Annotated in this window: 54 protein-coding genes and 1 pseudogene; 22 read left to right on the forward strand and 33 right to left on the reverse strand. The window is 73.4% G+C overall.

The features are described from left to right. Window positions 1-114: 114 nt before the first annotated feature. The 7 genes from AC3A5R_RS21860 to AC3A5R_RS21890 all read right to left on the reverse strand — a co-directional run bounded on the left by AC3A5R_RS21860 (window position 115) and on the right by AC3A5R_RS21890 (window position 6886). On the reverse strand, window positions 115-834 hold the full coding sequence (locus tag AC3A5R_RS21860; RefSeq protein WP_487622886.1) for a phosphatase PAP2 family protein: 720 nt from the start codon (window positions 832-834) through the stop codon (window positions 115-117). 83 nt (window positions 835-917) lie between these two features. Then, on the reverse strand, window positions 918-2033 hold the full coding sequence (locus AC3A5R_RS21865; RefSeq protein WP_487622887.1) for a DNA polymerase IV: 1116 nt from the start codon (window positions 2031-2033) through the stop codon (window positions 918-920). A gap of 30 nt (window positions 2034-2063) precedes the next feature. After that, window positions 2064-2432, reverse strand: a complete 369-nt coding sequence (locus tag AC3A5R_RS21870) for a hypothetical protein (protein WP_487622888.1) — start codon at window positions 2430-2432, stop codon at window positions 2064-2066. Between the two features lie 66 nt (window positions 2433-2498). Further along, window positions 2499-3725, reverse strand: coding sequence for a hypothetical protein (locus tag AC3A5R_RS21875; RefSeq protein ID WP_487622889.1), 1227 nt, complete (start codon window positions 3723-3725; stop codon window positions 2499-2501). A 141-nt stretch (window positions 3726-3866) separates the two neighbouring features. Beyond that, complete coding sequence (locus AC3A5R_RS21880; RefSeq protein WP_487622890.1) at window positions 3867-6014, reverse strand: penicillin acylase family protein; 2148 nt, start codon at window positions 6012-6014, stop codon at window positions 3867-3869. Continuing rightward, the gene (locus AC3A5R_RS21885; protein WP_487622891.1) at window positions 6011-6421 is read right to left on the reverse strand and encodes a TIGR03618 family F420-dependent PPOX class oxidoreductase; all 411 of its coding nucleotides are present in this window, start codon (window positions 6419-6421) and stop codon (window positions 6011-6013) included. The genes AC3A5R_RS21880 and AC3A5R_RS21885 overlap by 4 nt, the downstream gene beginning before the upstream one ends. Before the next feature lie 6 nt (window positions 6422-6427). Then, window positions 6428-6886: a hypothetical protein gene (locus tag AC3A5R_RS21890; protein WP_487622892.1), complete on the reverse strand. Its 459-nt coding sequence runs from the start codon at window positions 6884-6886 to the stop codon at window positions 6428-6430. 49 nt (window positions 6887-6935) lie between these two features. Here AC3A5R_RS21890 and AC3A5R_RS21895 point away from each other — a divergent pair, with 49 nt between their 5' ends. The 4 genes from AC3A5R_RS21895 to AC3A5R_RS21910 all read left to right on the forward strand — a co-directional run bounded on the left by AC3A5R_RS21895 (window position 6936) and on the right by AC3A5R_RS21910 (window position 9356). Next, on the forward strand, window positions 6936-7334 hold the full coding sequence (locus AC3A5R_RS21895) for a DUF2237 family protein (RefSeq protein WP_076262384.1): 399 nt from the start codon (window positions 6936-6938) through the stop codon (window positions 7332-7334). After that, complete coding sequence (locus AC3A5R_RS21900; RefSeq protein ID WP_487622893.1) at window positions 7331-7780, forward strand: hypothetical protein; 450 nt, start codon at window positions 7331-7333, stop codon at window positions 7778-7780. The genes AC3A5R_RS21895 and AC3A5R_RS21900 overlap by 4 nt, the downstream gene beginning before the upstream one ends. Next, window positions 7777-8586: a pentapeptide repeat-containing protein gene (locus AC3A5R_RS21905; protein ID WP_487622894.1), complete on the forward strand. Its 810-nt coding sequence runs from the start codon at window positions 7777-7779 to the stop codon at window positions 8584-8586. The genes AC3A5R_RS21900 and AC3A5R_RS21905 overlap by 4 nt, the downstream gene beginning before the upstream one ends. Before the next feature lie 119 nt (window positions 8587-8705). Continuing rightward, window positions 8706-9356 carry a hypothetical protein gene (locus AC3A5R_RS21910; protein WP_487622895.1) on the forward strand — a complete coding sequence of 217 codons (651 nt, stop codon included), beginning with the start codon at window positions 8706-8708 and terminating at the stop codon, window positions 9354-9356. Here AC3A5R_RS21910 and AC3A5R_RS21915 read toward each other — a convergent pair. The 3 genes from AC3A5R_RS21915 to AC3A5R_RS21925 form a co-directional block, all read right to left on the reverse strand. Continuing rightward, complete coding sequence (locus AC3A5R_RS21915; RefSeq protein WP_487622896.1) at window positions 9313-10281, reverse strand: hypothetical protein; 969 nt, start codon at window positions 10279-10281, stop codon at window positions 9313-9315. The genes AC3A5R_RS21910 and AC3A5R_RS21915 overlap by 44 nt on opposite strands. A gap of 161 nt (window positions 10282-10442) precedes the next feature. Beyond that, window positions 10443-11921, reverse strand: a complete 1479-nt coding sequence (locus tag AC3A5R_RS21920; RefSeq protein ID WP_487622897.1) for an HNH endonuclease signature motif containing protein — start codon at window positions 11919-11921, stop codon at window positions 10443-10445. Between the two features lie 101 nt (window positions 11922-12022). Beyond that, window positions 12023-13006 carry a DUF389 domain-containing protein gene (locus tag AC3A5R_RS21925; RefSeq protein WP_487622898.1) on the reverse strand — a complete coding sequence of 328 codons (984 nt, stop codon included), beginning with the start codon at window positions 13004-13006 and terminating at the stop codon, window positions 12023-12025. Window positions 13007-13092: 86 nt separating this feature from the next. On the opposite strand from AC3A5R_RS21925, the gene AC3A5R_RS21930 reads away from it, so the two are divergent. The 4 genes from AC3A5R_RS21930 (at window position 13093) to AC3A5R_RS21945 (ending at window position 16287) form a co-directional block, all read left to right on the forward strand. Beyond that, window positions 13093-13473, forward strand: a complete 381-nt coding sequence (locus AC3A5R_RS21930; RefSeq protein ID WP_487622899.1) for an ArsR/SmtB family transcription factor — start codon at window positions 13093-13095, stop codon at window positions 13471-13473. Next, window positions 13470-14396: a cation diffusion facilitator family transporter gene (locus AC3A5R_RS21935; RefSeq protein ID WP_487622900.1), complete on the forward strand. Its 927-nt coding sequence runs from the start codon at window positions 13470-13472 to the stop codon at window positions 14394-14396. The genes AC3A5R_RS21930 and AC3A5R_RS21935 overlap by 4 nt, the downstream gene beginning before the upstream one ends. After that, window positions 14393-15025 (forward strand): cation diffusion facilitator family transporter, encoded by a 633-nt coding sequence (locus tag AC3A5R_RS21940; RefSeq protein ID WP_487622901.1) that lies wholly within the window; start codon window positions 14393-14395, stop codon window positions 15023-15025. The genes AC3A5R_RS21935 and AC3A5R_RS21940 overlap by 4 nt, the downstream gene beginning before the upstream one ends. A 68-nt stretch (window positions 15026-15093) precedes the next feature. Beyond that, window positions 15094-16287 (forward strand): MFS transporter, encoded by a 1194-nt coding sequence (locus AC3A5R_RS21945; RefSeq protein WP_487622902.1) that lies wholly within the window; start codon window positions 15094-15096, stop codon window positions 16285-16287. On the opposite strand, the gene pdxR is transcribed toward AC3A5R_RS21945, so the two are convergent. Continuing rightward, complete coding sequence (gene pdxR / locus AC3A5R_RS21950) at window positions 16262-17695, reverse strand: MocR-like pyridoxine biosynthesis transcription factor PdxR (protein WP_487622903.1); 1434 nt, start codon at window positions 17693-17695, stop codon at window positions 16262-16264. The genes AC3A5R_RS21945 and pdxR overlap by 26 nt on opposite strands. Window positions 17696-17790: 95 nt before the next feature. Between pdxR and AC3A5R_RS21955 the strand changes: the two genes are divergently transcribed. Beyond that, window positions 17791-19119: an amino acid permease gene (locus tag AC3A5R_RS21955; RefSeq protein ID WP_487622904.1), complete on the forward strand. Its 1329-nt coding sequence runs from the start codon at window positions 17791-17793 to the stop codon at window positions 19117-19119. Window positions 19120-19176: 57 nt separating this feature from the next. Continuing rightward, window positions 19177-21126: an APC family permease gene (locus AC3A5R_RS21960; RefSeq protein WP_487622905.1), complete on the forward strand. Its 1950-nt coding sequence runs from the start codon at window positions 19177-19179 to the stop codon at window positions 21124-21126. A gap of 48 nt (window positions 21127-21174) precedes the next feature. Here the strand turns inward: AC3A5R_RS21960 and AC3A5R_RS21965 are convergent, their stop codons facing one another. Further along, window positions 21175-21708, reverse strand: a complete 534-nt coding sequence (locus AC3A5R_RS21965; protein ID WP_487622906.1) for a GNAT family N-acetyltransferase — start codon at window positions 21706-21708, stop codon at window positions 21175-21177. A 459-nt stretch (window positions 21709-22167) separates the two neighbouring features. Between AC3A5R_RS21965 and AC3A5R_RS21970 the strand changes: the two genes are divergently transcribed. From AC3A5R_RS21970 to AC3A5R_RS21985, 4 genes are all read left to right on the forward strand, one after another. Continuing rightward, window positions 22168-23748, forward strand: a complete 1581-nt coding sequence (locus tag AC3A5R_RS21970) for a helix-turn-helix domain-containing protein (protein WP_487622907.1) — start codon at window positions 22168-22170, stop codon at window positions 23746-23748. A 134-nt stretch (window positions 23749-23882) separates the two neighbouring features. Beyond that, window positions 23883-24683: a glycerophosphodiester phosphodiesterase gene (locus AC3A5R_RS21975; RefSeq protein ID WP_487622908.1), complete on the forward strand. Its 801-nt coding sequence runs from the start codon at window positions 23883-23885 to the stop codon at window positions 24681-24683. 106 nt (window positions 24684-24789) lie between these two features. Beyond that, window positions 24790-25260: a YciI family protein gene (locus AC3A5R_RS21980; RefSeq protein ID WP_487622909.1), complete on the forward strand. Its 471-nt coding sequence runs from the start codon at window positions 24790-24792 to the stop codon at window positions 25258-25260. Then, complete coding sequence (locus AC3A5R_RS21985; protein WP_487622910.1) at window positions 25261-26541, forward strand: sigma-70 family RNA polymerase sigma factor; 1281 nt, start codon at window positions 25261-25263, stop codon at window positions 26539-26541. It begins immediately after the preceding gene. Here the strand turns inward: AC3A5R_RS21985 and AC3A5R_RS21990 are convergent. Next, window positions 26528-27070 carry a DinB family protein gene (locus AC3A5R_RS21990; RefSeq protein ID WP_487622911.1) on the reverse strand — a complete coding sequence of 181 codons (543 nt, stop codon included), beginning with the start codon at window positions 27068-27070 and terminating at the stop codon, window positions 26528-26530. The genes AC3A5R_RS21985 and AC3A5R_RS21990 overlap by 14 nt on opposite strands. Window positions 27071-27142: 72 nt before the next feature. Between AC3A5R_RS21990 and AC3A5R_RS21995 the strand changes: the two genes are divergently transcribed. The 3 genes from AC3A5R_RS21995 (at window position 27143) to AC3A5R_RS22005 (ending at window position 30624) form a co-directional block, all read left to right on the forward strand. Then, a complete protein-coding gene (locus AC3A5R_RS21995) occupies window positions 27143-27769 on the forward strand; it encodes a LysE family translocator (protein WP_487622912.1) in 627 nt (208 codons plus the stop codon). Between the two features lie 96 nt (window positions 27770-27865). After that, window positions 27866-29326 carry an FAD-binding oxidoreductase gene (locus AC3A5R_RS22000; protein ID WP_487622913.1) on the forward strand — a complete coding sequence of 487 codons (1461 nt, stop codon included), beginning with the start codon at window positions 27866-27868 and terminating at the stop codon, window positions 29324-29326. Then, a complete protein-coding gene (locus tag AC3A5R_RS22005; protein ID WP_487622914.1) occupies window positions 29323-30624 on the forward strand; it encodes a class I SAM-dependent methyltransferase in 1302 nt (433 codons plus the stop codon). The genes AC3A5R_RS22000 and AC3A5R_RS22005 overlap by 4 nt, the downstream gene beginning before the upstream one ends. Window positions 30625-30683: 59 nt before the next feature. Here the strand turns inward: AC3A5R_RS22005 and AC3A5R_RS22010 are convergent, their stop codons facing one another. After that, window positions 30684-30944 carry a metal-sensitive transcriptional regulator gene (locus AC3A5R_RS22010; protein WP_487622915.1) on the reverse strand — a complete coding sequence of 87 codons (261 nt, stop codon included), beginning with the start codon at window positions 30942-30944 and terminating at the stop codon, window positions 30684-30686. 64 nt (window positions 30945-31008) lie between these two features. Then, window positions 31009-31542, reverse strand: a complete 534-nt coding sequence (locus tag AC3A5R_RS22015) for a hemerythrin domain-containing protein (RefSeq protein ID WP_487622916.1) — start codon at window positions 31540-31542, stop codon at window positions 31009-31011. A 135-nt stretch (window positions 31543-31677) separates the two neighbouring features. Between AC3A5R_RS22015 and AC3A5R_RS22020 the strand changes: the two are divergent. After that, window positions 31678-31896: pseudogene (locus AC3A5R_RS22020) on the forward strand (ECF-type sigma factor); the annotation flags it as partial. A gap of 310 nt (window positions 31897-32206) precedes the next feature. Here the strand turns inward: AC3A5R_RS22020 and AC3A5R_RS22025 are convergent. From AC3A5R_RS22025 to AC3A5R_RS22090, 14 genes are all read right to left on the reverse strand, one after another. After that, window positions 32207-32866: a LutC/YkgG family protein gene (locus AC3A5R_RS22025; protein WP_487622917.1), complete on the reverse strand. Its 660-nt coding sequence runs from the start codon at window positions 32864-32866 to the stop codon at window positions 32207-32209. After that, window positions 32863-34368 (reverse strand): LutB/LldF family L-lactate oxidation iron-sulfur protein, encoded by a 1506-nt coding sequence (locus AC3A5R_RS22030; protein ID WP_487622918.1) that lies wholly within the window; start codon window positions 34366-34368, stop codon window positions 32863-32865. Before AC3A5R_RS22030 ends, AC3A5R_RS22025 begins: the two co-directional genes overlap by 4 nt. Then, complete coding sequence (locus AC3A5R_RS22035) at window positions 34365-35132, reverse strand: (Fe-S)-binding protein (RefSeq protein WP_487622919.1); 768 nt, start codon at window positions 35130-35132, stop codon at window positions 34365-34367. The genes AC3A5R_RS22030 and AC3A5R_RS22035 overlap by 4 nt, the downstream gene beginning before the upstream one ends. Window positions 35133-35148: 16 nt before the next feature. Further along, complete coding sequence (locus AC3A5R_RS22040; protein ID WP_487622920.1) at window positions 35149-35766, reverse strand: class I SAM-dependent methyltransferase; 618 nt, start codon at window positions 35764-35766, stop codon at window positions 35149-35151. 14 nt (window positions 35767-35780) lie between these two features. After that, on the reverse strand, window positions 35781-36782 hold the full coding sequence (locus tag AC3A5R_RS22045; RefSeq protein WP_487622921.1) for an alpha/beta fold hydrolase: 1002 nt from the start codon (window positions 36780-36782) through the stop codon (window positions 35781-35783). Continuing rightward, window positions 36779-38017: an RNA polymerase sigma factor gene (locus AC3A5R_RS22050; protein WP_487622922.1), complete on the reverse strand. Its 1239-nt coding sequence runs from the start codon at window positions 38015-38017 to the stop codon at window positions 36779-36781. The genes AC3A5R_RS22045 and AC3A5R_RS22050 overlap by 4 nt, the downstream gene beginning before the upstream one ends. A 14-nt stretch (window positions 38018-38031) precedes the next feature. After that, window positions 38032-38409 (reverse strand): YciI family protein, encoded by a 378-nt coding sequence (locus AC3A5R_RS22055; RefSeq protein ID WP_487622923.1) that lies wholly within the window; start codon window positions 38407-38409, stop codon window positions 38032-38034. Window positions 38410-38595: 186 nt separating this feature from the next. After that, a complete protein-coding gene (locus AC3A5R_RS22060) occupies window positions 38596-38991 on the reverse strand; it encodes a VOC family protein (protein ID WP_487622924.1) in 396 nt (131 codons plus the stop codon). Window positions 38992-39118: 127 nt separating this feature from the next. Beyond that, entirely contained in the window at window positions 39119-40132 is a 1014-nt protein-coding gene (locus AC3A5R_RS22065) for a sugar phosphate isomerase/epimerase family protein (RefSeq protein ID WP_487622925.1), read from the reverse strand. A 147-nt stretch (window positions 40133-40279) separates the two neighbouring features. After that, entirely contained in the window at window positions 40280-41404 is a 1125-nt protein-coding gene (locus AC3A5R_RS22070; protein WP_487622926.1) for a sugar phosphate isomerase/epimerase family protein, read from the reverse strand. A gap of 95 nt (window positions 41405-41499) precedes the next feature. Then, the gene (locus AC3A5R_RS22075; protein ID WP_487622927.1) at window positions 41500-42732 is read right to left on the reverse strand and encodes a Gfo/Idh/MocA family protein; all 1233 of its coding nucleotides are present in this window, start codon (window positions 42730-42732) and stop codon (window positions 41500-41502) included. Between the two features lie 120 nt (window positions 42733-42852). After that, on the reverse strand, window positions 42853-43911 hold the full coding sequence (locus AC3A5R_RS22080; protein WP_487622928.1) for a substrate-binding domain-containing protein: 1059 nt from the start codon (window positions 43909-43911) through the stop codon (window positions 42853-42855). 144 nt (window positions 43912-44055) lie between these two features. Further along, window positions 44056-45138, reverse strand: coding sequence for an ABC transporter permease (locus AC3A5R_RS22085; protein WP_487622929.1), 1083 nt, complete (start codon window positions 45136-45138; stop codon window positions 44056-44058). After that, entirely contained in the window at window positions 45135-46661 is a 1527-nt protein-coding gene (locus AC3A5R_RS22090; RefSeq protein WP_487622930.1) for a sugar ABC transporter ATP-binding protein, read from the reverse strand. The genes AC3A5R_RS22085 and AC3A5R_RS22090 overlap by 4 nt, the downstream gene beginning before the upstream one ends. Window positions 46662-46734: 73 nt before the next feature. Here AC3A5R_RS22090 and AC3A5R_RS22095 point away from each other — a divergent pair, with 73 nt between their 5' ends. The 3 genes from AC3A5R_RS22095 to AC3A5R_RS22105 all read left to right on the forward strand — a co-directional run bounded on the left by AC3A5R_RS22095 (window position 46735) and on the right by AC3A5R_RS22105 (window position 50562). Beyond that, window positions 46735-47997 (forward strand): ROK family protein, encoded by a 1263-nt coding sequence (locus tag AC3A5R_RS22095; protein ID WP_487622931.1) that lies wholly within the window; start codon window positions 46735-46737, stop codon window positions 47995-47997. A gap of 8 nt (window positions 47998-48005) precedes the next feature. Beyond that, window positions 48006-48809 (forward strand): HAD-IIA family hydrolase, encoded by an 804-nt coding sequence (locus AC3A5R_RS22100; protein WP_487622932.1) that lies wholly within the window; start codon window positions 48006-48008, stop codon window positions 48807-48809. 82 nt (window positions 48810-48891) lie between these two features. Then, window positions 48892-50562 (forward strand): serine/threonine-protein kinase, encoded by a 1671-nt coding sequence (locus AC3A5R_RS22105; RefSeq protein ID WP_487622933.1) that lies wholly within the window; start codon window positions 48892-48894, stop codon window positions 50560-50562. Window positions 50563-50599: 37 nt separating this feature from the next. Here the strand turns inward: AC3A5R_RS22105 and AC3A5R_RS22110 are convergent, their stop codons facing one another. From AC3A5R_RS22110 to AC3A5R_RS22120, 3 genes are all read right to left on the reverse strand, one after another. Then, window positions 50600-52267: an HAD family acid phosphatase gene (locus AC3A5R_RS22110; protein WP_487622934.1), complete on the reverse strand. Its 1668-nt coding sequence runs from the start codon at window positions 52265-52267 to the stop codon at window positions 50600-50602. Window positions 52268-52398: 131 nt separating this feature from the next. Then, on the reverse strand, window positions 52399-52902 hold the full coding sequence (locus tag AC3A5R_RS22115; RefSeq protein ID WP_487622935.1) for a DnaJ family domain-containing protein: 504 nt from the start codon (window positions 52900-52902) through the stop codon (window positions 52399-52401). 4 nt (window positions 52903-52906) lie between these two features. After that, the gene (locus tag AC3A5R_RS22120) at window positions 52907-53497 is read right to left on the reverse strand and encodes a mycothiol transferase (RefSeq protein ID WP_487622936.1); all 591 of its coding nucleotides are present in this window, start codon (window positions 53495-53497) and stop codon (window positions 52907-52909) included. A gap of 154 nt (window positions 53498-53651) precedes the next feature. Here AC3A5R_RS22120 and AC3A5R_RS22125 point away from each other — a divergent pair, with 154 nt between their 5' ends. Beyond that, window positions 53652-55229: an HNH endonuclease signature motif containing protein gene (locus tag AC3A5R_RS22125; protein ID WP_487622937.1), complete on the forward strand. Its 1578-nt coding sequence runs from the start codon at window positions 53652-53654 to the stop codon at window positions 55227-55229. 17 nt (window positions 55230-55246) lie between these two features. Here AC3A5R_RS22125 and AC3A5R_RS22130 read toward each other — a convergent pair whose 3' ends face one another. Next, the gene (locus tag AC3A5R_RS22130; RefSeq protein WP_487622938.1) at window positions 55247-55441 is read right to left on the reverse strand and encodes a hypothetical protein; all 195 of its coding nucleotides are present in this window, start codon (window positions 55439-55441) and stop codon (window positions 55247-55249) included. Between the last annotated feature and the right edge of the window lie 103 nt (window positions 55442-55544).

The raw sequence follows: 55544 nt of genomic DNA on the forward strand, positions 1-55544 counted from the left end.
CCCAGGGCTGGACCAGGATCCTCTGGCGCTGCTGGCACGACCACGTGCCCTACGACCCCGACCTACACGGACGCTTGACGGTCCTCCAACAACAGGCCGCTTGACATAGGGCTCTCAGACCTCGGGCCGCTCCCGCGCGGGCTCGCCGACCACCCGGCGCACGACGTCGGGTGCCGAGCCGTCGACCCACGCCTCCAGGCGGGTGTGCAGCCACGGTACGAGCGCCCACGTCGCGAACCACACGACGAGCACGCCCACGGCGACGCCGGTGACGACGTCGTGCCAGTAGTGCGCGCCCGTGACGACGCGCGAGACCCCGACCGCGAGCGCGACCGGGGCGGCGAAGCGCCACCACGTCGGGGCGAGGACGACGACGGCCGTCGCCAGGGACGCGGCGATGACCGCGTGGTTGCTCGGCCACGAGTAGTCGCCCGGCGGCGGGCAGGCCGCGAGCGGGTGCACGGCGAGGGTGCGGCACGGCCGCTCCTCACCGACGACGGACTTGACGACCTCGCTCAGCACGTAGGCGCCGACCGTCGTGACCCCCGCGGCGACGGCCAGGGCCACGTGCTCGAGGCCGCGGGACCGGGCGCGCCAGGCGAGGTAGCCCGCCGCGCCGAGCAGCACGAGGATGCCGAGCTCGCCGACGACCTCGAAGAGCGCCCCGAGCGGGCCGGGCAGCGCGGTGCCGAACGCCGCGGTCCCCCGGTAGAGCGGCTCGCGCGCCACGGTGAGCAGCAGCACGAGCACGAGGCACCCGCCGACGGCGGGCAGCACGCCGGAGCCGGCGATGCGGCGTCGGACGTCGGAGGTGCTGCTCGTGCGAAAAGACATGGGCACGACCGTAGGCCACGTTCCTGACAGCCGCCTGCCACCCCCCGGACAGGCTTCGGTCAGCCGGCGTCCACCCGGGACGGCTAGAGACGCCCGCGGATCGGGGTGCGCTCGACCGGGTCGCCCTCCTCGGGCATGACCATCTCGGCGCGGACGCCGAGCAGGCGCACCTCGCGGTCGGGGTCGAGGCGTCCGGCGAGCTCGACGGCCGCCGCGACCACGGCGTCGACGTCGGTGGTCGGGGCCGGCAGCTTGCGGGCCTTCGTCGAGGTGAAGAAGGGGGCGTAGCGCACCTTGAGGGTGACCCGGAATACGGGGCGCCCCTCCTTGACGGTGTCCTCGAAGACCTGCGCGGCGAGGACCCGCACCGCCTCCTCCACCTGCGCCGGGGTCGTGAGGTTCTCCTGGTAGGTGGTCTCGCGGCTGTGGCCGCGCGCGACCCACGGTGTGTCGTCGACGACGGCGGACCCGAGCCCGCGACCGAGCTGGTGGTACCAGACGCCCATCCTCGGGCCGAGCTCACCGACGAGGACGGCCTCGTCGGCGTCGGCGAGCTGGCGCACGGTGGTGATGCCGTGCGCGGCGAGCCGCTTGGACACCTTGGACCCGATGCCCCAGAGGTCGACGGTCGGCCGCTCACCCATGACCTCGAACCAGTTGTCGCGGGTCAGGCGGAACACGCCGCGCGGCTTGCCGAACCCGGTGGCGATCTTGGCCCGCACCTTGTTGTCGCCGATGCCGACGGAGGAGTGCAGCTCGGTGGCCTCGAGCACCGCCGCCCGGACGCGGGCCGCGAAGGCCTCCGGGTCGTCGGTGTCGACGCCGAGGAACGCCTCGTCCCAGCCGAGCACCTCGACCACGACGCCGAGCGATCGGAGCGCCTCCATGACCCGACCCGACACCTCGGTGTAGGCCTCGGCGTCGACGGGCAGGATGACGGCGTCCGGCACCTTGCGCGCCGCGAGCCGCAACGGCATCCCCGACCCGACGCCGAACGCGCGCGCCTCGTAGCTGGCCGTCGACACGACCGCCCGCTCGGTGGGGTCGCCGCGTCCGCCGACGATGACGGGCCGGCCTGCGAGCTCGGGGTGGCGCAGCACCTCGACGGCCGCGATGAACTGGTCGAGGTCGACGTGGAGCACCCAGCTGGTCGCCCGGGTGGTTCCGTCGGTGGTGCCGTCGGTGGTCCCGTCGGTCATGTCGCCATTGTGCCCGCGACCACCGACGGGTCAGGAGTCGCCGATGCGCTTGCCGCGCTTAAAGGTGTAGGTCTCGTGCGTCTCGACGTCCGCCCGCTCCGGCACTCCCGCAGCGGGATCGGGGTCGGGGTCGACCCTCGACGGGTCGAGGACCGGGTCCCCGGAGAGGTCCTCGACGGGCGGGGCCGCGGCGTCCTGGGCCTGCGCCGCGACGACGACGCCGTGGTAGAGCATGAGCGCGGCCAGCGCCGTGACGAGCCAGGCCGACACCGCGAGACCGAGGCTCGTGTGGGCACCGCCGAGGTCGGACCGAAGGACGTGGAGGACGGCCGCGACCGCGCCCACGAGGGCGGCGCCGACGAGCCACAGGGCAGCCGAGCGCCGCGTCGTTGTGCTCACGAGGTCACTCTCGCACAGCACCGAACGTGCGGGAGGCGGGTCCGGCGCGACGTGCCGGGCGTCGGTTCAGCGGCTCGCCCGCGCAGCCTTCGCCGCGCTCTTGGCTGCAGCCTTCGCAGCGGTCTTGGTCGCCTTGGCCTGGGCCCTGGCGTCGGCGGCCGCCTGCTTCGCCGCGTTCTTCGCCGCGTCCTTCGCCGCGTTCTTCGCCGCGTTCCTCACCGCGTTCTTCACCGCACCCGGTGCCGCCGACGGAGTCGTCGTGGCGGGCTTGAGCGTCTTCGCCGGCTTGGGCGCCTTGACGGGCTTGAGCGTCTTCGCGGGCTCGAGCGGCGTGGCGGGAAGACGCGTGCCGGTGACGGCGGCGAGGCTGTCGAGCCCGGGTCTGGGGGCGAACGCGTCGGCGGGCAGGAGCGGCGCCGCGGACGCCCGCACGACCTCGGCCGTGCGGGCGGTCGCGTTCGACCGTGGCGCGGGAGGCGTGGACGTGGTGTCGTGGTGCGGGCTCGGCACCAGCGTGCCGGTCACCGAAGGGACGGCACTGAGCTCGGTGCTCGTCCGATGCGGGGCGACGGGCGCCACCGACGCGGGGCCGGAGGCCGAGGCCGTCGGCGTGGCCGCGTGCCCGGACGCGATCGGTGAGGAGACCGGTACGGGCACGCCGCGCTGGACGGCGTCCTCGCGACGGGCCGCGGCGTCGACCGAGCCGACGATCAGCGCAGCAACCGCCACGACGAGCAGGAGGCTGCCGCCGCGCAGTCCGCCGACGTGGTTGAGCGTCAGGCGCCCGAGGATGATCGCGGCGGAGGTGGCGAGCAGGGTCGAGACGCCGAGGACGACGAGGCCCCCGGTCGGGCCACCGATGAGCGTGCCGAGCACGACGAGGGCGGCCATGAGCGTGAAGCCGAGGCCGGAGCCATCGGGCAGGCGCCGACCTCGCGGGCGGGCCAGCAGGTCGACGGTGTCGCGCCGTGCGAGCGCCGGGCGCGACGGGAGCGTGAACGCGGCGTCGTCGGCCTCGACGAACGGGCGCGTCTCGTCGTCGCCCGTGAGGTCGACGTCACTGCGGTCGACGTCACTGGGGTCGACGTCGGCGGGGTCGACGTCGGCGAGGGGCGAGGGGCGGGCGCCCCGGGACTCGGGCAGTGCTGCGGCCCAGAGGTGCCAGCCGCGCGGCGGCACGGGCCACTCGGGGTCGGGGAGGATTCGCTCACCGGTCCCCGCGCCCACCGGCACGAGGGCGCGGTCGAGCGAGAGATCGAGCGCCATGCGGTGCATCGTCGTCGTCCTGGACATGTCCGGACCCCCTCCACCCCTCACGATCGGGACCCTCGACCCGACCCTCGTGGACCGTCCCACCGGTCCGTCAGGCCTGAGCGTACGGGGAAAGTCACGAAATGTCCCGCAAAAGGTAAAAGAATGGTCAAGTGCGACGGGTCACGCCCCGCCAACGTCATGGACGGGGTAGAGGCGACCGGTGAGCCACGCCGCGGTCTGGTCGGCGAAATGGGGGTCGCCCTCGACCCCGGAGGCCCCGATCGGCACGACCCAGCGACTCGCCGAACGGTCCGCGAGGTCCCACACGTACCGCGCGACGGGTCCGCCGTAGGCCCGGTCGGTGACGCCGGGCGCGCTGGCCGCCGCCAGGACGCAGCCCTTGTCGCCCGGCACCGGGGCGGGCGACACCGCCGGCGCCCCGCCGACGCCGTCGAGCGCGTGGAGCGGGTCGAGGCGGTGGCGGTCGCCCCACACGGCGTCGGGCCCGACCGACTCGGCGACGCGCTGGAGCGCGACCCGGACGCCGACCGAGACGTCGATGCCGAGCGCGCCCGCGCCCTCGACGAGCGTGTGCCAGCCGGCCCCGAGCTGGCCGAACGGGTTGGTCCAGGCCGCGAAGATCCTCGAGTGGCCGAGGGGTTCGCGGACCGCAGCGAGCTGCGGCTGCTCGGCGAACCACCGGACGAGGGCCGTGCGCCAGGCCGCGAAGAGCATCGCCTCGTGGCTGTCGACATCGCTGTGTCCGTCCCAGGCCAGGAGGGCCTCGCGCACCTCGCTGGCGTGGCCGTCGACGACGGCCGCCTCGACGAGCGGACGCATCGGCTCGGCCTGGCCGTTGAGGGTGTCGACGTGGATCGCCGCGAAGTCCTCGACGGTGAGGTCGGTGCGGTCACCGACGAGGGCGCGGATCCGCTCGGCCCGGAACGGGGTCGCGTAGTCGACGCCGAGCCCACCCCCGCTCGCGCGGTCGTTGGCGCTGACCATGACGTCGTCGACGTCGGTCACCGGGGGCGTCCGGTAGCCACGCCACACGTGGCGGGGGTCCCACGCCGGCAGGGGCAGCTCGAGGGCCGCGCGGTCGCGGTCGGGCACGCGCCCGGCGACGACGTGCCGGACGCGTCCGGAGGTGTCGGCGACGAGTCCGCTGTTGACCGGCTCGACCCAGTGCGCGAAGGCCGCCTCGACGTCGTCGACGGTGCGGGCGCGCAGCAGCGGCAGCAGCGCCGAGAAGCCGAGGTCCCCCTCGACGGAGGTCGGGGTGCGCAGGCTGTACGCGGTCGGGTGCGCGCGTCTGGGCACCGACGCCGCCGACGCGTCCGACGCGTCCGACGTGTCCGACGCGTCGGCGACGGCCCGGTCGAGCTCGGCCTCGAGCCCGGTGACGACCGGGCCGCGACGCGTCACGACGACGGGCACGACGGCGTCGTCACCGCCGCGCACCCGCACGACCTCGCTCGAGGCGTCGGCCGGCTCCCAGCCGTCGACGCCTCGCGCCTCGAGGAGCAGCCCGCCCGATGCGTCACGACCCGTGACGCGCAGCGACTCGGTCGTGAGGTCCTGGTAGTCGGCCATGGCGTTGGTGATGCCCCACGCCACGGTCCCCGTGTGCGCGAAGTGCTGGACCCCGGGCACGCCCGGGAAGGTGAACCCGACGACGTCGAGCTCCGGGCAGGCCAGGCCCACCTGCTGGTAGCAGCCGGGCAGCTCGATGGTGCGGTGCGGGTCGCCCGCGATGAGGGGCAGGCCGGCTGCCGTGCGGTGCCCGGCCACGACCCACGCGTTGCTGCCGGAACGGTCCGAGCCCTCGGTGCGCAGCAGCGGCACGACGTGCGGTCCGAGCCGGTCCGCGACGTGGGCGTTGAACAGCTTGGAGGGAAAGGTGCCGAAGAGCAGGTGGATGGCCCAGAAGATCCCGAGCGGGGTCCACGGCTGCCACGGGCGTGGTGCCGCGGCGTACGCCTCCAAGCCGAGCGCGCGGACCTCGGACGCCTTCGAGAGCCCTTCTGCCAGTGACGAGTTGACGCCATCGACGTAGGCGGCGAGCCATTCCTGGGTCTCGGGGTCGAGCGTCTCGAAGCAGCGGCGGACGGTGTGCTCGAGGCGCACCTGGCGCGCAAACCGGTCCCAGTCCAGTCCGTCGACCCCGACGTGCTCGGCGGTGCGCCCCTCCATCCGCCACCGGTGGTGCTCGATCTGCCAGGACCGGTCGAGGGCGGTGACCTGCCCCTGGAGCCGGGCCAGCGCGATGACGTCGTCGGCCCACAGGTGCGGCACCCCGAGCGGGTCACGACGGACGCCTGCCGTCACCTCGCGCCCTTGAGGCGGCCCCACGCGTGCCAGCGGTCGACCGCGACGTGCGCCGTGACCCGCGGCCGGTCGCGCACCCGGTACGGCTTGCCGGTGTAGTGCCGCGCGATGCGGTCGATGTCGTGCAGGTCGGTGTCGTCGAGGAGCTCGACGACGTGGCCCTGGAGGCTCACGTGGGTGATCCAGTCGTCGGGGTCGATCGCGCTGAGGGCGACCCGCGGCTCCCGGCGCAGGTGTGCCAGACGCGTGCGGCCGGCGTCGAGGTTGACGACGACGCGGCCCTCCTCGAAGAGGTACCACGTGGGCACCGACACGGGCTGGCCGTCGCGGCGCACCGTGCTCATCGTGGCGTGGTTCGGACGGGCGAGGAAGGCGGCGACCTCGCCGGGCAGGGGCGGACGGCTCACGGCGTGTCAGACCTGCCCGCCGTGGGACAGGTGGGCCTCGACCTGGCGGAAGAACGCGTCGGCGAGGCGCATGTACTGCTGGAGCGTCAGCCGGACGGGGTCGCCCGGAGCGAGGCGCAGCACGGTGCGTGCGGGATCGAGCGACGACCGCGGGTCGTCGACGAACGTGCCACCGTCCTCCATCAGCGACCGGACGATGGCCCGCACCTCGTCGACGGCACCTCCGCGGCCGAGGAGGGCGCGGGACCGCTCGCCGAAGTAGCCCTCGAGGACGATGAGCATGTTGTTGAAGTACTCGTACTCCAGCGACGCGAGCGCCCCCTCCAGCAGCTCGACGTCGGCGTCGCCGTGGTCGCGCGCTGCCTGGGCGACCTCGCGGAACATTGCCGCCTGGGTCTCCGAGCGCGACCGGCACGCGTCGACGTAGTCCTGCTCGCTGTCGTCGTAGTCGCGCATGCCAGCCATGGGTTCAGCGTAGCCACGACGTCGCGGCGCGGGGCGATACCTTGGGCGCATGGCGGATCGGCGGGAGCGCAACGTGCTCGGCGGCGACCTCGAACCCTGCGGCACCGACCCGCTCACCGGTTTCTACCGCGACGGCTGGTGCACGACCGGACCCGAGGACCGCGGCAGCCACACGATCTGCGTCATCGCGACCCGCGAGTTCCTCGACCACCAGCGCGCCGTCGGCAACGACCTCGTGACGCCGCGCCCGGAGTGGCGTTTCCCCGGCCTGACGCCCGGCGACCGGTGGTGCGTCGTCGCCGCGCGCTGGCTGCAGGCCCAGCAGGACGGAGTCGCAGCCCCGGTGTTCCTCGCCGCGACGCACGAACGCGCGCTCGAGGTCGTGCCCCTCCAGCTGCTGCAGGACTACGCCGCCGACATCCCCGACGACCCGAGCTCGCTGCTGTGAACGCGCCGACGCCGTTCACTGCCGATGAGATCCGCGCCGGTTGCCCCGACGGCCGCACCATCACGCTCCTCGTCGAGCCGGCCGGCGGCGAACCGTTCCGGCGGGTCAACCGCTACCGCGACGGCGACGCCGAGGGCGTCACGGTCGACCGCTGGACGCTCGGGCCCGACGGGGAGCGGGCCGGCGAGATCGAGGCCACGCGCTCGACATGGCTCGAGCTGCAGGCGCACGCATCCTTCCCCTCCGACGTCACGACCGTGACGCGCGAGACGGTGTCAGTCCCCCTCGGTGAGGTCGAGGCGCTGCGCTACCGCGTCGGTGCGGGCACCGCCGCCGCCACGTTCTGGTTCGCCCCGGCGCACCCGGGCATGCCGGTCCGGTACGAGTCCCCCTCCGCTGCGGGCGGTGTCGACCGCACGACCGTCGTGTCGGACACCGTGACGTGACGGCCGGCCGCCCGCCCGTGCCCGTGCCTGAGCTCGTGCCCGACTGCTCCCGCTGCTTCGGGCTCTGCTGCGTGGCCCTGCCGCTGACCCGCTCGGCCGACTTCCCCGTCGACAAGCCCGCCGGGGAGCCGTGCCGCAACCTCCTGCCCGACGACCGGTGCGGCATCCACGACCGGCTGCGCGAGACGGGCTGGAAGGGGTGCACGGTCTTCGACTGCTTCGGCGCCGGTCAGCAGGTGTCGCAGGTGACCTTCGGTGGGGTGTCGTGGCGGGAGGAGCCGGACACGGCGGCCTCGATGTTCGCCGTGCTGCCGGTGCTGCGCCAGGTGCACGAGGTGCTGGCACTGCTCGCCGAGGCGTCGGGGCTCCTGTCCACCGGGCCGGGGCACGGGCGCGAGGCCGCCGGCCTGCGGGTGGAGGTGGACGCACTCGTGGCGGAGGCGGCGGCGCTGAGTGCCGGCGACGCGTCGACGTTGCTCGCGCTCGACCTCGACGCCCTGCGACGCCGCGTCGGCCCGGTGCTCGGACGCGTCAGCGCGCTCGTGCGCGCCTCGACGCGCGGACGTGGCGCCCCGGACCGACGCGAACGGCCCGGTGCCGACCTCGTCGGCGCCGACCTGCGCGGCGCGGACCTGCGCGGCGCGGACCTGCGCGGCGCCCTGCTCATCGCGGCCGACCTGCGCGGGGCGGACCTGCGCCGAGCGGACCTGCTGGGTGCCGACCTGCGCGACGCCGACCTCCGTGGCGCCGACCTCGAGGGCGTGCTCTACCTGACCCGTCCGCAGCGCGCCGCGGCCCGCACCTGAGCCCGGCCTCAGGATCCGATTCGGTCGTTCGGCCCCGAAACGCACCCTGACGTGACGACAATCATCGGGCCGGGCACCGCTGCCCGGCGAGCTACGCCCGGCGACCGAGGGAGGCGACCGTGCACCCAGCCCGCGCAGCGGCTGTCGCCGTGCTCGGCCCCGCACTCGCCGTGGGCCTGTCCGTCAGCGTGTCGGCGTGCTCGTCGGGCAACCCGTCGGTCGAGCTCAGCCAGGCGCCGCAGGGTGCCGGGGTCAGGGACACGGTGAGCGTCACGGTGACCGACACCCAGACCGTCACGCAGACCGCCACGATCCCGGTGACCTCGACCGTCACGGTGCGGGCGACCCCGACCGTGACCGTGACGCTGCTGCCAGCTCCCGCGCTGACGAGCAGCGCGCTCTTCAGCCGTGCGACGGCCCTGACCGGGTACGCCGCACTGCTGTCGGACATCCGCACGCTCGACGGGATCCCGTTGAGCGGGAACGCGGCCGCCGTCCGCCTCGACACGATGACCCGTCACTTCGCCGCTCTCGGCGCGGGCGGTTCCCCGCCCGGCCTCGACGCTCCGACGTACTATGCGCGGCTGTCCTCGCTCCGGCTCTTCACCGACGCCGCCACGCGCGAGGCGGAGGCCGGGTCGCCGCAGGCAGCAGCCCGATATGCCGTCATCCGTCAGGAGACGGGCACCTTCCTCGCCCTCGTCAACGGGGCCCTGTCGACGAGGTTCACGCTCCCGGTGCCGACGCCAGCGCCGACAACGAGTCGGTGAACCCGCCCCACGCCGTGGCCGAGTCCTCGTCGTCGGTGTGCGGCTCGGCGAACCAGGCGACGTAGAGCGCGACCTCGGTGAGGTCCCAGCGCAGCGCCTGGAACCGCAGCTCGTCCGGGTCGACGACGCGGCCGGTGCGGTCGGCGTACGTCGCCAGCACGGCGTCGGCGCGTGGGCCCGACGCCTCGCCCGCGACGTGGAGCAGGTCGCGCGCGGGCGGCGCGAGCAGTAGCGTGTCCCAGTCGACGAGGCGCAGGCCGTCCGGCCCATCGAGGACGTTGCGCCAGTGCGGCTCACCGTGGGTGACCACCCAGCCGCTCCGGGACGCGTGCACCTCGGCGGCGAGGGCGTCGTAGTCGTCGAGGGCTGCGCGGACAGCGGCAGCGTTGTCGCGCAACGCGGTTCGTGCACGGATTGCGTACGGGCCGCCAGGCGTCAGGTCGGCAGCGTCGGCCGCATGCGCGCGTGGAAGCGCGACATCGAGGCGCTCACGCCCGGGCAGCAGGAGGTCGTCGGTGGCGGCTGCCACGGCCAGCGGCGTGGCCTCGTGGAGCCGGGCCAGTGCGTCGACGACGGTGCCCAGCTGTGCAGCCGTCTGCGCCGAGGGCTCGGGCAGCCGGGAGGCGTCGAGCCATGGCGTCACGGAGAGCCACCGGTGTCGCGCCGCCTCGACTGCGACGGCGCCGTCGCACGCGGCACGTGGCCCGACGACGAACGGCAGCCCATTCGCCTCGAGGTCTGCCGCGGCCCGGAATGCGGCGAGCAGGGTCAGGCCTCGCTGGGCCGCGCCGATGCCCGTGCCGATGCCCGTGCCGAGATCGTGCAGGGTGACGAACCAGCGCGCGCCCTCCGAGTCGGTGACCGACCAGTGGTGGGCGCCGAATCCGACCGGGGCGTAGGCGATCTCGCGGGTGTCGATCCCCACATGGCCCGCAACGTGATCACGACGGTGCTCTCGGACACGTCGGTCGGCGGCGTCATCACGGCCCCGACGCTAGCGATCACCGCGCCCCTCCGCCACGGAACGTCCACCCGGCCGCCCGGCATTCGGGCCGACCCGTTTCCCCGTCCGGCCGGGCCTGCCCGTCAGTCTCGCGGCGGCGCTGCGCGCGTCGGGGTGAGGTCGACGAGGTGCAGGTGCAGGGTGCCGCCGGTCGGGGCGGGATAGGTACGCCCGAGACGGGGCCGTGGTCGGCGGGGCCGGGTCGACGCGCCGACGGGTCGGTCTGGCGACGGCTTTGGTGATCTGGCCGGTGGTCCGATGGGCCAGCCCTGCCGGGTCACGAACCGGAGCCCGTCTTCTCTGGTGGGGTCGCCGGTGATGGTGTAATCGCCGCGGTGGTGGCTGTCGTGGTGGAAGGTGCACAGGCACAGCAGGTTGTCCAGGTCGGTCAGCCCGCCCTCGCGCCAGTGGACGCGGTGGTGGACCTCGAGGTAGTCGGCCGAGGTGACCGGGCAGCCGGGGAACCGGCAGCCGCGGTCCCGATCGAGGACGAGGACCCGGGTGCGGTGCGGCACGACGCGGTGGGTGCGCCCGACGTTGACCGGGTGCCCGTCGGTCTCCCAGACCGGGACCAGGGTGCCGTCGCAGGTCAGGCCGTCGACGACGTGCCGGGGCAGGCGCGGGCTGCCGGTGAGCCACCCGCCGTTGGTGTCGAGGTGGACCTGAACCCGGTACCGGGCCCGCCGCGCCGACCCGCCACGCCCAGAACCGCCGCTGCCGGAGCCCGTACCGGAGGCGGGCGTGGTGCCCGCGAGGTCGAGGGAGCGGGTCGCGAGCAGCACGAGGGCATCGGCCCAGGTGATGCGGCGCGGGCCGGGTGTGGTGGCGGGGTCGGTGTACGGGTCCTGCCGGTGCTGGTCGTCGTCGCCCTCGGACGTGTGGGTGGTGTCGGTGACGGTGTGGAACAGGTGGTCCTTCGCCTCGGCCAACGCGGCCCTCACGAGCTCACCCACCTCGGCGGGCGCGTCGTACCGCAGCCGGAACCGGCCGTCCGCGTCGACGCCCATGCTCAGCGACGCCGGCTCGACCGGCTCCGGCGGGCGCGCCGGCGTCGCCTCTTCGTCGCCGTCGTCGCTGCCGCCGGTCACCTCGGCGGTCACCTCGGCGGTCACCTCGGCGGTCACCTCGGCGGGTAGCAGCCGGCCCTCCTCGTCGAAGGTCCGCGGCTCGAGGGTGAAGTCGTACCGGGCCACCGAGCGCTGCAGCTGCGGCACCGTCGCGTGCTGGGCGAACTCGGCCACCGTGGCATCGAACACGGCCGGCGCGTGCCGGGCCACGACGGCGGCCTGGTCCAGGCTGATCCGCCCGTCCCGCAACGCCGCCGCCGTCTGCGGCAGCTCCTCGGCCCGGCGGGCCGTCAGCACCACCGCCGCCGCGTGCCCCCGCGACAAACCCGCGCGGACCACGAGCCAGTGCTCCGGCGACCGGATCCCGGCCGCCTGCCACGACCCCTCAGAAAGTGCCACCGCCACCGCATCCACAAGTCGGCCGTGGGCGTCGTGCAGGTCGGCAGCCAGGGACGCGACGAGGTCCCAGTCCTGCTCGATCACTGCCTGCGACATGCCCCTATCGTACAGGTGTTCGAACAGTAGGGAAAGGCCTGCCCACAGCCAATTCGGTTCAGCCACAGATCATTTCGTCCCGTAAGCCTGCACCCGAGACTTCAGTGGCGGGGCCGGGGCGGCTCGGCGTGCACCCGCCGGCTCAACCGCGAGTGCGACCGCGGAGCGGGCACCCGCGACCACACGGCGCGCTGCAGTGCGAGCGTCCCCCACCCGGCCAGGGCCATCCCGACGAGGTTGACGACGAGCTGCAGGCCGCTGCCACGCACCTCGGTCCACGCCCCGAAGGCGAGGCCGAGCCCGACGTTGCCCGCGGCCGGGATCGTCGTGACCGAGATGAAGACGCCGCTGAGGCCGCCGACCTTGGCCGAGGTCAGCGACAGCACGCCCGCCGCGGCGGCGAGCAGCGCGACGATGAACGACCACTTGTCGGGCGTGTAGATGAACCCGGTGGCCGGTCGCGATCCGGTGATGTCGTCGAGGGTCACCCAGCCGAGGGCTCGGCCGACCAGCCCGGCCAGGCACGTCACGAGGATCGCCACCCCGAACCCGACGACGAGCGCCCGCGCCGCGACCGCGAAGAGCAGGGCGCGCCGCCGCACCAGGGCGACACCGAGCGCCGCGATGGCCCCGAACTCGGGCCCGAGCACCATGGCGCCGATGACGAGGATCTGCGAGTCGAGGACGATGGCGATCCCGGCGATGAGCGTCGCGAGCGACATGAACGACAGGAACGTCCAGTTCAGCTCGCTGTCCTCGTAGGAGCGCTGCGCGACCTCGGCCCAGACGACGGCGTCGGCGCTGCTGCCGGGCGTCTCCTCGTCGGCCTCGAAGCCGGCCCGCGACACCCACGTGCCCACGGGTTCGAGCTGGAGCGTCCCCTCCTCGTGGACGCCGAGGGCGCGCAGGCGCTCGACGAGGTCGTTGGCCCCCTCGCGCGCGACGTCGGCGTGCACGACGTCGCCCGACGGACGCAGGGCGGCCCCGCGGTGCACGACGAGCGTGCTCACGGCCGTCGAGTCGGTGAGCATGGCCGTCACGTCGTCGGTCAGGGCGCCCGGCACCGTCACCGTGAGTCTCAGCATGGCCGACAGTCTGCCGGGCGGTTGACACCGGGGCGCGCCGCCGACGACAGTGACATCTGAACATCCGGTCAGATGAGAGGACCACCGTGTCGACCGTCACCGGCCTGGACGCCTGCACCAGCCCGTGCGTGCACCCCGAGAAGGTCGCGCTCGCCTCCGAGCACGCCCCGGACGCCGACGAGCTGGCCCGCGTCACCAGCGTCTTCAAGCTGCTCGGCGACCCGACGCGCGCCCGCCTCCTCTATGCCCTCCTCGAGGCCGGCGAGCTCTGCGTCTGCGACCTCGCCGCGGCCACCGCCACCGCGGAGACGACCATCTCGCAGGCGCTGCGCCTGCTCCGCGCGTCGGGCGTCGTCGCCGGCCGGCGCGAGGGCCGCAACGTCTTCTACCGCCTCTCCGACGCGCACGTACGCCTCCTGCTCGACGTCACCCGCGAGCACGCCCTCCACGACGGCGGGTCCCGATGAGCCACAGCCACTCCCACGGCGCCGGGAGCATCGCAGGGGCGCACGGCCACGCGGGCGGACGCCACCGCTGGCGCCTCGCCGTCGCCTTCGCCCTCGTCGGCGCCTTCTTCGTCGTCGAGCTCGTCGCGGCCCTCGTGTCCGGGTCGCTCGCGCTGCTCTCCGACGCGGGGCACATGGCCGCCGACGTCGTGACGCTCGGGGCCGCTCTCGTCGCGACGCGCATCGCCACCCGGGCCGACACCACCGGACGCCGCACCTTCGGCTCGTACCGGGCCGAGGTGTTCGCGTCGGGCCTGGCCGTGCTCCTCATGCTCGGGGTGTCGGTCTACATCGTCGTCGAGGCGGTCGGGCGCATCGGCGCGTCGCCCGAGATCGCGTCGGGCACCATGCTCGTCGTCGGCCTCCTCGGCCTCGTCGTCAACGTCGTCGCGCTGCTCATGCTCCGCGGTGGCGCGGGCGAGAGCCTCAACGTCAAGGGCGCCTACCTCGAGGTCGTCGCCGACGCCGTCGGGTCGATCGGCGTCGTCGCCGCGGCCCTGCTCGTGCGCGCCACCGGGAGCGCCTGGTGGGACACCGGCATCGCGCTCGCCATCGCCGTCTTCGTCGCGGTCCGCGCCGTCGGCCTCGGCCGCGAGGTCGTCGCCGTGCTCGGGCAGCACGCCCCCGCCGGCATCGAGCCGGACGACCTCGCCGACGCGCTCGCCGGAGTCCCCGGTGTCGTCGAGGTGCACGACCTCCACGTGTGGACCCTGACCTCGGGCATGGACGTCGCCACCGCCCACCTCGTCACCGCGGCAACCGAACCGCCCGACCGCGTGCTGGCCGCCGCTGGGCTCGTGCTGCGCGAGCGGTTCCACATCGCGCACGCCACCCTCCAGGTCGAGAGCACCGACCGATCCGCGTGCACCGGAGCCGACTGGTGAGCGCCCCACAGCCGCAGCTGTTCACGCTCCTGACGCCGTCGCGCCGGGCGGTGCTCGGCCGCCGCGCCCGCCTGCTGGCGGCGGCGTCGGTCGCCTACAACGTCGTCGAGGCCGTCGTCGCCGTGGCGGCGGGGCGCATCGCCGACTCGACCGCCCTCATCGGGTTCGGGCTCGACTCCGTCGTCGAGGTCATGAGCGGCCTCGTCATCCTCTGGCAGTTCAGCCACCGGGTCCCCGAGGAGCGCGAGCACCTCGCCCGACGCGTCATCGCCGTGTCGTTCCTCGCCCTCTCCGCGTACGTCACGGTCGAGTCGGTGCGCGCGCTCGTCACCCGCGACGAGCCGGACGCGTCGGTCGTCGGCATCGTCCTCGCGGCCCTGTCGCTCGCGGTCATGCCGGTGCTCTCGCGGTGGCAGCGGCGCACCGGGCGCGAGCTCGGCTCCGGCGCGGTCGTCGCCGACGGCACCCAGACTCTGCTCTGCACCTACCTGTCGGCGGTGCTGCTCGTCGGCCTGCTGGCCAACGCCCTGCTCGGGTGGTGGTGGCTCGACGCCGTCGCGGCGCTCGCCATCGCCGGCGTCGCCGTGCGCGAGGGGCTCGAGAACTGGCGCGGCGACCCCTGCTGCTGAGCCTCCGGTCGGCGCCATGGTGCGGACCCGCTTGACGGCGGACCGCCCGGGGTCCATCGTGAGCCACCGTGACGGTCCAGACCGAGGCCCCTGCCCTCCGCCGCTCCCGGCTCGCCGCCGGTGCCGCCTTCTTCGTGCAGGGCCTGCTCTTCATCTCCCTGACCACCCGCCTGCCGATGATCCAGGAGCGTTGGGACCTCGACGAGCTGGCCGTCAGCGGCCTGCTGCTCATGGTCGTGCTGCTCGCCGGCGTCGGGTCGGTGCTCGCCGAGGTCGTCGCGAAGCGGTCGTCCAGCGCCGTCGTCGTGCGGGTCGGGTTCGTCCTGGCGACCGTCGGGTTCGCGGTGCTGCTCGTCGCGCCGGCCTTCGGGGTGTTCGTCGCCGGCCTGGCCGTCTACGGCCTCGCGCTCGGCCTCGTCGACGCGTCGTTCAACATGCAGGCGGTCACCGTCGAGCACCTCTACGGCCGCCCGATCCTGCCCTCGTTCCACGGGTTCTGGACCGCGGGCGGCGTCGTCGGCACGCTCATCACGCTCGCGACCGCGTCGGTCGACCTCGGCCCGAAGCTGCTGCCGCTGCTCGCCTTCCCGCTCGCGGTGCTGGCCGCGCCGTTCGTCCGCCGCGACCGGCTCGCCGACTCCGCCGAGCCGCTCGACGTGCCGTGGCGACGCATCCTGCTGCTCGGCGTCGCGATGGTCCTCTTCTACATGGTCGACACCGCCGCCACGACGTGGGGACCGGTCTACCTCGGCGGCACCCTCGACGCCCCGACGAGCCTCACCGCCCTCGCGACGCTGCCCTACCTCCTCGCGACGCTCCTCGCCCGGGCCGTCGGCGACGGGCTCGTCGACCGGCACGGGGCCGTGTGGATGCTGCGGATCAGCGGCGTCGTCGCCTCGTTCGCGCTCGCGGTCATCGTCTTCGCGCCGACGTGGTGGGTCGCGGTCGTCGGGTTCGCCGTCCTCGGCGGTGCCGTCGCGACGATCGCCCCGCTCAGCTTCTCGGCGGCCGGGGCCATCGCCGGCGGCGAGGGCTTGAGCGGTGAGAAGCGCATCGACAAGGTCGACCAGGTCATCGCCCGCTTCAACCAGTTCAACTACGTGGGTGCGCTGCTCGGCGCCGTCCTCACCGGGGCCGTCGGCTCCGACAACCTCCGCATCGGGTTCGCCGTGCCGATGGTGCTGATCCTCGGGATCATCCCGCTCGCAGCGCAGTTCGCCATCGTGCGTCGACGCGCTACGGGCGTCGTCGACGGCGCCTGAGCACCGCGGCGAGCACCGCCACCCCAGGCCCGACGCGGTCGGCGGGCACCGCCCCGACGCCCAGCACGAGCCCGTGGCGGGCCGGCTGCTCGCGGTGGCGCGTCGACAGCGGCTCGACGAACACGCCTGACGCGAGCGCCTCCCCGGCCACGGCGACGTCGTCGAGCCCGAGGTCGCGCAGCAGGGCGCAGACGTGCAGGCCGGCCGCGGACGGCACGACGTCGAGGTGCTCGTCGAGCCCGGCGAGCGCGTCGAGGAGCCGCTCGCGCCGCTCGCGGTAGACCTTCGTGGCCCGCCGCACGTGCGCCCCGTGGTGGCCCTCGGCGAGGAAGTCGGCGAGCGCCTCGTGGGTGACGGCGTCACCGGACCACGCCGTGACCCGACGCGCCTCGCGCAGCGCGCCCGACAGCGACGGCGGCGCCACCGCGTACCCGACCCGCAGCGCCGGCAGCAGCGACTTCGAGAACGAGCCGACGTAGACCACCCGCCCCTCGCGGTCGAGGCTCTGCAGCGGCTCGAGCGGGCGGTCGGCGAACCGGAACTCGCTGTCGTAGTCGTCCTCGACGACCACGGCGTCATGTCGGGAGGCCCACTGCAGCAGGGCGATCCGGCGCGCCAGCGACATCGCGGCGCCGGTGGGGTGCTGGTGCGACGGCGTGACGTAGACCAGGCGCGCCGCGTCGGGCAACGCGTCGACGACGAGCCCCTCGGCGTCGACGGGCACGCCCCGGACGCGGGCCCGGTGGGTCTCGAGGAGGCGCCCGGCGGCGGTGTAGCCGGGGTCCTCGACCGCGACGACCTCGCCGGGCTCGACGAGCACCCGCGCGACGAGGTCGAGCGCCTGCTGGGCGCCCGCCGTCACGACGACGTCCTCCGGCCGGGCCGACACGGAGCGGGCCAGGCCGGCGTGCCGGGCCACCTGCTCCTCGAGCCGCGACGGCCCGGTGTCGCCGTAGGTCACGGTCGACAGGCGTCCGCGGCGCAGGGCGCCCGACACGAGCCGTCGCCATGTCGCGAGCGGGAACAGGTCGGGGTCCGGCACACCGACCGAGAAGTCGACGGCGACCGTGCCGGGCAGCTGCGGCGGCTCGCCCGGCACCCGCCACGGCCCGCGCGGCGCGAGCGCACCCCCGGCCCGGACCACCCGTCCCGGGGCCGCCGGCGGCACGCAGCCGGGCGCGACGAACGTGCCGGCGCCGCGTCGGGCCTCGAGCAGCTCTTCGGCGAGCAGCCGGTCGTACGCGGCCGTGACCGTGCCGCGCGCGACGTCGAGCGTGCCCGCGAGGTCGCGGGAGGCCGGCAGCCGGTCGCCGCCCGCGAGCCGGCCCTCGAGGATGGCGTCGCGCAGCTGGGCGTAGATCTGGGCGGTGAGGTCACCGGCGCCGGTCAGGGTGACGTGCAGGTCCACGTGGTCAGAGTAGGCCGAGCGAGCCTCGATTGGCCCAAACGGTTCGGCTTGGAATGGACCTTCTGACCGGGCCACCGTGGCTGCAGTCTGGGCCCATGACCTCGACCGCCGCCCGCGAGCCCGCTCTCCCCGCGCTCCCGGGGCTCCCCGCTCCGGCCACCGGGGCCGCTCCCGCCCCGGTGGGCGGCGGCCTGACGGTCCCGCAGGGCACGGCGCTGTCGGTCGGCGCCGTGCTCGGCACCGGCGTCATCACGCTGCCGGCCCTCGCCGCCGGGATCGCCGGGCCCGCCTCGCTCGTCGCGTGGGCCGCTCTCGTCGTCCTGTCCGTGCCGCTCGCGAGCACCTTCGCAGCGCTCGGTGCCCGGCACCCCGACGGCGGTGGCGTGTCGACCTACGTGCGCCGTGCCTTCGGCGACCGGGCTGCCGGCGCCGTCGGCTGGTGCTTCTTCCTCGCCATCCCGGTCGGCGCGCCCCCGGCGTCGATGATGGCGGGCGGGTACGTCGCCGACGTCGTCGGCGGCGGGCGCACGACGACGCTCGTCGTGGCGGCGGCGCTCATCCTCGGCACCGGCCTCATGAACGCCGCCGGCCTGCGCTTCTCCGGACGCGTCCAGCTCGGCCTCGCCACGATGCTCGCCCTCCTCATGACGGCGACGATGGCCGTGGCCCTGCCGCACGGGCACACCGGGTCGCTGACGCCGTTCGCACCGCACGGCTGGGGCGCCGTCGGGTCGGCCGCGGCCGTCCTCGTGTGGGGCTTCGCCGGCTGGGAGGCAGTCGCCTCGCTCGCGGGCGACTACCGCAACCCGCGGCGCGACGTGCCCCGCGCCACCGGCATCGCCGTCGCCGTCGTCGGGGTGCTCTACATCGGCCTCGCGGCGACGAGCGTCCTCGTGCTCGGCCCGGCCGCTGGCGCGAGCGCCGCCCCGTTGTCCGACCTCATGGCGATCGCCCTCGGCGAGCAGGCCCGGGTCGTCACCGCCGTCGTCGCGGTCCTGCTCACCGTCGGGGCGATGAACGCCTACTTCGCCGGCGGGTCGCGGCTCGGGGCGTCGCTGGCCCGCGAGGGCGCCCTCCCGGTCTGGCTCGCGAAGGGGTCCGGCCCCGGCGAGGTGCCGCGCCGCAGCATCGCCGTCATCGCCGGCGCCTCGGCGACGGCGCTGACGCTGACGGCCGTGCTCGACCTCGGCATGGCGCCGCTCATGCTGCTCGCCACCGGCTGCTTCACGCTCGTCTACGTGTTCGGCACGGCGTCGGCGCTGCGCCTGCTCGAGCGGGGGAGCGCCGGCTGGTGGTGCGCGGCCGTCGCGTTCGCCTCGGTCGTCGCGCTGCTCGTCGTCAACGGGCTGCACGCGCTGTGGGCGCTCGGGGTCGTCGGACTGTCGCTGGCCTACCAGGCGCGTCGCAGGCGTCGGGTGGCCTGACCACCCCTCGTCCTCGACTGGCGCCGGCACCCGGACCGGCCCCTAGACTCCTCCGCCGTGACGACCCCAACCGCGCAGCGGTTCAACCGGTGGTTCTTCGACGCGGACCCGCAGCCCGACCCGGGCGGCTACTACGAGCGCGAGGCCCAGGCCACCGCTCAGCACCACGTGCAGCCCTGGTGGCGCGTCATGTGCCTGACCGGCGTCGACTACTTCTCGACGCTGGGCTACCAGCCCGGCATCGCGGCGCTGGCCGCCGGCGCGCTGTCGCCGATCGCGACGCTCGTGCTCGTCCTCATCACCCTCTTCGCAGCGCTGCCGATGTACCGGCGCGTCGCCGTCGAGAGCCCGCACGGCGACGGCAGCCTGTCGATGCTCGAGCGGCTCCTGTCGTACTGGCCGAGCAAGATCCTCGTGCTGGCCCTCATCGGCTTCGTCGCCACCGGGTTCGTCATCACCATCACCCTGTCGGCGGCCGACGCGAGCGCCCACCTCATCGAGAACCCGTACCTGCGTTCCACGCTGAGCGGGCACCAGGTCGGCGTCACCCTGACGCTGCTCGTGCTGCTCGCCGCGATCTTCCTCAAGGGGTTCAAGGAAGCCATCGGCCTGGCCGTCGTGCTCGTCGTGGCCTACCTCGGCCTCAGCCTCGTCGTCGTCGTGCGCGGGTTCATCGCCATCGGCGACCACCCGACGGCCTTCGGCGACTGGATCGACGCGATGACCTCGGCCCACTCGGTGCCGTTCGGGATCATCGGCGCGGCCCTGCTCGTCTTCCCGGCGCTCGCGCTGGGCCTGTCCGGGTTCGAGACCGGCGTCGTCGTCATGCCGCTCGTCAAGGGCGACCCCGACGACACCCCGGCCAACCCGGAGGGTCGGATCCGCAACGCCAAGAAGCTGCTGACGACCGCGGCCCTCGTCATGAGCGTCATGCTCATCGGGTCCTCGCTCGTCACGACGCTGCTCATCCCGCACGCGGCCTTCGAGCCGGGCGGCCCGGCCAACGGCCGCGCCCTCGCCTACCTGGCCCACGACCTGCTCGGCGAGGGTTTCGGCACCGTCTACGACGCATCGACGATCGGCATCCTCTGGTTCGCCGGCGCGTCGGCCATGGCGGGCCTGCTCAACATCGTCCCGCGCTACCTGCCGCGCTACGGCATGGCGCCGGACTGGGCCCGCTCGACGCGTCCGCTGGTGCTCGTCCTGTCGTTCATCGCCGCCGTCGTCACGCTCGCCTTCAAGGCCAACGTCGACGAGCAGGCCGGCGCGTACGCCACCGGCGTCCTCGCGCTCATGACGTCGGCCGCCGTGGCGGTGTTCCTCACCGAGCTGCGTCGCCGGCACCGCGGCACGGCCGTCTTCTTCGGCGTCGTCAGCGCGATCTTCCTCTACACGATCACCATCACCGTCGTGGAGCGGCCGGAGGGCCTGCTCATCGCGCTGCTGTTCATCGCGCTCATCGTCGTCATCAGCGTGTGGTCGAGGATCGTCCGCTCCACCGAGCTGCGCGTGCAGCGCGTCGTCTACGACGAGAGCGCCAGGGCGATCCTCGACGACGCAGCCCTCGGGCCGCAGCCGCTGCGCTTCATCGCGAACAAGATCGACGCCGGTGACCGCGACGAGTACCGCGCCAAGTCGCTCGAGGTGCGGATGCACAACCACCTCAACGCCCGTCAGGGCGCGATCTTCCTCGAGGTCGAGATCAGCGACGCGAGCGACTTCGCGACGACGGTGCACGTCGGCTCCGCGGTGGTCGGCGGCCACTACATCCTGCGCGCGACCGGCCCGTCGGTGCCGAACGTCCTGGCCGCGGTGCTCCTCGACGTCCGGGACCGGGTCAGCAAGCCGCCGCACATCTACTTCGAGTGGAGCGAGAAGGCGCCGGGCCTGAACGTGCTGCGCTTCCTGCTCGCCGGCGAGGGCGACATCCCGCCGCTGACGCACGAGATCATCCGGCGCGCCGAGCCCGACGCGACGCGTCGCCCGCAGGTGCACGTCGGCGGCTGAACCCTGACGCCGCGGCGGACGCGAGGCGTAGGCCCCCCGACGGACGCGTCAGCTGCGGTTGGCCCACGCGTCGGGCGTCGTGCGGAAAACGCGTGAGGGCTCCTCGTACCACTTCGTCATCTCGCCGAGGTCGTCGAGGCCGAGCCGGCGGCAGACCGCCTGGGAGCGGTCGTTGGTCAGGTGGGTGATGGCGTAGACGTCGGGCAGACCGGCGTCGAAACCGTGCTGGATCACAGCCGCGGCGGCCTCGGTGGCGTAGCCGTGGCCCCACGAGTCGGGGTGCAGGTGCCAGCCGACCTCGACCTCGCCGTCCTCGGCGTCCGGCAGCGTCAGCAGCAGGACCGAGCCGGCCACGACGCCGGTCTCACGCACCTCCACGGCCCAGAACCCGAGCGGCGGGTTCTCACTTCGGACGCCGTAGCGGTCGATGCGCTGGTGCGCCTCGTCGAGGTCCTTCATGAGCACCGGCTCGCCGTCGCCGAGCCACTGCACCACCTCGATCCGGCTGAGGATGTCGAGGAGGCGGTCGGCCTCGTCGTGCGACCACGGCCGGATGACGAGGCGAGGGGTCTCGAGGTGCATGGCGCCACGATCACACCAGCCACCCCTGGCGTCCACGGATTTGTCGGGCGCCCTCTCAGGACGGCCGCAGGAAGGGCACGACATCTGGGACGTCCTGCTCGCCCCCTCTGCGTTGCTCCACGACACGAGCCGGCCGACGGGCCCATCGCCCGACCACGCGTCCGCACCGACGCTGGCTCACCTGGCGGAGCAATGCAGAGGCTCCCAATAGACGCCGCCTCCCAGACACCCCTCCCCCACTCCCTCTGCGTTGCTCCACGACACGAGCCAGCCCGACGGGCCCACCGACCGACCACACGTCAGCACCGACGCTGGCTCACCTGGCGGAGCAATGCAGAGCGTGTGATCAGCGACCCCGGCGAGTCGCCGCCGTCCACACCCCCGGCCGCCACCCGCGTGACGTCCACAGACGGCCCGGTGCGGCTGGTGACAGGCGCCCCACCACCCCACTGTCGTGGGATGAGCTCGAGCACGCCGCGACCCGTCGACCTCGGCGCTGAGGCGTTCGGCGACGCGCTGCGTCACGTGCGCCGCGTCCACCGGGTGAGCCAGCGCAGGCTCGCCGCCTGGCTCGGCGTGCCGCGGGCCCGCATCGGGCGGATCGAGGCCGGTGACCTGTCGATCAGCCTGCACGAGGCCATCGGCCTGTTCCGGGTCCTCGGCTTCAGGATCGTCCCCTCCCACGACTTCCCGTGCCGCCCGCGAGCGGTGCCCGAGGAGTACCGGGTCGGCGCCGAGAGCCCCAACCGGTGCACGGAGTGGTTCCTCGACGGGGCCATCACCTATCGCGACGACGCCGACCGGGCCTTCCCGGCGCACGGGGTCATCGACCCACGCGGGGTTCCCGACCACTGGGGGATGCGCTACGGCTGGGGGAACACCGACGGCCGGATGCCGTGGATCCATGACCGACGCGGCCCGCGCGCTCCGGAGGTCCCCTGGGGCCGGACAGGGCAGGATGGCGGCATGTCAGCGACGACCCCGCCCACGGCAGGCGGGCCAGACGGTTCCGACGCGCCTCCCGCGGCCCCGCTTTCCCTGCCCTCCTCGACGCCGCAGATCCGCGCGGCCGTCGAAGAGTACGCGGCGCGGCGGCCGGCCCTCGAGATCGCCACGCACCGGTTCATCGACCTCGTGCGCGACCTGCTCGACGACGCCGGCATCAACTACCTGACGGTCAGCGGCCGCACGAAGTCCGTCGAGTCGTTCGCCGCCAAGGCCGAGCGCCGACGCGACGGCGTGCTGGCGCACCCCGACCCCCTCGAGGACATCACCGACGTCGTCGGCGTCCGCGTCATCACCTACGTGCCCGACGACGTCACCGCCGTGGCCGAGCTGCTCGCCGAGGAGCTGGCGGTCCTCGACGACCGCGACCTCGGCAAGGAGACGGCCCGCTCCGGCCGGTTCGGCTACGCCAGCCGCCACTTGCTCGTCGGCATCGACGCGAGCCGCAGCGTGCCCCGCGCCTACGAGTCGCTGGGCCGGCAGAACGCGTCGGTACAGGTGCGCACCGTGCTCCAGCACGCGTGGGCCGAGTTCGAGCACGACATCCGCTACAAGGGCAGCGTCCCGGAGGAGCACGCGAGCGACCTCGACCGGCGCTTCACCCTGGCCGCCGGTCTCATCGAGCTCGCCGACCGCGAGTTCTCCGCGATCCGCGGGCGCCTGCAGAAGGTGCTGCCGGCGCGTCCGGCCGACACCGGAGAGCGCCCGGCACCCGGCATCGCGGCCCAGGACCTCGCCAAGTTCCTCGCGCACCGGTACACCGACGCCGGCTGGTCCCGCGCCGACCACTACACCTGGATCTCCGGCCTGCTGCTCGAGCTCGGTGTCTCGACGGTGGACGGGCTCTCCGAGGTGCTCGGGCCCGACGACGGCGCCGACCTCACCGAGCGGATGGGCTACAAGTACCCGCCGGGCGCGGTCCGGCGACTCGACGACGCCCTCCTGCGGAGGTTCGGCGAGGCCTATCTCGCCCTCGACGGCAACGCGCACCGCCGCGACTCCCTCGCCGCGCGCCTCGACAAGCTGCGCGCCTGAGCCGCCGGGAGCTTCTGCGGGAGTCGTGTCGATTCCGGAGACTGTTTCGTCCCCTTATGTGACGATACTCATCGCACGTCGGCTGAACGTCTGCCTGCGAGCAGCGTCCGAAGCCGCCGAGGAGAACCGCAGTCATGCCCAAGCGCATCATCCCCGCCCTGCTCGCCGCCGCAGCAGTCGCCGCGTCGACCCTCATCGCCTCCTCGGCCGCGCCGGCCGGCGCCGCGGCAGCCTACTCGCCGTTCACCGGCACCCCGATTCGGTGGATCATCGCCCACCGTGGCGCCCCGGCCCTCTACCCCGAGGAGGGCTCCCGAGGCTATGACCGCTGCCGCGCCAGCGGGTTCCCCCTGGAGGCCGACGCCCGCCAGCTCAAGGACGGCACCTGGGTCCTGCTGCACGACGCCACCGTCAACCGCACCATGTACGGCGCGACGGGACCGGTCGACGAGCTCACTCTCAGCCAGTGGCGCGCCGCTCGGCTGCGGGCCGCACCGTCCGGGCTCTACCCGACGGACCCGCCGGTGACCCTGGCCGACTTCCTCGCCCGCTACGGCGGCACCGCGCCCATCCTCCTCGAGCACAAGGCCGGGTCGACGGCCGGCTTCGTCAGCCAGGTCAAGAGTCGGGGCCTGCAGAAGAGCGTCATGGCACAGACGTTCGACTGGACCACCGCCAAGGAGTTCCAGTCCGCCGGCCTCATCCCGATGTACCTGATGGGCGCGACCCTGCCCATCGCCCCGGCCGCGATCAAGGCAGCCGGCATCCGTTACGTCGGCGTCTCCAAGGACATGGGACCGGCCAACGTGAAGGCGCTCCGGGCGGCCGGGCTGATCGTCGTCTCCTACACGGTCAACACCAAGAGCAACTTCAGCTACGAGGTCAACCAGGGCGTCAACGGCTCGTTCTCGGACAACCCGTGGGCGCTGCGCTGACCCGGCCGGTCAGAGATTCGTCCGGCGTCGTGTCGATTCCGCGGAGGCGAGTTCGTCAGGATGATGTGACGAGAGGCGTCACGCACCCACGAACGAGGAGCCGACCATGACCGACACGTACGCCTACATCATCCACGAGGGCGACTGGAACTCCGACGCCTTCCTCGCCGGCGCCCCCGGTGCGAGCGCCCCCGCCGGCAAGGACCCGTCCGCGCCCGGCAGCACGCCCGGGATGGGCGGCACCGCCGTCGCCACCGCCGAGGCACCGGCCGACCTCGAGTCCTCCTTCCCCGAGCACCAGGCCTTCCAGGAGGCCGTCGCCCGGATGGGGGCCCGCATCGTCGGCGGCGCCGCGCTGCAGAACGCCCGCCACGGCGGCACCGTCAAGCCCGGCACCGGTGACCGGAAGGTCGAGGACGCCGTCTACACCGACGGGCCGTTCACCGACACCGCCGAGGTCATCACCGGGTTCTACCTCGTCGAGACCGATGACGAGGACACCGCGCGTCGGATCGCGGCGCTCGTCCCCTCGGGCGGGCACGTCGAGTGGCGCAAGGTCTTCCCGACGGGGATGTGAGTGCCCCTCGCGCCGGGTGAGTTCGAGGAGGCGTGGCCGCGCATCGTGCGCGTCCTCGCCTCCTTCACCGGCAGCCTCGACGACGCGGAGGAGTACGCCGCCGAGGCCGTAGCGCGCGCCGCGGACCACGAGCGTCGCACCGGCACGCCCATCGACTCGTGGGCGGCCTGGTGCACGACCGTGGCCAAGCGGGCCTGGCTCGACGACACGCGTCGCCGCGCCACGCTCGACCGGCTCGCCCCGCAGCTCGCCCGGCCCGAGGCGGACCCCACCGCCATGGATCCCGACGACCTGGCCCGCGAGGGCCTCGACGACCGCCTCGCGCTGCTCTACGTCGCCTGCGACGAGGCGCTCTCCCCGGCGTCGCGGATGGTCCTCGCGCTCCGCGTCGTCTGCGGCCTCACGGTCCCGGAGATCGCCGGCCACCTCGGGGTGCAGGACGCCGCGGCCGCGGCCCGGCTCACCCGCGCGAAGAAGGCGCTGACGGAGGCCCGCGGCACCTTTCACGTGCCCGAGGCCGTCGAGCGAGACCGGCGCCTGCCGGTCGTCCTCGCCTGCGTGTCCGGGATGTTCACCGTCGCCCACCGCACCGTGCTCGACCCGGCAGACGCCCTCGCCGACACGGGCCGCCAGGCCCTCTCCATCGCCGACGCGCTCGTCGCCGAGCACCCGGACGACCCCGAGGTGCGCGGGCTGCGGGCCGTCATCCGGCTCGGCCTCGCGCGTCGGCCCGGCCGTCTCGACGCCGACGGCACCGGGCTGGCCCTCGACGAGGTGGACCGCCGCCGGTGGGACCACGCCCTCGTCGCCGCCGGACTCGACGACGCGACGGCTGCCACGACCGGCGACGGCCGCTTCGCGATCGAAGCTGCCATCGCCGGGCTGCACACCGCCGCCCCGACGTTCGCGGCGACCGACTGGCCGCGCATCGTCCAGCTCTACGGCGCGCTCGAGGAGCGGTGGCCCTCCCCCGCGGTCCGCGTCGCCCGCCTCGCCGCGACCGCGCACGCCCACCTCGCCGGACGCGTCCAAACAGCGACGCTCACGCATGTCCCAACGCTCGCCGACGTCGAGCGCGAGCTGACCCTGCTCGCCGACGCCGCGCCCGGTTACGCGAGCCGCGACGCCGCCCTCGCCCTCGCGGACCTCGAGTGGCGCACCGGTCGGCGGGCGTCCGCGGCGGCCCGCTACCGCGAGCTCGCCGAGGTGCTGCCCGCCGAGCCGCTTCGACGCTTCTGCCTGCGGCGGGCGGCCTCGGCCGCTGGCGTCACTCCCCCGTGACGCCGTCGAGCGACTCGCGGATGAGGTCGGCGTGGCCGTTGTGCCGCGCGTACTCCTCGATCATGTGCAGCAGGATCCAACGGAGGCTGAACTGGCGGCCCTCCTTGCGCGAGGACACCACCGACAGCCGGTCCAGGCCGCCCGCGGCGAGCGCCTCGTCGATGTGCCGGCGAGCGGTCGCGACCGCCTCGTCCATGAGCCGGTGCAGCTCCTCCGGGCTGTCGTCCTTCGCCGAGGTCAGCTCCCAGTCGGGGTCGGCGTCCCAGTCGGCGGAGTCCCACGGCTCGCCCATCGGCCGCCCGTGCAGCACCCGGCCGAACCAGCTGGCCTCGTTGAGCGCGACGTGCTTGAGCAGGGCGCCGAGGGTCAGGGTCGAGGGCGGGTGCGGCGTCGCGAGCTGCTCGGCGGTGAGGCCGGCGGTCTTCCAGCGCAGCGTGTCGCGGTGGTAGTCGAGGAAGGCGACGAGCGTCGTGGCCTCGTCGGCGGCGAGCGGCGGGTCGGTGCGGGTGGGATCGGTCGCGTCGGTCATGGCGCCCGACGCTAGTGTCCGGCCCGCGGAAAACGCATGTCGATATCTGGGGCGTAGGAGCACACTGGACCGGTGCCCAGCTCGAGCCAGTGGATCGCCTTCCTCGTCGCCTCGCTCCTGTTCATCCAGGTGCCGGGCCCGAGCCTGCTGTTCACCATCGGCCGCGCCCTGACCGTCGGCCGACGCGAGGCGCTGCTGTCGGTCGTCGGCAACGCCCTCGGCGTCACGACGCAGGTGCTGCTCGTGTCGGTCGGCCTCGGCGCCGTCGTCGCGGCGAGCACCACGGCCTACACGGTCGTCAAGGTCGCCGGCGCCGGCTACGTCATCTGGCTCGGCATCCAGGCCATCCGCCACCGCGCGGAAGCCCGCGAGGCACTCGAGGCCCAGGTCGCGGCCAAGCGCGGCCACGCCCTGCGCATCGGCTTCGTCGTCGGGGTCACCAACCCGAAGACGATCCTCTTCTTCCTCGCCTTCCTGCCCCAGTTCACGAACACGCCCGCCGGGCACGTGGGCCTGCAGATGGCCGTCCTCGGCGTCGTCTTCGGGGCGATGGCCGTCTGCTCGGACAGCGCCTGGGCGCTGGCCGCGTCGAAGGCCCGCGACTGGTTCGCCCGCAAGCCGGCCCGGCTCGACCGCCTCGGCGCGGCCGGCGGCACGATGATGGTCGGCCTCGGACTCACGCTCCTGGCACGCGAGTGAACGCCGCCATCGGGCCCGTCGGCGCCGAACATGTGATTTCGCTGGGAGCCCCCCGACTGGCCGCCGAGCGGCCCACGGCCGTGCTTGAGTAGGAGGGTGGCAACCGGTCAGGTCACCTCCCTGACGCGTCCGCCCGGCACGAGCGAGCGGCTGCGCGACCACGAGCGTGCCGTCGAGGCCGCCCGCCGGTCCTTCGCGGCCATCCCGCCGGGTGCCCGGGTGCGCCTGGCCAAGCGCACCTCGAACCTCTTCCGGTCCCGCACGCCAACGGACGCCCCCGGCCTCGACCTGTCGGGCCTCACCGGCGTCGTCGACGTCGACCCGGAGGCCTGCACGGCACGCGTCGGTGGCCTGACGACGTACGAGCAGCTCGTCGACGAGCTGCTTCCGCACGGCTTCGTGCCGCTCGTCGTGCCGCAGCTGAGGACCATCACCATCGGCGGGGCCGTCGCCGGTCTCGGCATCGAGGCGGCCTCGTTCCGCAACGGCCTGCCGCACGAGTCGGTCGTCGAGATGCGGGTGCTCACCGGGGCGGGCGAGGTCGTCACCGCCACCCCCGACGGCGAGCACGCCGAGCTGTTCCGCGCCTTCCCGAACTCCTACGGGTCGCTCGGGTACGTGCTCGACCTCGTCATCGAGCTCGAGCCGGCGCACCCGTGGGTGCTGCTGCGGCACGTCCGGTTCGACGGCGTCGCGGCCCTCGTCGAGGCGGTCGGTGCCGTCATGGCGGACGCCGCGTGGTCGGGCGAGCGGGTCGACTTCGTCGACGGCGTCGTGTTCGGCCCGCGCGAGACGTACCTGACGCTCGGGCGCTGGTCCGACGACCTGCCTCACGGGACGCGTCCGAGCGACTACACCGGCGAGCATGTCTTCTACCGCTCGATCCAGCACCGGCGCACCGACGCGCTCTCGGCCCACGACTACCTCTGGCGCTGGGACACCGACTGGTTCTGGTGCAGCCGCGCCTTCGGGGCGCAGGTCCCGGCCGTGCGGCGGCTCTGGCCCAAGCACCTGCTGCGCAGCGACGTGTACTGGAAGATCGTCGCCCTCGAGAACCGGTACCACCCGATGGCCCGGCTCGACCGGCTCCGCGGCCTGCCGCCCCGCGAGCGCGTCGTGCAGGACGTCGAGATCCCCCTCGACCGCACGGCCGAGTTCGTCGAGTGGTTCCTGCGCGAGGTCCGCATCGAGCCGGTCTGGCTCTGCCCGATCCAGCTGCGCGACAGGGGACCCCACGCATCGGCCTCGGCACGGGGTGCCGGTGCCGAGACGCCCTGGCCGCTCTACCCCATGCGTCGGGGCGAGCCGTACGTCAACGTCGGGTTCTGGTCGTCCGTCCCGATCGAGTCGGGCGACGCCGACGGCGACGTCAACCGCCGCATCGAGGACGAGGTGACGCGCCTCGGCGGGCACAAGTCGCTCTATTCCGACGCGTACTACGACGAGGAGGCGTTCGCGCGCCTCTACGGCGGCGCGCCCTACACCGCCGCCAAGCACAGGTACGACCCCGCGGGTCGGCTCCCGACCCTCTACGAGAAGGCGGTGCGAGCAGGATGACGACGCTGACGGTGGGCGAGGCGTTCGACCGGGTCTACGGGCCGGACGCGCCGGTGCGGTTGGTCGCGTGGGACGGGTCGACCGGGGGCAGCCCGGACGGTCTCGTCGTGCGCCTCACCGGCCCGGAGGCCCTGAACCATCTCGTGACGGCACCCGGCGACCTGGGCCTGGCCCGGGCCTACCTGCTGGGCGAGCTCGTCATCGACGACATCGACGAGGGCGACCCCTATGCGGTGCTCCGGATGCTGGGCGTCGGCCTGCATCCCAAGCGCCCGGGCGCGCGAGACCTGCTCGAGGTGGCGCGCCTCGTCGGGTCGAACGGCGTGCACGTGCCGCCGATCCCGCGGGAGGAGACGCCCGGGCAGCTGCGGCGCCTGGCCCACGGCCTGCGCCACGGCCGCACCCGCGACGCCGAGGCGATCAGCCACCACTACGACGTGTCGAACGACTTCTACGAGCTCGTCCTCGGGCCCTCGATGACGTACACGTGCGCCTGCTACCCCACCGAGACCGCCTCCCTCGAGGAGGCGCAGGCCTACAAGTACGACCTCGTGGCGCAGAAGCTCGGGCTGCGACCGGGCATGCGTCTGCTCGACGTCGGCTGCGGCTGGGGCGGGATGGTGCGCCACGCGGTCAAGCACTACGGCGTCACGGCCCTCGGGGTGACCCTCTCCCGCGAGCAGGCGACGTGGGCCCAGCGCGCCATCACGGCCGAGGGGCTCGACGGGCGCGCAGAGGTGCGCCACGGCGACTACCGCGACGTCACCGAGCGCGGCTTCGACGCCATCAGCTCGATCGGCCTGACCGAGCACATCGGGGTGCGCAACTACCCGTCCTACTTCCGCTTCCTGCGCGAGCGGCTGCGCGACGAGGGCCGGCTGCTCAACCACTGCATCACCCGGGCCGACAACCGCCACGCGGGCCTGCCGCAGCGCGGCTTCATCAACAAGTACGTCTTCCCCGACGGCGAGCTGACCGGGTCGGGCGACATCGTGCGCGTCATGGAGGACGAGGGTTTCGAGGTGCGCCACCACGAGAACCTCCGCGAGCACTACGCCCGCACGTGCGGGGCCTGGAACGCCAACCTCTCCAAGAACTGGGACCGCTGCGTCGAGCTCGCCGGCCTCGGTACGGCGCGCGTCTGGGGCCTCTACCTCGCCGGCTCGCGGATCTCCTTCGAGCAGGGTGACATCCAGCTGCACCAGGTGCTCGCGTCGCGCACGAGCAGCGACGGCGCGTCGGGGTTCACACTGCGGCCTCGCTTCGAGCCCAGCGACCTTGAGCGGCCCGTGGGCTGACGCGAGCCCGTCGCCGGCCGTCGCCGCGCGCCCGACGCCTCAGAGGTCGCCATGGGACCTCAGGCGAGCGAGAGGAACAGACGCTGCATCATGTCGACGTCCATCTCGTTGTTGTCGGGGTCGGCGAGGCACTGGCGCAGGCCGAGGGCGATGACGGCGAACCCGGCCCGGTCGAGGGCCTTGGACACCGCGGCGAGCTGGGTGACGATGTCCTGGCAGTCGCGGCCGTCCTCGATCATGCGGACGATGCCGCCGATCTGGCCCTGCGCACGGTTGAGCCGCTTGACGACGGCCTTCATCTCGTCGGGGTCGAGCTCCATCGACGGGCCTCCTGGTCTGGTCGGGACCCCCCGATGATACCCCTCGGCGTATCGGACGGGCGGTTCAGTCCGAACCGCCGAGGTCGACGTCGTAGGCCTCGTGGAGCATGTCGTCGCCCTTGCTCCGGTGCCGCACCAGCCGCGTGACGAGCCGGGCGACCTCCTCGCGGAAGACCGGCAGGTCGGCCATGGTGCCGCCGTGCTCGAGGACCGCGAGGTAGCCGCGGATCGAGTCGCGCAGGTCGACGTGCTCGGCCCGGAGCCGGCCTGCGGTGCCGGACAGGCGCGGCGCCGCGTGGGCCGCCCGCTCGTAGACGCCGCCGCTGCTCTCGGTCAGGCTGACATGGTCCTCGAAGTCGTGGGACAGCTCGGCGAGGGCGGCCCGGACCCGTTCGCGCCACATCCCGCCGCGGGCGAGCGGCGAGTCGAGGGCCGAACCGACGGCCGACACCGACTCGCGCAGCTCGGCCCGGTGGGCCCGGACGCGTTCCAGGTGGGTGGCGAGCCCGTCGCCTGCAACCGGGGCGGCCAACGGGCTCGCCGAGGTCACGGCACCGCGGCCGGGCGCGTGCTGCTCGAAACCGGTCTGTACGTCCATGGCGACCCCTCCATGCGCATCCATGGTCCACCCGCGATGCGAAGATCGTCCAGCCCCCAGTCTGTCAACCGTGGTTGACGACCACGCGCCGGGCGGCCTACCCTCGTCAACACAGGTTGACATCGAAGGGGTGGACGGATGGAGGTGGACGACGTGGTGCGCACCGCGATCGCGACCGGGGACGACGACCCTCGCGTGGCCCTCGCCGCGGCGCGCGAGCTGCGCCGGGCGGCCGACCGCACCGAGGCCACGGTCGTGCGGCGGGCCCGGATCGGCGGGATGGCCTGGACCGAGATCGCGGACGCGCTCGGCGTCAGCCGGCAGGCCGTCCACAAGAAGTACGGCCGCCGCTGAGGCACGCGCCGCGGGACCACCGTCCACAGCAGAGGCTCCAGAGGGACACCATCTCCTCGACGTCCTTGGTCGCCGCCGCCTCTGCGTTGCTCCACCAGGCGGGCCAGCTCGGCGTCCCTTGGTGTCGGCACGGCCGGTGGCTCACCTGACGGAGCAATGCTGAGCGCTTAAGCAACGGCCGCGCCACCGACTGCTGGGTCCTTGTCGCCGGTCGCGGGCGAGGAGCGCCCGGCCGCCGGCCGCGCGCCGGCCGCGCGCCGGGCACGTGACGGACGGCCGCGCACAGGGACGTCGTGCGGGTGCCGACCGGTCAGCCGGCGAGGACGACGACGAGCGTGCGGGGGCCGTGCACACCCTCGACGCGGCTCAGCTCGATGTCGCTCGTGGCCGAGGGTCCGCTGACGAACGTGAGCGGACGTGTCGGGTCGAGGCGCGCCAGCGCCTCGGGCACGGTCTGCACGACGTCGGCGACGCGCAGCACGCAGACGTGGACGTCAGGCACGAGCGTCAGGGCGCGGCGACCGCACGGGGGCGAGCCGTCGAGCACCACGGTGCCGGTCTCCGACACGGCGAGGACCGACGCGGTGACGACCGCGGCGACGGCGTCGAGGCCGCGCGCGGCCATGGCGCCGTCGTCGGGCCGGGACGCCAGTCCCTCCACCCACGCGGCCGGCAGCCCGGGCGCGTGCAGGAGCGAAGGCGCTTCGTCATAGCCGTCGTCGATCCCCTTGCGGGACAATGCATCCGACACCGCGGAGGCCACGGCATCACGGACCGAGCCGTCGTCGGCATCACATCGCACGACGGTGGCCCGGTAGTCCTCGAGGCGGTCGACGAGCTGCTCGACGAGCGCCTCCGAGCCGACCTCGTGCTCGCCGACGCGCCGGTACCCGCGCGGCACGTCGGGCACCTCCGGCGTCGGGCCCAGGGCGTCGCGGACGCGTGCGAGCACCTCGTCGCGGGCGCTCACGAGCCGGCCCCCTCTCCACGCGTGCGGGCCCACCAGTCGCGGAACGTCTCGGCCGGCAGGTCGGGAAGGTCGCGCGAGGCGGTCCACCCGGAGAACGGCGGCGGCAGGGGAACCACCGGCTTGCCGCCCCGGATCCCCTTGCGCGCCCTGGTCGCTGCGCGCCCGGCCCGAGCGAAACGGCCGGCGTCGGCCATGACCCAGGCCACGGCGCGCATCGAGGCGGCCTCGGCCGTGGGCACGCGGTGGGTGTCGGCATGCGCCTCGACGTGCTCGGCCCGCAACCGGACGAGCTGGTCCGGGATCGGGATCTTGACCGGGCAGACGTCGTAGCAGGCCCCGCACAGCGACGACGCGTAGGGCAGGGAGTCGTTGGGGTGCGCGTCGCCGGTGCCGCCGTCGAGACCGGTCAGCTGCGGCGACAGGATCGCCCCGATCGGGCCCGGGTACACCGACCCGTACGCGTGGCCGCCGACCCGCTCGTACACCGGGCACACGTTGAGGCAGGCCGAGCAGCGGATGCAGTGCAGCGCCGACCGGCCCTGCTCGTCGGCGAGCACCCGGGTGCGGCCGTTGTCGAGGAGGACGAGGTGGAACTCCTGCGGACCGTCGGCGGGCGTCACGCCGGTCCACGTCGACGTGTACGGGTTCATCCGCTCACCGGTCGAGCTGCGCGGCAGCAGCTGGAGGAACACCTCGAGGTCCTGCCACGTCGGAACGAGCTTCTCGATGCCCATGACGGTGATGAGGGTGTCAGGCAGCGTCAGGCACATGCGGCCGTTGCCCTCCGACTCGACCACGGCGAGCGAACCGGTTTGCGCCACGGCGAAGTTCGCGCCCGACACCGCGACGCGTGCCCGCAGGAACACCTCGCGCAGGTGTGCTCGGGCCGCGGCTGCGAGCACGGCCGGCTCGTCGGTGAGCGACGCGTCGACGCCGGGCATCTCGCGCACGAAGATGTCGCGGATCTCGGCCCGGCCGCGGTGGATGGCCGGCACGAGGATGTGCGAGGGCTTGTCGTGGCCGAGCTGCACGATCAGCTCGGCGAGGTCGGTCTCGTGCGCGGCGATGCCGGCGGCCTCGAGCGCCTCGTTGAGCCCGATCTCCTGGGTCGCCATCGACTTGACCTTGACGACCTCGTCGGCCCCGGTGGCGCGCACCAGGCCGGTGACGATCGCGTTGGCCTCGGCGGCGTCGCGGGCCCAGTGCACGTGGCCGCCGCGGGCGGTGACGTTGGCCTCGAGCTGCTCGAGCAGCTCGGGCAGCCGGGCCATCGTCGCGGCCTTGAGCGCGGCACCGGCGTCGCGCAGCGCCTCCCAGTCGGGCACCTCCTCCACGACGGACGCGCGCTTGGCGCGGATGGTCGCGGTGGCGTGCCCGAGGTTGCGGCGCAGCTGGGTGTCGGCGAGCGCCGTGCGCGCCGCGGTCGGGAAGGACGTGTCGCCGGCGAGGTTGCCGTGCCCTGCGGGTGGGCGCAGGCCCGGCATCCCGAGGTGGGTCGTCATGCGCCCACCTCCCACGGCGCGTCCTGGGTGCTCGCGAGCACCTGCGCGAGGTGGACTGGCCGCACGCCGGTGCGCAGCCGCGCGAGGCCGCCGCCGATGTGCATGAGGCACGACGCGTCGCCGGCGGTCAGCACCTCGGCGCGGGTCTGGCGCACCGCCGCCATCTTGTCGGCGAGCATCGCCGTGGACGTGTCGGCGTTCTTGACGGCGAAGGTGCCGCCGAAGCCGCAGCACGAGTCGGCCGCGGGGAGCTCGACGAGGTCGATGCCGCGGACCGCGCGCAGCAGCTGCAGCGGCCGGTCGCCCACGCGCAGCATCCGGAGCGAGTGGCACGTCGGGTGGTAGGTGACCCGGTGCGGGTAGGAGGCGCCGACGTCGGTGACGCCGAGCACGTCGACGAGCAGCTCGGACAGCTCGAAGGTGCGAGCGGCCACCGCCTCGGCCCGCTCGGCGAGCGCGTCGTCGCCCGCGCGTCGGGCGACATCAGCGTGCTGGTGGCGCACCGACCCGACGCACGACCCCGACGGAGCCACGACGGCCTCGACGCCGCCGGCCAGCGCGTGCTCGAACACCTCGACGTGGTGACGCACGAGCCCCACGGCATCGCGCTGGTAGCCGGTGTTCGTGTGCATCTGGCCGCAGCAGGTCTGGTCGGAGGGGAAGACCACCTCGTGACCGAGTCGCTCGAGCAGCGCGGTCGTCGCGCGTGGCACGTCCGGGAACAGGACGTCGCCGAGGCAGGTCGCGAACAGTCCGATGCGCACGCGTGGCTCCTCGTCCTCAGGTCCGGGTCAGCACGACGACCGTATCGAGGGCCTCACGGTGCCCGTCGTCGGTGTCCACGGGCCGTACCCGGATGCCCGAGTGCTGCACCGCCACCGGCAGGCCGTCGACGAGGTCGAGCACCTCGTCGGGGTCGTGGAGCACCTCACGTGAGCTCGGGCCGCCCCAGCCCTCGGTGAGGTTGCGCCCCGCGTGGCACACGACGACCACGTGCCCGCCCGGGCGGACCGCCTCCACGCCCGCGCGGAAGGCCGCCTGCATCTGCTCCCGGGGCAGCTGGAGGTAGGAGAAGAGCGCGAGGTCGAACGAGGCGGGGTCGCCCGGCGCGGCCGTCGTGGCGTCGGCGACGAGCGGCGTCAGGCGCGACGTGTCGTCGCCCAGCAGCGCGGCGGCGCGGGCCCGCATCCGGTCGACGGCGACCGCCGAGTAGTCGGTGGCGACGACGCTCCAGCCCTGCTGCACCATCCACAGGGCGTTGCGGCCCTCGCCGGCCGCGACGTCGAGCGCGGTGCCCGGCGTCAGCGCGCCGACGATCTCGGCGACGAACCGGTTCGGCTCGGCCGACCACACGAGCTCGCTCGCGGCGTACCGCTCGTCCCAGGCGTTGGCGTCCACGGCATCCTCCTCGCTCAGGCCGGCCCGGCGGTGGGCCGGCGGACGTCGTGGGTGGCGCGGGCGTCGCCGGCCGCGTCGACACCCTCGACGAAGGGGGCGACCTCGGCGAGGAAGCGCTCGGGCACCTCGAGCTGCGGGGTGTGCCCGACGCCCTCGAGCCAGGCGGTCGACCAGGCCGGGTTGCGGGTGGCGGTGCGCTGCGCGGCGGCGAACGGCACCAGCCGGTCGCGGTCGCCGTGCACGAGCAGGACCGGCCGGTCGATGCCGGAGACGAGCGCGTCGTAGCGGCGCGGCCGGCGCAGCACCGCGAGCAGCGAGCGCGCCGCGCCGAGGAACTCGGTGTCCTTGGCGGGCAGGGTGCCGCGCCACCGCGACAGGGTGACGCCGGCGTCGATGACCGCCCCGTCGGCGCGCGACGCGTCGGCGAAGCACAGCTGCACCGTGCCGAGCACGCGCTGGCGGTCGGTGTACCGGCTCTGCAGCCGCGACAGGAACAGCTCGCCGACGCGGGGCACCGCGTAGAGCGCGAACGTCACGGCGACCTGCCGGTCCTGGCGCTGGCGCGGCGCCGGCAGGGCCGGGTCGACGAGCACGAGGCCCGCCACGCGCTCCGGCGAACGGTCGGCGAGCAGCAGCGAGATCATGCCGCCCATCGAGTTGCCGACGAGCACCGCCGGCGCTCCGACGACCTCGTCGAGGAACCGCCCGAGCACGCCGGCGTTGGCCTGGACGCTCGTCGAGCGACCCCCGGACGGGGTCAGCCCGAAGCCCGGCAGGTCGAGGGCGACGACGCGCCGACCGGCCGCGAGCGCCGGCCCGACGTGCACCCAGTTGAGGTGCGAGCCGCCGAGGCCGTGGACGAGCACGACGGGCGTGCCGGCCGCGTCGGCGCCCCCGGGGCCCTCGGGCGGGTCGAACTCGACCCAGTGCACCGGCCCGTCGAGGTCGGTGACGTGGCTGCGGGCGCCCCACGGCGCCGCGAGGTCGAACGGGGCGTCGCCCGGGATCGCGCTCACCCCAGCAATCTACGACTCCCGGAGGCCCGGGAGGCCAGGTGGGCCGACTCCGTGACGTTGTCGCTCGACGCCGCCGCCCGCTCCCACTCGGCAGCGGCGTCCGCGAGGCGCCCCAGGTGTCCGAGCAGGTCGGCGCGCACGGCGTGGAAGGAGGTGTACCCATCGAGGGCGAGCGGCTCGACGAGCGCCAGCCCGGCCGCCGGCCCGTCGACCTCGGCCACGGCGACGGCCCGGTTGAGCCGCACGACGTCGGTCGGCACGACGACGAGCAGCTGGTCGTAGAGGGCCAGGACCTGACGCCAGTCGGTGTCGGCCGCGCTCGCCGCGTCGGTGTGCACGGCGTTGACCGCCGCCTGCAGCTGGTAGGGGCCGGGCGCACCGCGTCGCAGGCAGGCCCGGACGATCGCGTGGCCCTCGGCGATCGCCGCGTGGTCCCAGCGGGTGCGGTCCTGGTCGGCGAGGCGCACGAGCTTGCCGGACGCGTCGGTGCGGGCCGGGCGTCGGGCCTCGGTGAGGAGCATGAGCGCGAGCAGGCCCGCCGCCTCGGGCTCGTCGGGCATCAGCTCGATGAGGACGCGCCCGAGCCGGATCGCCTCGGCCGCGAGGTCGGGCCGGCCGAGATCGTCGCCGGCGCTCGCCGTGTGACCCTCGGTGAAGACGAGGTAGATGACGGCGAGCACCGAGGCGAGCCGGTCGGGCAGGTCGGCGTCGCGGGGCACCCGGTACGGGATGCCGGTGTCGCGAATCTTCTTCTTGGCACGGACGATCCGCTGCGCCATCGTCGCCTCGGGCACGAGGAAGGCGTGGGCGATCTCGGGGGTGCTGAGGCCGCCGAGGAGCCGCAACGTCAGGGCGACGCGGGCCTCGGGGGCCAGCGCGGGGTGGCAGCACGTGAAGACGAGCCGTAGGCGGTCGTCGCGCACGGGGCCCTCCTTCCAGTGGTCGTGCAGGGTGTCGTCGGATGCCGTGAGCAGGGCCGACTCGGCATGCTTGCCGTCGCGCGCGGCCTCGCGCCGGAGCCGGTCGACGGCCCGGTTGCGGGCGGTCGTGATGATCCAGCCGGCCGGGCTCGGCGGCAGGCCGTCGCGGGGCCACCGCTCGACGGCGACGGTGAAGGCGTCCTGGACCGCGTCCTCGGCGAGGTCGATGTCGCCGAGGACGCGGATGAGGACGGCCACCGCCCGCCCGTGCTCCTGGCGGAACACCCGGGCGATGTCGTCGGTCGTGACCGACATGCGTGGCTGGGTGCTCAGCCGGCCTCGGGCCGCTGGCCCGGGTCGTCCATGTCGACGAAGGGGCGGATCTCGACGGCGAGACCGGTGGCCTTCGCGGTGCGCTGCGCCCAGCCGAGTGCGACGTCGTAGTCGGGCGCGCGGACGATGGTGAGGCCGCCGAGGTGCTCCTTCGCCTCGAGGAAGGGGCCGTCGGTGAGCACGGCCTCGCCGGAGCCGCTCGTGCGGATCGTCGTGGCCGCCGACAGGTCGCCGAGGCCGCCGGCGAAGACCCAGCCGCCGGCCGCCCGGATGTCGGCGTTGATCGTCTCGAGCTCGGCCATGATCGGGCCGAGGACCTCCGGGGGCGGCGTCGGCCCGTCCGGGGAGTAGAGGGTGATGAGGTAGGTCCTCATCGGGGTACCTGTCGCAGTCGTCGTGCCGGTGGTCGAACCGGTGGAAGCCGTGGTCGTCATCGTCGTGCCTCTCGGTCGTGAGGTGCGGAGCGGGACGGTTCGCCTGCTCTCACCCTCTACACGAACGGTCGGAGGCGCAATCGACAGTGGGACGACACGTCTTCGGCCCGTCTTTCGGCACGCCGGTCAGGAGGCGGAACGCGGGCGCTGCTCGACGAGGCCGACGAGGTTGCCCTCGGGGTCGGTGACGAACGCCATCCACTCGTCGGTGCCGGCCGGACCGAGCGTGTCGTCGTCGTGGCCGAAGATGACGTGCGGCTCGGACTCGACGGAGACCCCGGCGCCGCGCAGCCGCTCCACCGTGGCCTCGATGTCGTCGACGCGGTGGTAGAGCAGCGCGCTCGGCGCACCGCGGTCGAGCAGGAGCCGGACGCCGCCGCGGTCGAAGAAGACGAGACCCGGCGGCTCGAACGAAGCCACCGGCCGCGTGCCGAGCAGGTCGGCGTAGAACGCGGTGGCACGGGCGAGGTCGTCGGCGTGCAGGGCGACCTGGACGAGTGGGCTGCCGGCGTCGATGGCCATGGGCCGACGCTAGACCTCCTCACCGTCGAGTGGGCACTTTGTCACGGTCGAGTGGGCACTCTGCCCGTGACAACGTGCCCACTCGACGGGTGTCGTGGGTCGGTGACCCGGCCCGTTGACCCCGGCGTCAGTCCTTGCTGCTGCTGCTGAAGGCGGCGTCGAAGGCCGCGTCGGGGCGCTCGAAGTTGAGGTCGCGGACGTACTCGAGCGCACCGGGCGCTCCGACGAGTCGGTCCATGCCGGCGTCCTCCCACTCGATGCTGATCGGGCCGTCGTAGCCGATCGCGTTGAGGGTGCGGAAGCAATCCTCCCACGGCACGTCACCGTGCCCGGTGGAGACGAAGTCCCAGCCGCGGCGCGGGTCGCCCCAGGGCAGGTGCGAGCCGAGACGACCGTTGCGGCCGTTGCCGATCCGCTTGCGGGTGTCCTTGCAGTCGACGTGGTAGATCCGGTCCTTGAAGTCCCAGATGAAGGCTGCCGGGTCGAGGTCCTGCCACACCATGTGGCTCGGGTCCCAGTTGAGGCCGAAGGCCTCGCGGTGCCCGATGGCCTCGAGCGTCGCCACGGTGCTCCAGTAGTCGTAGGCCATCTCGCTCGGGTGCACCTCGTGCGCGAACCTCACACCGACCTCGTCGAAGACGTCGAGGATCGGGTTCCAGCGCCGGGCGAAGTCGGCGTACCCCTCCTGGATGACGGCGTCGGACACCGGCGGGAACATCGCGACGTACTTCCACACGGCAGAGCCGGTGAACCCGATGACCGTGTCGACGCCGAGCCTCGCGGCGGCCCGCGCGGTGTTGGCCATCCGCTCGGCGGCCCGCTGCCGGACACCCTCGGGGTCGCCGTCGCCCCACACGGCCGCAGGCAGGATGTCCTGGTGCCGGTGGTCGATGGGGTCGTCGCAGACGGCCTGACCGACGAGGTGGTTGGAGATCGCCCACACCTTGAGGTCGTGCTTGGCGAGGATCTCGAGGCGCGACTCGACGTAGCCGTCCTCGGTCAGGGCGCGGTCGACCTCGAAGTGGTCGCCCCAGCAGGCGATCTCGAGGCCGTCGTAGCCCCACTCCCCTGCGAGGCGGCACACCTCCTCGAAGGGCAGGTCGGCCCACTGGCCGGTGAAGAGGGTGATCGGTCGCACCATCATCGCTCCTTCTCGTCGTGCACCCTGGCAGGGGTCGCTAGCATCATCGTTCACGTCCTTCTTCGACAGAGACGGGCCAGCCGGCCCCCGGAAGCACGCGTCGCTGCATCGACGCGGAGCTGCTCCGGGGGCCGGCGTCCGACGCCATCAGCCGCGGAGGGCAGCCATGTTGTCGTAGCTGACCTTGGCGAACTCGAGCGACTGGCCCGGGTTGGCCGCGCCTCCGGGAGCGGTGTCCTGCTCCCACATCGGGTTGTGCCAGCCCTTGGAGCCGACCCGGCGCAGGAACGTCGAGTAGTCGATGTCGCCCTGGCCGAACGGGGCCATGACGTAGCCGGCGCTCTGCGTCGGGTCGTACTTGCCGTCCTTGGCGTGGAAGAGCGGGAAGCGCTTCGTCTGGGCCTCGACGACGGCGGCCGGGTCGAACACCGAGGTCACCGTCGAGCCGTCGGGCGCCGTGTAGCTCCGGTGCTTGAACTGCGCGACGTGCGCCCAGTAGATGTCCATCTCGAGGAAGACGTACTTCGGGTCGGTGTTGGCCAGGAAGTACTCGAGGCGCCGGACGCCGGACGAGCGCGTCGGGCGGCCGAGGGCGTCGAGCGGCCCGCTGTCGAGCAGGAAGCTGTAGGCGATGTCGTGGTTGTGCGTGTAGAGCTTGAGCCCGTGCTTCTTCAGGGCCCGCTCTCCGAGGGTGTTCCAGCGGGCGGCCGCGGCGTCCCAGTCGGCGACGACGCCGCTGCTCGTCGGGTCGTTGCCGGTGCCGATGTGCGTCATGCCGAGGATGTTGGCGGTCTCGCACATCGCGTCGAAGCTCGCGAGCGTGGCGTCGGTGATGGTCGCCGGGACGGTGCCGTGGTTGCCCTCGGCCTCGATCCCGTTGTCGTCGAGCCACGTTCGCAGCAGCTTGGCACCGTCGGGGTTGTTGACGTTGCCACCGGGGGCGTTCACGTGCTGGCTGTAGCCGGCGAACTCGATCTGGGTGTAGCCGATGCGGCCCAGCTCCTCGATGACGGCCTTGAAGCCGGACGCGTACGGCGAGGTGGCGGGGTCGCGCGAGATGGCGTCGCGGACGGTGTAGAGGATGATGCCGCGCTTGGACTGCGGGATGAGGACTCCGTTGGCGTTGCCGGTGGGCGCTGCGTGGGCGGTGCCGACCGAGGCCGCCGTCAGGGCCGCCGCGGCGGCCATTCCCGTGGAGGCCGCCATGAACTGGCGGCGGTTGAGCCCGAGGCCCTGGGCGAGCTTCAGCGGCTTGACGTCGTTGTCGTGCATGTGAGGGTGCTCCTTCGGGGTGTGACAGAGACGGTGGTGCGGGGGCTGCGACCGGGACTCCTTTCAGGACGGTGAAGCGCGATGACCCCCGTGAGTCAGGTGAGGACGGGAGACGCCGTGCGGGCCCCGACGATCGGGGTCCAGGACCCCTCCCGCTCCGCACTCGTCTCGACGGCCGACAGGATCCGCTGCACCTGGAGCCCGTCGGTGAACGAGGGCCGCGGGTCGGCGCCCGCGGCGACGGCGGTGAGGAAGTCCACCGCCTGGTGGGTGAAGCCGTGCTCGTAGCCGAGCACGTGGCCGGGCGGCCACCAGGCGGCCACCCACGGGTGGTCGGCCTCGGTGACGAGCACCCGGGTGAAGCCCGCGTCACGCGTCGGGGCGTCGTTGTCGAAGACGTGCAGCACGTTCATGTCCTCGAAGTCGAACGCGATCGACCCGCGGGTTCCGTTGATCTCCAAGCGGATCGCGTTCTTGCGCCCCGTGGCGAACCGGGTCGCCTCGAACGTGGCGAGCGCTCCCCCCGACATCCGCGACACGAAGACCGCAGCGTCGTCGACGGTGACCGGTCCCATCGTGACGCTCCCGTTGGAGCCGGCCGCGCCTGAGATGCCGCTCGTGCCGACGGCCGACGCGTCCGACACCGGCCGCTCGCGCACGAAGGTCTCGGTCAGCGCCGACACCCCCGTCAGCGTCTCTCCCGTGACGTGCTGGGCGAGGTCGACGATGTGGGCGCCGATGTCACCGAGCGCCCCGGACCCGGCGCGGTCCTTCTGGAGGCGCCACGTCAGCGGCGACTCGGGGTCGGTGAGCCAGTCCTGCAGGTAGACGCCACGCACGTGCAGCACCCGCCCGATGCGTCCCTCGGCGACGAGCTGGCGCCCGTACGCGACGGCCGGGACGCGTCGGTAGGTGAACCCGACCATGGAGCGCACGCCCCGGGCCCGGGCCGCCTCGGCGGCCGCGGCCATGGCCTCCGCCTCCTCGACGCTGTTGGCGAGCGGCTTCTCGCAGAGGACGTGCTTGCCCGCCTCGAGCGCGGCGAGCGCGATCTCGGCGTGCGTGTCGCCGGGCGTGCAGATGTCGATGACGTGGATGTCGTCGCGCTCGAGCAGCCGCCGCCAGTCGGTCTCGACGTCGGCCCAGCCGAACCGGTCGGCCGTGTCGCGCGCGGCCGAGGCGTTGCGGCCGGCCACGGCGACGAGGCGCGGCTCGACCGGGACGTCGAAGTAGCTGCGGGCGTTGCGCCAGGCCTGCGAGTGGGCGCGGCCCATGAAGGCGTAGCCGATCATCCCCACCCCGAGGGCGGGCTTTGGTGCGGTCGTCATGACGTCCTCAATCTCCGACGAAAGATGTGTCGGTGGTGGTGCGCTGCCGGGGCGGCCGGGTGAGAGCCGGGGACGGGCGCCCGCGCCGCACTCGGTGGGTACGGCGCGGGCCCCGGCCGGTCAGGACTCGAAACCGAGCGGCAGGTACTGGTCGACGTTCTCCTTGGTGACGACCGGCGCGTTGAGGACGACGCGGGTGGGCACCTCGACCTGGACGAGGTCGCTCAGACCCTTGTTCTGGGCGATGAGACGCGCGAGCTTGATGCCGTCGGCGGCCTGGGTCGGCGGGTAGATGACCGTGGCCTCCATCTTGCCCTCCTTGATCCACCGCATCGCGTTGGCCGAGCCGGCACCGCCGATGAAGGCCATCTCGTGGCGGTTGGCCTGGTCGAAGGCCGCCATGACGCCGACACCCTGGTCGTCGTCGTGGTTCCAGAGGATGTCGATCTTCGGCGCGGCCTGGATCAGGTTGGTGGCCTGGCGGTTTCCGGACTCGACGGTGAACTCGGCAGCGACCCGGTTGTCGACCGTCTGGTTGCAGGCCTTGAGGGCGTCGGCGAAGCCCTTGCTGCGGTCCTGCGTCAGCGGCAGGGCGTCGATGCCGGCGATCTCGGCGATGACCGGGTTGGACAGGTTCTTGTCCTTGACGAGCTTGCAGGCGTACGTGCCGGCCGAGACACCCATGCCGTAGTTGTCGCCGAGGACCGTCGCACGGGCGGCGAACGGGCTGGAGAACTCACGGTCGACGTTGATGACCGGGATGCCGGCTTGCATCGCCTTGGTGGCGATCTCGGTGAGGGCGGCGCCGTCGGTCGGCAGCAGCACGATGGCGTCGACCTTGTCGTTGATGAAGGTCTCGATCTGGGCGATCTGGGCGCTGGCGTCGTTGGTGCCCTCGGCGGCCTTGAGCTCGACGTCGCTGTACTTCTTCGCCTCGGCGAGCGCCGAGCTGTTGACGGCCGCGAGCCAGCCGTGGTCGGCCGCGGGGCCGGAGAAGCCGATGACGACCTTCTTGCCCGGGGCATCGTTGTCGCTCGCGGCGTTGCCACCGGCCTGCTGGGTCGAGGCCGCCGCCGTCGTGGCCGGGTCGTTGCTCGTGCAGCCGGCGGCGACGAGGGCGGCGCTCATGGCGATCGCCGCGGCGGCGACGCGCTTGGTGGTGCGAGGTGATGCGGACACGCTGACTCCTATGTGAGCAGTGTTGAAGGTGTGAGTTGCCGTGCGACCCGGTGGCCCCGGGGGTTGTGGTGCTGGGTTCCCCTGCGGTGCGGTGCGATCCGCCCGGCCGGCGAGACCGGGCGGGATCCGTCGACGTGGCTGGCGCTAGGTCGACCTGGTGCGGGAGACCCGCTGCTGGAGCAGGACGGCGGCGATGATGATGGCCCCCTTGGCCACCGCCTGCGTGGAGGTGTCGACGTTGTTCAGGGTGAACACGTTGCCCAGCGTCGTGAAGATGAGGACGCCGAGGATGGTGCCGACGATGGTGCCGCGGCCGCCGGACAGGAGCGTGCCGCCGATGACGACGGCCGCGATGGCGTCCAGCTCGTAGAGCTGGCCGTGGGTCGAGGTGCCCGTGGTGGTGCGGGCCATGAGCATGACTGCCGCGATGCCGCACGCGACCCCGAGCAGGATGTAGAGGTACATCGTGTGGCGCTGGACGCGGATGCCGGCGAGGCGGGCGGCCTCGGCGTTGCCGCCGATGGCCAGGGTGCGGCGTCCGAAGGTCGTGCGGTTGAGCAGGATCCAGCCGATGACGGAGACGACGGCGAACATGATGACGAGGACCGGCACGCCGAGGACGCTGCCGCCGAAGAACTCGACGAACCCGCGCTCGCGCACGATCTGGGTCCGCCGCTTGGCGATGAGCTCGGCGAGCCCGCGCGCGGCGGCCAGCATGGCGAGGGTGACGATGAAGGGCGCTATCCGCCCGTAGGCCACGAGCACGCCGTTGACGAGACCGCACCCGGCTCCGACGGCGAGGGCTGCGAAGACCATGATGATCCAGTGGGTGTTCGCCGCCATGGTCTGGGTGGCGACGGTGGTGGCCCACACCGACGACAGAGCCACGATCGCACCCACCGACAGGTCGATGCCGCCGCCGGAGATGACGAAGGTCATGCCGACGCTGACGACGCCGATGACCGAGCCGAGCCGCAGGATCGTCAGCGCGTTCTCGGGGCTGGCGAACCGGTCGCCGGCGGTGACGACGCCGACGACGACGAGCAGCAGGAGGGCGAGGACGAGCCCCGCGTTGCGACCGGCAGGCCCGGAGAGCAGGCCGGCCAGGCCCCCACCCGACCGCGACGGCGCGCCGCCGACAGCGGGGCCCCCCTTCGGCTCCTCCGGGCCCGCCTCGGACCCGGGCGCCCCCGGCGTCTGGTCGGCCTTCGTGACGTCGGCGCTCATGCCGCGTCTCCCTTCAGGATGATGTCGAGGACGGCGTGCTCGTCGAGCTCGGCGGCCGGTCCCTCGTGGCGGACGGTGCGGTCGGCGAGGACCAGCACCCGGTTGGACAGCCCGAGCACCTCGGGGATCTCGCTGCTGACGACGACGACGGCGACGCCCTGCTCGGTGAGGCGCCGCACGAGCGCGTAGATCTCGGAGCGGGCGCCGACGTCGACGCCGCGGGTCGGCTCGTCGAGGAGTAGGACGCGGCAGCCGCGGAGCAGCCACCGGGCGAGGACGACCTTCTGCTGGTTGCCGCCCGACAGCGTGCGCGACTCACGGTGGACGCCGCGCGGCCGGACGTCGAGGGACTCCATGAGCTCCTCGGCCGCGGCCACCTCGGCGTCGCCGTCGAGCAGGCCGGCCCGGGAGAACCGCGCGAGCGTGGCGAGGCTGATGTTCGAGGCGAGGCTCGCCCCGAGGACGAGTGCCTGGCTCTTGCGCTCCTCGGGGCACAGGCCGATGCCGGCGGCGACGGCGGCGGACACCGAGCCGGCCCGAACCGCCTTGCCGTCCACGAGGACCCGGCCGCTCGTGGCGCGGCGCGCGCCGAAGATCGTCTCGACGATCTCGGACCGGCCGGAGCCGACGAGGCCCGCGAGGCCCACGACCTCGCCGGGCCGGACCTCGAAGGTCACGTCGGCGAACTCGCCCGCGCGGGAGAGCCCCTCGACGCGGAGCACGGGCTCGGCGTCGGCGACCGGCGGCTTGTCGGGGAAGACGTACTCGATGGAGCGGCCGGTCATGAGCCGGATCAGCTCCTGGGTCCCGGTGTCCTCGGCGTCGAGACCGGTGGCGACGGTGCGGCCGTCCTTGAGGACCGTGACCCGGTCGCCGATCTCGCGGATCTCCTCGAGGCGGTGGGAGATGTAGACGACGGCGACGCCCTGGGCGGTGACCTCGCGGATGACCGCGAAGAGCTGCTCGACCTCGCCCGCGTCGAGCACGGCGGACGGCTCGTCCATGATGATGAGGCGCGCGTCGCGCGACAGGGCGCGGGCCATGCTGACGATCTGGCACGACGCGGCCGAGAGGGTGCCGACCTCGGTCGAGGGCGAGATCTCGCGGTGGCCGAGGCGGGCGAGCAGCTCGGCGGCGCCGCGGCGGGCGGCGGCGCGCTGCGAGAACCCGAAGCGGGTCGGCTCGTGCCCGAGGTAGATGTTCTCGGCGACGGTGAGGCCCTCGACGAGGTCGAGCTCCTGGTACATCGTCGCGACGCCGAGGTCCATGGCCGCCTGGGGGTGGTGCAGCGTCACGGTCTCGCCGTCCCACTCGATGGTGCCCTCGTCGGGCTCGTGGACACCGGCGAGCACCTTGATGAGCGTGCTCTTGCCGGCGCCGTTCTGGCCGAGGAGGCAGTGCACCTCACCGGGCCGCACGTCGAGGTCGACGCCACCGAGGGCCACGACCCCGGGGAAGCGCTTGACCACGCCGGTCATCCGCAGCAGCGGGGCGTCGGCTCCATCTCGCCGTCGAGATTCCATGGGTCACACCGTGGACCACTTTTGTCGGACCGTCAAGCAAAAGTTTTGCGAGGGTGACACGAAAGCCGGATGGATGGCGTGTGAAAGCTGCGTGTGCTTGACTTCAACAGTGCGTCATCCGGAGTCGTCGTCGCCCCCCGTCCTCGCCGCCAGCGGCGCGGGCGAGCTGCTGCAGCTGCTGCGCGACGAGACGCCCCGCACGCGCGCCGAGCTGGCCAAGCTGACCGGCCTGGCCCGGTCCACGGTCGGCGCCCGCGTCGACGCGCTGCTCGCCACCGGCCTGCTCGCCCCGAGCGGCGAGGCCGCGAGCACCGGGGGGCGACCTCCGGCGCGCTTCGCGTTCAACCCCGAGGCGCGCGTCGTCATCGGCGCCGACATCGGCGCGACGCACGGACGCGTGGCGCTGACCGACCTGAGCGGCAGGCCGATCCGCGAGATCGGCGAGGAGCTCGACATCACCGACGGGCCCGAGGTCGTCCTCGACTGGCTCGTCGCCACGACCCGCCGCCTCCTCGACGACACCGGGCGCGACGCGTCCGACCTCGTCGGCATCGGCATCGGCCTGCCCGGCCCCGTCGAGCACTCGACCGGCCGACCGATGCGCCCACCGATCATGCCCGGGTGGGACGGCTACGACGTGCCGTCCCGCGTGCGCCGGTCCTTCGACGTGCCCGTCCTCGTCGACAACGACGTCAACATCATGGCCCTCGGCGAGCACGCCACGGCCCACCCCGACGTCGAGCACCTCCTCTTCGTCAAGGTCGCCACCGGCATCGGTGCCGGCATCATCAGCGGCGGCCGCCTGCACCGCGGGGCCGTCGGCGCGGCCGGCGACCTCGGGCACGTCGCGGCGCCGCACGCCCCCGAGGTGCTGTGCTCGTGCGGCAACCTGGGGTGCCTCGAGGCCGTGGCCAGCGGACCGGCGATCTCCAAGTCGCTCAGGGAGATCGGCATCTCCGCCGAGAGCAACGCCGACATCGTCGCGCTGGTCCGTGGCGGCAACGTGCCCACCGCGCACGCCGTCCGCCAGGCCGGGCGCACCATCGGCGAGGTGCTCGCCACGTGCGTCAGCCTCCTCAACCCCGAGGTCATCGTCATCGGCGGGTCGCTCGTGCAGGCGGGTGAGAGCCTCATCGCCGGCGTCCGCGAGGTCGTCTACGGGCGGTCGCTGCCGCTCGCCACGGGCGGGCTGCAGATCGTCGTCGCCTCCACGGGAGTCCAGGCCGCCGTCATCGGCGCCGCGACGATGGTCATCCAGCACGTCCTCACCGCCGACCGCGTCGACCTCGCCATCGCGCGCCGGTCCGCGGCCGCGGCCGCCGCGTCAGCCGGCTGACCCCCACAATGGGGGCCATGACCGATCACCGGCCCGTCGACACCTGGCTCACCGACATGGACGGCGTCCTCGTGCACGAGGAGGACGCGATCCCCGGCGCCGCCGAGTTCATCGCCGCGCTCGAGGCGTCGGGCAAGCAGTTCCTCGTCCTGACGAACAACTCGATCTTCACCCCGCGTGACCTCGCGGCTCGCCTGCGGCTCAGCGGGATCGAGGTGCCGGAGCGCGCGATCTGGACCTCCGCCCTGGCCACGGCGCAGTTCCTGGCCGACCAGCGCGGCGGCGGCAGCGCGTACGTCGTCGGCGAGGCCGGGCTGCTCACCGCGATGCACGACGTCGGCTTCGTCATGACCGACCGCGACCCCGACTACGTCGTGCTAGGCGAGACGCGCACCTACTCCTTCGAGGCCATCACGCGCGCGATCCGCCTCATCGACAACGGTGCCCGCTTCATCGCCACCAACCCCGACCCGAGCGGGCCGAGCGCGCAGGGCAAGCTGCCCGCCACCGGTTCGGTCGCCGCCCTCATCTCCACCGCCACCGGCCGCCAGCCGTACTACGTCGGCAAGCCGAACCCGCTCATGATGCGCAGCGCGCTCAACCGCATCGAGGCCCACAGCGAGACCACGGTCATGGTCGGCGACCGCATGGACACCGACATCATCAGCGGCCTCGAGGCCGGCCTGCGCACCGTGCTCGTGCTCACCGGCTCGACGCAGCAGCACCAGATCGAGCGCTTCCCCTACCGCCCCAGCCGCGTCGTCGACTCGGTGGCCGACCTCGTCCCGCTCGTCGGGCACGAGGAGGGCTGACCCCGCTCCACCGATCGGCCCGCCTGTGTGCGGCGCGGCCGCTCCGGGTAGGTTCCTCTGGTCGACGGGAGGACTGTCAGCAGTGAGCCACGCGCAAGAGGTCGTGAAGGGGCGCTACCGCCTGCTCGACCGCATCGGGTCCGGCGGCATGGGCCAGGTGTGGCTCGCCTGGGACGAGCGTCTCAACCGCGCCGTCGCCCTGAAGCGGCTGCACGCCCCCGTCGGTCTGCCCGACGCCGACGTGCAGGTGGCCCACGAGCGGGCCATGCGCGAGGCGCGGATCACGGCCAGCCTGCACCACCCCAACGCCGTGCCGGTCTACGACGTCGTCGACCACGAGGGGTCGCCCTGCCTCGTCATGCAGTACCTGCCCTCCCGCAGCCTGCACGAGATCCTCGCCGCCGACGGCCCGCTCGACCCGCGCGAGGCGGCCCGCATCGGGGCCGGGATCGCCGGCGCCCTGGCGGCCGCGCACGCCGCCGGCATCGTGCACCGTGACGTCAAGCCCGGCAACATCCTCATCACCACCACCGGGACGCCGCTGCTCACCGACTTCGGGATCTCCCGTGCACGCGGCGACGCCTCGCTCACCGCGACCGGACTGCTGACCGGCACGCCGGCCTACCTCGCACCCGAGGTGGCCCGCGGCGGCGCCTCGACGCCGGCCGCCGACGTCTTCGCCCTGGGCGCGACGCTCTACGCCGCCGTCGAGGGCACGCCGCCCTTCGGCGTCAGCGACAACCCGATGGCCCTGCTGCACCAGGTGGCCTCGGGCCGCATCGAGCCTCCGCGCCGCGCCGGCCCCCTCGAGGACGTGCTCGTGCGCCTGCTCGCCGCCGATCCAGACGCGCGGCCGTCCACGGCGGAGGCCGCCGACGCGCTGGCCGCAGTCGCGAACGGCACGCACGGCGCGAGGGAGACCGCGGTCCTGCCCCCTGCCGGCGCGGGCGCGATGAACAGCGCCGACGCTGCGGACGCACCCGACCCTGCGGACGCGCCTGGCGCGTCCGACCTTCCCGCGCGCGAGGACGGCCGGTCGGGCCACACGGCCGTCCTGCCCGTCGCGCCCCGGCCGGGGAACGGCCCGTCGCGCCTCGACACGTCGCCCGATGCGTCACGCGAGGTGTCGCCCGAGCCCACGGACGAGCGGCGTGGCCGACGACCGGCCCTGCTGCTGCTCGTGGCCGCCGGGCTCGTGGCAGCCCTCGTCGTCGCCGTCGTGATGCTCACCCGCGAGACGCCCTCGGGAGTCGGCGCACCCGACGCACGCGCGTCGTCCCCGGCGTCCTCACCGTCGGTGTCGCCCTCGACGCCGACCCGGACCTCGTCACCGCCGACGTCGACCGCGCCGAGCCCCACCGCGTCCGCGAGCACGTCCGGCCCCGCCCCGACGCGTCCACCCGCGAGCACGGCGGCGCCCGGGCCGCCGACCGCCTCCCGGTTGGCGGCGGCGGTCCGGGACTACTACTCCGCGCTGCCCGCCGACACCGCCGCCGGCTGGGCGCTGCTGACGCCGCGCTACCGCACGACGACCTCCGGGAACCGCGCGACCTACGACCGCTTCTGGGACGCGATCGACCGGGTCCGCGTCAGCGCCGTCGACGCGTCGGCCCCGTCCTCGGCCGTGGCCACGCTGCGCTACGACTACAAGGACGGGCGCACGTACGTCGAGCGCACCGCCTTCACGCTGGTGCAGGAGGGCGGTCGACTCAAGATCGACCGCACTTCCGTGCTCAGCAGCCGGCAGCTGTGAACGTCGCTGGACGTCACACCGGCCGCCCCGTCGATGATCAGGGCAGGTAGTACGTCGGGTTCGGCACCTTGACGGCGTGGTCGGCGTGGCCGCCCTTGAGGTCACTGAACTGGTCGCCGAGGTTGGCGACGACGTCGTAGCCGAGGTCGTCCTCGACGTGCGCCCGGGTCGCCGACTTGTACTCGATGGTCGTGCACGTCGGGTAGGCGACGCACTTGCCCTGCATGTACGACGGCGGCTGCTCGCCCGACTTCCACTTCGTGAAGTAGAGCGCGTCGGTGAACTGCGGGTAGCCCTGCTCGTGGAGGTTGGCGAGGGTCGCCGCCTTCTGGCCGGTGTTGCGACCGGTCAGGCCGACGATCGCGCAGCCGGCGTCGGAGGCCGCCGCGACGAGCGCAGGCATGCCCGGCGTCGCCGGGAACAGCTTGTTCTGCACCCAGTAGTCCTGGCGGGTCGGGTTGAAGACGAACTTCATGTCCGCGACCTCCATGTCGTAGGTCCACAGCGTCGTGTCGTCGGCATCGAGCACGACGGCCGGCTTGGTGCCGCGGGCCGCGCCCTGCTTGCACGCGGCGACGAGCCGCTGCTGCTGGCGCGCCTCGAGGGCCTTGAGCTCGCTGATGTACGGCGACGAGGTCTTGTTCGCGATGCCGGTGCCGGGGTCGCCGTAGTAGGTGTAGATCGTCTTCTTGACCGAGTCGATGTTGGGGATCCCCTCGCCGCTCTCGGTGAGGCCGCTCGAGCCGTCGGGCTTCATCGTGAAGTGCGTGCGCGGTGCGAGCTTCGGCTCGTTCATCCCGGCGAGGTCGGGCGAGGGCAGGTAGTACGTCGGGTTCGGCAGCTTGACCCAGCGGTCGGCGGAGCCGCCCTGCAGGTCGCTCCACTGGTCACCGAGGTTGAGGACGATGTCGTAGCCGAGGTCCTTCTCGATGTGGCGACGCGTGTTGGCCTTGTACTCGACGGTCGTGCAGGCGGCCATGTTGACGCACTTGCCGGCCATGTAGGCCGGGACCGGGTCGCTCGAGCGCCACTTCGTGAAGTACCGGTCGGCGGTGAAGCCGTGGTACCCGACGTCGGCGAGGTTCTGCAGCGTCGCGTCCTTCTGGCCGTTGTTGCGCCCGGTGAGCCCGAAGATCGTGAAGCCCATCGCCTCGGCCTTGTTGACGAACGAGACCATCGACGGCGTGGCCGGGAAGAGGCGGTTCTGCACCCAGTAGTCCTGGCGCCCCGGGTTGAAGACGAACTTCATGTCCGCGACCTCCATGTCGTAGGTCCACAACGTCGTGTCGTCGGCGTCGAGGACGATGGCCGGCTTGTGGCCGGCCCGCACGGACTTCGCGTAGGCGTGGGCGAGGTCGGCGTCGAGGCGCGAGGTGATGCGGCCGAGCTCGCTGATGTACGGCGAGGACGTCTTGTTCGCGATGCCGGTGCCGGGGTCGCCGTAGTACGCGTAGATCGTCTTCTTGACCGAGTCGATGTTGGGGATGGCCTCGCCGCCGACCTTCGCGCCGCTCGAGCCGTCGGGCGCCATGACGAACTGGGTGCGGGGGGTCAGCGTGCGGTCGGGCTGACCGGTGTGCGCCGGGCTGCCGTCGTGTGCGACGGAGGGGGCGGCGGAGCCGACGACAAGTGCTCCGACGACGGAGCCGACGGCTCCGACGACGAGCCCGACGCGTCGACCGGGAAGGGTGCTGGGACGCCTCATACGGGATCACCTCTGGGGGCGGGAGTTCACGGACGCTCGAAGGTATCCCCACGGGAGCACGCATGGGCCGTTGCGACCTCTATCGGGTGAATCCCAGCCGACACCCAGACTTCTCGCGAGCAGCGCGCGGTTCAGCCGCGGCCGAGCAGGCGCGACCACCACGACCGGGCCGGCTGCCTGGCAGCCTCGGCGGCCGCCTCACGCTCCTCGCGGGCGGCACGCAGCTGCTCCTCGCGCTCGTCGCGCAGCACCCGCCAGGCGGCAACCATCTCGTCGACGTCGAGCGTCCGGGCCAGCAACGGCGGCAGGTTGCCGACGGCCGGGCGGAGCCGATCGGCGAGGACGCGCTTGTTGAAGTCCTCGACGATCTCGCGCACCTGCGCCTCGGTGCGGACGTCGGCGAGGGCCTGCGGGTAGCCGGCCGCCTCCTTGCGCAGGGCCAGCGCACCGGGCAGGGCCCCGCCGAGGTCGAGGTTCTCGCGCTGCGCGAACCGCTTGACCCACCAGTCGGGGTCGCCGGAGTCGCGCAGGTCGAGCGGCTTGCCGGCGCCGGGCAGGTTGTCGAAGTCGCCCCGCTCCTGGGCCTCGCGGATCTGCCGCTCGACGGCGCTCTCCCAGTACGGCTGACCGGACATGTCCTCACGGTAACCCGAGCAGCGGCCCCGATTCCTCGTCGGACGCGTCGGACGGGTCGACCGCCACGGGGTCGACCTCGCCCCTCGCGCCGTCGTGGAGTTCGCGCCAGATGTCGAGGTGGCCGGCGTGCCGCGCGTACTCCTGGACGAGGTGCAGCAGGACCCACTGAAGCTGTGGCGCGGACTCGGCGTCGGTGAAGCGCCCACCGACGGCGGCACGGTCGGTCAGCTGGTGCGCCTCGGCGACGCGTCGGGTGTCGGCGCCTGCCCGTCGGACCCGGGTGGCCAGCCCCTCCACCTCGAGCGGCGGGGACACCCAGCCCGCACCGGCTTCGGTTCCCGCGGCATCGCGCCAGGGGTCGGGAAGGTCGACCGCCTCGAAACCCCAGACCATCCAACGACGCTCGACATTGGCGAGGTGGTTGAGCAGGCCCGCCGCTGTCCACCCGGAGGGGACGAGGCTGTCCTGCAACGTGTCGGTACCGAGGCCCTCGAGCCTGCCGATGACGACGTCGCGGTAGAAGTCGAGATAGTCGAGGAGCAGGCCGCGCAGGTCGGGCGTACTCGCGGGTTCGGGGAACCGGGTCCTGGCCATCCCCCATCCTCACCGACGCAGGCCCGCGCAACAGTGGGTTCCGCGAGGTCGAGCCTTCTCGGGAGCCTCTGTTTGGTCGAAACGGACTGTGGTCCAAGCGAATTGGGTGTGGACAAGCCTTTCCCTGTTGTTCGAACACCTGTACGATAAGGGCATGTCGCAGGCAGTGATCGAGCAGGACTGGGACCTCGTCGCGTCCCTGGCTGCCGACCTGCACGACGCGCACGGACGGCTGGTCGACGCCGTCGCGGTGGCACTTTCTGAGGGGTCGTGGCAGGCGGCCGGGATCCGCTCGCCGGAGCACTGGCTCGTGGTCCGCGCGGGTTTGTCACGGGGGCACGCCGCGGCGGTGGTGCTGACGGCCCGCCGGGCCGGTGAGCTGCCGCAGACGGCGGCGGCGCTGCGGGAGGGGCGGATCAGCCTGGACCAGGCCGCCGTCGTGGCCCGGCACGCCCCGGCGGCGTTCGATGCGACGGTGGCGGCGTTCGCCCAGTACGCGACGGTGCCGCAGCTGCAGCGCTCGGTGGCGCGGTACGACTTCACCCTCGAGCCGCGGACCTTCGACGAGGAGGGCCGGCTGCTACCCGCCGAGGTGACCGCCGAGGTGACCGCCGACGTGACCGCCGACGTGACCGGCGGCGAGGACGGCGACGAAGAGGCGACGCCGGCGCGCCCGCCGGCACCGGTCGAGCCGGCGTCGCTGAGCATGGGCGTCGACGCGGACGGGCGGTTCCGGCTGCGGTACGACGCGCCCGCCGAGGTGGGTGAGCTCGTCCGCGCGGCGTTGGCCGAGGCGAAGGACCACCTGTTCCACACCGTCACCGACACCACCCACACGTCCGAGGGCGACGACGACCAGCACCGGCAGGACCCGTACGCCGACCCCGCCACCACACCCGGCCCGCGCCGCATCACCTGGGCCGACGCCCTCGTGCTGCTCGCGACCCGCTCCCTCGACCTCGCGGGCACCACGCCCGCCTCAGGTACGGGCTCCGGCAGCGGCGGTTCAGGGCGTGGCGGGTCGGCGCGGCGGGCCCGGTACCGGGTCCAGGTCCACCTCGACACCAACGGCGGCTGGCTCACCGGCAGCCCGCGCCTGCCCCGGCACGTCGTCGACGGCCTGACCTGCGACGGCACCCTGGTCCCCGTGTGGGAGACCGAGGGACACCCGGTCAACGTCGGGCGCACCCACCGCGTCGTCCCGCACCGCACCCGCATCCTCGTCCTCGACCGGGACCGCGGCTGCCGCTTCCCCGGCTGCCCGGTCACCTCCGCCGACTACCTCGAGGTCCACCACCGCGTGCACTGGCGCGAGGGCGGGCTGACCGACCTGGACAACCTGCTGTGCCTGTGCACCTTCCACCACGACAGCCACCACCGCGGCGAGTACACCATCACCGGCGACCCCACCAGAGATGCCGGGCTCCGGTTCCAAACCCGACAAGGCTGGCCCATCGGACCACAATCGCAACACCCCGAGCCACCATTCGTCCCCGCGGCTGCGGACCGCGACCACCCCGAGCCCGAGCATTCGAACGAACCACCGCTCCCTATGTCGCTCTCCGCCGTCCCCGCCGCGGGCACCGACCGGCACGCCCCAGACACCCGTCCCGGACCACGTCCGCGGCCGACACCCCGCCTCGGGCGCACCTATCCCGCCCCGACCGGCGGCACCCTGCGCCTGCACCTCGTCGACCTCCACCCCTGCGGGGCGTCGCCGCCTCCAGGCTGATGGGTGGGTTCGATCGACTATCCGGCCTGCAGCTCGCGGAGCACCGGAAGCTCGAGGTCGGCCGGCGCGACGCACGCGTTGGTGCAGGCCACGGCGGGCTCGCCGTCCGGACGGTCGATGCGCCACGCGGTCCCGCCGTGGACGGGCTCGGCGGTCACCGTGACGACACCGCCGCACCCTTTCGTCGGGCAGGGGATGCTGATGGTCTCCATGCCCGCCAGCGTCTCGCGAACACCGTCTGACCGTGACCGGTTCGCCCCGATGTCAGGATCCGTTCCGCAGCGTCATCGGCACCAAGGCGGGCTGCGGGCTGTC

This window comes from Intrasporangium sp. Soil_C_50 (genome assembly GCF_057656595.1).

Bases quoted from the DNA above. Each gene is read 5' to 3' on its own strand.
- AC3A5R_RS21865 (WP_487622887.1), bottom strand. From the start codon at position 2,033: ATGACCGACGGGACCACCGACGGCACCACCGACGGAACCACCCGGGCG.
- AC3A5R_RS22060 (WP_487622924.1), bottom strand. From the start codon at position 38,991: ATGGCCATCGACGCCGGCAGCCCACTCGTCCAGGTCGCCCTGCACGCC.
- AC3A5R_RS21895 (WP_076262384.1), top strand. From the start codon at position 6,936: ATGGCGGATCGGCGGGAGCGCAACGTGCTCGGCGGCGACCTCGAACCC.
- AC3A5R_RS22050 (WP_487622922.1), bottom strand. From the start codon at position 38,017: ATGTCGGTCACGACCGACGACATCGCCCGGGTGTTCCGCCAGGAGCAC.
- AC3A5R_RS21955 (WP_487622904.1), top strand. From the start codon at position 17,791: ATGACCTCGACCGCCGCCCGCGAGCCCGCTCTCCCCGCGCTCCCGGGG.
- AC3A5R_RS22095 (WP_487622931.1), top strand. From the start codon at position 46,735: ATGGCGTGTGAAAGCTGCGTGTGCTTGACTTCAACAGTGCGTCATCCG.
- AC3A5R_RS22055 (WP_487622923.1), bottom strand. From the start codon at position 38,409: ATGAGGACCTACCTCATCACCCTCTACTCCCCGGACGGGCCGACGCCG.
- AC3A5R_RS22125 (WP_487622937.1), top strand. From the start codon at position 53,652: ATGTCGCAGGCAGTGATCGAGCAGGACTGGGACCTCGTCGCGTCCCTG.
- AC3A5R_RS21860 (WP_487622886.1), bottom strand. From the start codon at position 834: ATGTCTTTTCGCACGAGCAGCACCTCCGACGTCCGACGCCGCATCGCC.
- AC3A5R_RS21890 (WP_487622892.1), bottom strand. From the start codon at position 6,886: ATGGCTGGCATGCGCGACTACGACGACAGCGAGCAGGACTACGTCGAC.
- AC3A5R_RS22090 (WP_487622930.1), bottom strand. From the start codon at position 46,661: ATGGAATCTCGACGGCGAGATGGAGCCGACGCCCCGCTGCTGCGGATG.
- AC3A5R_RS22010 (WP_487622915.1), bottom strand. From the start codon at position 30,944: ATGGAGCTCGACCCCGACGAGATGAAGGCCGTCGTCAAGCGGCTCAAC.
- AC3A5R_RS21990 (WP_487622911.1), bottom strand. From the start codon at position 27,070: ATGACCGACGCGACCGATCCCACCCGCACCGACCCGCCGCTCGCCGCC.
- AC3A5R_RS22120 (WP_487622936.1), bottom strand. From the start codon at position 53,497: ATGGCCAGGACCCGGTTCCCCGAACCCGCGAGTACGCCCGACCTGCGC.
- AC3A5R_RS22005 (WP_487622914.1), top strand. From the start codon at position 29,323: ATGACGACGCTGACGGTGGGCGAGGCGTTCGACCGGGTCTACGGGCCG.
- AC3A5R_RS22070 (WP_487622926.1), bottom strand. From the start codon at position 41,404: ATGCACGACAACGACGTCAAGCCGCTGAAGCTCGCCCAGGGCCTCGGG.
- AC3A5R_RS22015 (WP_487622916.1), bottom strand. From the start codon at position 31,542: ATGGACGTACAGACCGGTTTCGAGCAGCACGCGCCCGGCCGCGGTGCC.
- AC3A5R_RS22115 (WP_487622935.1), bottom strand. From the start codon at position 52,902: ATGTCCGGTCAGCCGTACTGGGAGAGCGCCGTCGAGCGGCAGATCCGC.
- AC3A5R_RS22030 (WP_487622918.1), bottom strand. From the start codon at position 34,368: ATGACGACCCACCTCGGGATGCCGGGCCTGCGCCCACCCGCAGGGCAC.
- AC3A5R_RS21975 (WP_487622908.1), top strand. From the start codon at position 23,883: ATGCCCAAGCGCATCATCCCCGCCCTGCTCGCCGCCGCAGCAGTCGCC.
- AC3A5R_RS22110 (WP_487622934.1), bottom strand. From the start codon at position 52,267: ATGAGGCGTCCCAGCACCCTTCCCGGTCGACGCGTCGGGCTCGTCGTC.
- AC3A5R_RS21970 (WP_487622907.1), top strand. From the start codon at position 22,168: ATGAGCTCGAGCACGCCGCGACCCGTCGACCTCGGCGCTGAGGCGTTC.
- AC3A5R_RS21925 (WP_487622898.1), bottom strand. From the start codon at position 13,006: ATGCTGAGACTCACGGTGACGGTGCCGGGCGCCCTGACCGACGACGTG.
- AC3A5R_RS22100 (WP_487622932.1), top strand. From the start codon at position 48,006: ATGGGGGCCATGACCGATCACCGGCCCGTCGACACCTGGCTCACCGAC.
- AC3A5R_RS21875 (WP_487622889.1), bottom strand. From the start codon at position 3,725: ATGTCCAGGACGACGACGATGCACCGCATGGCGCTCGATCTCTCGCTC.
- AC3A5R_RS21935 (WP_487622900.1), top strand. From the start codon at position 13,470: ATGAGCCACAGCCACTCCCACGGCGCCGGGAGCATCGCAGGGGCGCAC.
- AC3A5R_RS22065 (WP_487622925.1), bottom strand. From the start codon at position 40,132: ATGGTGCGACCGATCACCCTCTTCACCGGCCAGTGGGCCGACCTGCCC.
- AC3A5R_RS21920 (WP_487622897.1), bottom strand. From the start codon at position 11,921: ATGTCGCAGGCAGTGATCGAGCAGGACTGGGACCTCGTCGCGTCCCTG.
- AC3A5R_RS21980 (WP_487622909.1), top strand. From the start codon at position 24,790: ATGACCGACACGTACGCCTACATCATCCACGAGGGCGACTGGAACTCC.
- AC3A5R_RS21965 (WP_487622906.1), bottom strand. From the start codon at position 21,708: ATGCACCTCGAGACCCCTCGCCTCGTCATCCGGCCGTGGTCGCACGAC.
- AC3A5R_RS22085 (WP_487622929.1), bottom strand. From the start codon at position 45,138: ATGAGCGCCGACGTCACGAAGGCCGACCAGACGCCGGGGGCGCCCGGG.
- AC3A5R_RS22130 (WP_487622938.1), bottom strand. From the start codon at position 55,441: ATGGAGACCATCAGCATCCCCTGCCCGACGAAAGGGTGCGGCGGTGTC.
- AC3A5R_RS22075 (WP_487622927.1), bottom strand. From the start codon at position 42,732: ATGACGACCGCACCAAAGCCCGCCCTCGGGGTGGGGATGATCGGCTAC.